Origin of the sequence: Prevotella sp. 20925_1_30 (assembly GCF_041433025.1) — a bacterium.
Lineage (GTDB): Bacteria > Bacteroidota > Bacteroidia > Bacteroidales > Bacteroidaceae > Prevotella > Prevotella vespertina.
Genome location: NZ_JAPWAR010000003.1, coordinates 57,672 through 115,342, shown reverse-complemented (window position 1 = coordinate 115,342; position 57,671 = coordinate 57,672). Strand labels below are relative to the sequence as shown.

The 57,671-nt window shown below is 41.9% G+C and carries 59 protein-coding genes, 1 pseudogene and 1 riboswitch (2 of these 61 cut by a window edge); of the genes and pseudogenes, 31 read left to right on the top strand and 29 right to left on the bottom strand.

All coding sequences use genetic code 11. The features are described 5' to 3' along the window. The 3 genes in view from O3603_RS02505 to O3603_RS02495 are tightly spaced (each overlapping or abutting the next) and all read left to right on the top strand, a layout consistent with a single transcriptional unit that may run on beyond the window. Positions 1–1,526, top strand: partial view of a 3'-5' exonuclease gene (locus O3603_RS02505; RefSeq protein ID WP_371520235.1) — the 3' portion only. The gene continues 1,165 nt to the left of window position 1, outside the view; only the last 1,526 of its 2,691 coding nucleotides appear in the window; its start codon lies beyond the left edge, outside the window; it ends in the stop codon at positions 1,524–1,526. Continuing rightward, positions 1,501–1,719 (top strand): DUF4160 domain-containing protein, encoded by a 219-nt coding sequence (locus tag O3603_RS02500; RefSeq protein ID WP_371520232.1) that lies wholly within the window; start codon positions 1,501–1,503, stop codon positions 1,717–1,719. Before O3603_RS02505 ends, O3603_RS02500 begins: the two co-directional genes overlap by 26 nt. Beyond that, positions 1,712–1,951, top strand: coding sequence for a DUF2442 domain-containing protein (locus O3603_RS02495; RefSeq protein WP_004382653.1), 240 nt, complete (start codon positions 1,712–1,714; stop codon positions 1,949–1,951). Before O3603_RS02500 ends, O3603_RS02495 begins: the two co-directional genes overlap by 8 nt. A 7-nt stretch (positions 1,952–1,958) precedes the next feature. Here the strand turns inward: O3603_RS02495 and O3603_RS02490 are convergent, their stop codons facing one another. After that, positions 1,959–2,363, bottom strand: coding sequence for a hypothetical protein (locus O3603_RS02490; RefSeq protein WP_371520317.1), 405 nt, complete (start codon positions 2,361–2,363; stop codon positions 1,959–1,961). 236 nt (positions 2,364–2,599) lie between these two features. Between O3603_RS02490 and O3603_RS02485 the strand changes: the two genes are divergently transcribed. From O3603_RS02485 to O3603_RS02475, 3 genes are all read left to right on the top strand, one after another. Beyond that, the gene (locus tag O3603_RS02485) at positions 2,600–2,911 is read left to right on the top strand and encodes a hypothetical protein (protein WP_371520229.1); all 312 of its coding nucleotides are present in this window, start codon (positions 2,600–2,602) and stop codon (positions 2,909–2,911) included. Between the two features lie 53 nt (positions 2,912–2,964). Beyond that, complete coding sequence (locus O3603_RS02480; protein WP_371520226.1) at positions 2,965–3,225, top strand: SemiSWEET family transporter; 261 nt, start codon at positions 2,965–2,967, stop codon at positions 3,223–3,225. 161 nt (positions 3,226–3,386) lie between these two features. Then, positions 3,387–3,959 carry a GNAT family N-acetyltransferase gene (locus O3603_RS02475; RefSeq protein WP_371520223.1) on the top strand — a complete coding sequence of 191 codons (573 nt, stop codon included), beginning with the start codon at positions 3,387–3,389 and terminating at the stop codon, positions 3,957–3,959. 44 nt (positions 3,960–4,003) lie between these two features. Here the strand turns inward: O3603_RS02475 and O3603_RS02470 are convergent, their stop codons facing one another. Further along, positions 4,004–4,177 (bottom strand): hypothetical protein, encoded by a 174-nt coding sequence (locus O3603_RS02470; protein WP_371520220.1) that lies wholly within the window; start codon positions 4,175–4,177, stop codon positions 4,004–4,006. A 311-nt stretch (positions 4,178–4,488) separates the two neighbouring features. On the opposite strand from O3603_RS02470, the gene O3603_RS02465 reads away from it, so the two are divergent. From O3603_RS02465 to O3603_RS02425, 9 genes and pseudogenes are all read left to right on the top strand, one after another. Continuing rightward, complete coding sequence (locus tag O3603_RS02465) at positions 4,489–4,803, top strand: nucleotidyltransferase family protein (protein ID WP_024985737.1); 315 nt, start codon at positions 4,489–4,491, stop codon at positions 4,801–4,803. Continuing rightward, positions 4,781–5,137, top strand: a complete 357-nt coding sequence (locus O3603_RS02460; protein WP_288954004.1) for a HepT-like ribonuclease domain-containing protein — start codon at positions 4,781–4,783, stop codon at positions 5,135–5,137. The genes O3603_RS02465 and O3603_RS02460 overlap by 23 nt, the downstream gene beginning before the upstream one ends. Positions 5,138–5,182: 45 nt before the next feature. Further along, positions 5,183–5,374, top strand: a riboswitch (cobalamin riboswitch). A 30-nt stretch (positions 5,375–5,404) separates the two neighbouring features. Continuing rightward, entirely contained in the window at positions 5,405–7,381 is a 1,977-nt protein-coding gene (locus O3603_RS02455; RefSeq protein ID WP_371520216.1) for a TonB-dependent receptor plug domain-containing protein, read from the top strand. 48 nt (positions 7,382–7,429) lie between these two features. Beyond that, positions 7,430–8,506, top strand: coding sequence for a YncE family protein (locus O3603_RS02450; protein ID WP_371520314.1), 1,077 nt, complete (start codon positions 7,430–7,432; stop codon positions 8,504–8,506). Between the two features lie 175 nt (positions 8,507–8,681). After that, positions 8,682–8,891 (top strand): hypothetical protein, encoded by a 210-nt coding sequence (locus tag O3603_RS02445; protein ID WP_371520213.1) that lies wholly within the window; start codon positions 8,682–8,684, stop codon positions 8,889–8,891. 164 nt (positions 8,892–9,055) lie between these two features. After that, positions 9,056–9,268, top strand: coding sequence for a hypothetical protein (locus O3603_RS02440; RefSeq protein ID WP_371520211.1), 213 nt, complete (start codon positions 9,056–9,058; stop codon positions 9,266–9,268). Positions 9,269–9,301: 33 nt separating this feature from the next. After that, positions 9,302–10,912, top strand: a complete 1,611-nt coding sequence (locus O3603_RS02435; RefSeq protein WP_371520208.1) for a hypothetical protein — start codon at positions 9,302–9,304, stop codon at positions 10,910–10,912. A 15-nt stretch (positions 10,913–10,927) separates the two neighbouring features. Beyond that, the gene (locus tag O3603_RS02430; RefSeq protein ID WP_371520205.1) at positions 10,928–11,086 is read left to right on the top strand and encodes a hypothetical protein; all 159 of its coding nucleotides are present in this window, start codon (positions 10,928–10,930) and stop codon (positions 11,084–11,086) included. A gap of 60 nt (positions 11,087–11,146) precedes the next feature. Then, positions 11,147–11,612, top strand: a pseudogene (locus O3603_RS02425) (DNA-binding protein). 100 nt (positions 11,613–11,712) lie between these two features. On the opposite strand, the gene nhaD reads toward O3603_RS02425, so the two are convergent. Continuing rightward, positions 11,713–13,098 (bottom strand): sodium:proton antiporter NhaD, encoded by a 1,386-nt coding sequence (nhaD, locus tag O3603_RS02420; RefSeq protein ID WP_371520202.1) that lies wholly within the window; start codon positions 13,096–13,098, stop codon positions 11,713–11,715. 146 nt (positions 13,099–13,244) lie between these two features. Here nhaD and ligA point away from each other — a divergent pair, with 146 nt between their 5' ends. The 4 genes from ligA (at position 13,245) to O3603_RS02400 (ending at position 18,039) form a co-directional block, all read left to right on the top strand. Then, the gene (ligA, locus tag O3603_RS02415; protein WP_371520199.1) at positions 13,245–15,260 is read left to right on the top strand and encodes an NAD-dependent DNA ligase LigA; all 2,016 of its coding nucleotides are present in this window, start codon (positions 13,245–13,247) and stop codon (positions 15,258–15,260) included. Between the two features lie 89 nt (positions 15,261–15,349). After that, the gene (locus O3603_RS02410) at positions 15,350–16,210 is read left to right on the top strand and encodes a hypothetical protein (protein WP_371520196.1); all 861 of its coding nucleotides are present in this window, start codon (positions 15,350–15,352) and stop codon (positions 16,208–16,210) included. 43 nt (positions 16,211–16,253) lie between these two features. Beyond that, entirely contained in the window at positions 16,254–17,381 is a 1,128-nt protein-coding gene (locus tag O3603_RS02405) for a hypothetical protein (protein ID WP_371520193.1), read from the top strand. A 16-nt stretch (positions 17,382–17,397) separates the two neighbouring features. Beyond that, on the top strand, positions 17,398–18,039 hold the full coding sequence (locus O3603_RS02400; protein WP_009434955.1) for a flavodoxin: 642 nt from the start codon (positions 17,398–17,400) through the stop codon (positions 18,037–18,039). A gap of 158 nt (positions 18,040–18,197) precedes the next feature. Here O3603_RS02400 and O3603_RS02395 read toward each other — a convergent pair whose 3' ends face one another. Beyond that, on the bottom strand, positions 18,198–18,968 hold the full coding sequence (locus O3603_RS02395) for a hypothetical protein (RefSeq protein ID WP_371520190.1): 771 nt from the start codon (positions 18,966–18,968) through the stop codon (positions 18,198–18,200). 45 nt (positions 18,969–19,013) lie between these two features. Then, a complete protein-coding gene (locus tag O3603_RS02390; RefSeq protein ID WP_371520187.1) occupies positions 19,014–19,763 on the bottom strand; it encodes a DUF5020 family protein in 750 nt (249 codons plus the stop codon). A 98-nt stretch (positions 19,764–19,861) separates the two neighbouring features. On the opposite strand from O3603_RS02390, the gene trmD reads away from it, so the two are divergent. Further along, positions 19,862–20,548: a tRNA (guanosine(37)-N1)-methyltransferase TrmD gene (trmD, locus tag O3603_RS02385; protein WP_287315677.1), complete on the top strand. Its 687-nt coding sequence runs from the start codon at positions 19,862–19,864 to the stop codon at positions 20,546–20,548. Between the two features lie 31 nt (positions 20,549–20,579). Continuing rightward, positions 20,580–21,110: a DUF805 domain-containing protein gene (locus O3603_RS02380; RefSeq protein WP_371520184.1), complete on the top strand. Its 531-nt coding sequence runs from the start codon at positions 20,580–20,582 to the stop codon at positions 21,108–21,110. A gap of 476 nt (positions 21,111–21,586) precedes the next feature. On the opposite strand, the gene O3603_RS02375 is transcribed toward O3603_RS02380, so the two are convergent. Both O3603_RS02375 and O3603_RS02370 read right to left on the bottom strand, forming a co-directional pair. Then, positions 21,587–22,045, bottom strand: a complete 459-nt coding sequence (locus tag O3603_RS02375; protein ID WP_371520181.1) for a DUF6078 family protein — start codon at positions 22,043–22,045, stop codon at positions 21,587–21,589. A gap of 139 nt (positions 22,046–22,184) precedes the next feature. After that, on the bottom strand, positions 22,185–23,042 hold the full coding sequence (locus O3603_RS02370) for a patatin family protein (protein WP_371520178.1): 858 nt from the start codon (positions 23,040–23,042) through the stop codon (positions 22,185–22,187). Between the two features lie 88 nt (positions 23,043–23,130). Here O3603_RS02370 and O3603_RS02365 point away from each other — a divergent pair, with 88 nt between their 5' ends. From O3603_RS02365 to O3603_RS02350, 4 genes are all read left to right on the top strand, one after another. Further along, the gene (locus O3603_RS02365) at positions 23,131–24,537 is read left to right on the top strand and encodes an aminopeptidase P family protein (protein ID WP_371520176.1); all 1,407 of its coding nucleotides are present in this window, start codon (positions 23,131–23,133) and stop codon (positions 24,535–24,537) included. An 86-nt stretch (positions 24,538–24,623) separates the two neighbouring features. After that, positions 24,624–25,826 (top strand): aminopeptidase C, encoded by a 1,203-nt coding sequence (locus tag O3603_RS02360; protein ID WP_371520174.1) that lies wholly within the window; start codon positions 24,624–24,626, stop codon positions 25,824–25,826. 725 nt (positions 25,827–26,551) lie between these two features. Beyond that, positions 26,552–28,273: a single-stranded-DNA-specific exonuclease RecJ gene (gene recJ / locus O3603_RS02355; RefSeq protein WP_371520171.1), complete on the top strand. Its 1,722-nt coding sequence runs from the start codon at positions 26,552–26,554 to the stop codon at positions 28,271–28,273. Between the two features lie 102 nt (positions 28,274–28,375). Then, positions 28,376–30,274 (top strand): ATP-dependent DNA helicase RecQ, encoded by a 1,899-nt coding sequence (locus tag O3603_RS02350; protein WP_371520168.1) that lies wholly within the window; start codon positions 28,376–28,378, stop codon positions 30,272–30,274. On the opposite strand, the gene O3603_RS02345 is transcribed toward O3603_RS02350, so the two are convergent. The 10 genes from O3603_RS02345 to O3603_RS02300 all read right to left on the bottom strand — a co-directional run bounded on the left by O3603_RS02345 (position 30,263) and on the right by O3603_RS02300 (position 39,111). Further along, entirely contained in the window at positions 30,263–31,027 is a 765-nt protein-coding gene (locus O3603_RS02345) for an acyl-[acyl-carrier-protein] thioesterase (protein ID WP_371520165.1), read from the bottom strand. The two genes, O3603_RS02350 and O3603_RS02345, sit on opposite strands and share 12 nt — an antisense overlap. Before the next feature lie 187 nt (positions 31,028–31,214). Beyond that, positions 31,215–32,333: an OmpA family protein gene (locus O3603_RS02340; protein ID WP_371520162.1), complete on the bottom strand. Its 1,119-nt coding sequence runs from the start codon at positions 32,331–32,333 to the stop codon at positions 31,215–31,217. 308 nt (positions 32,334–32,641) lie between these two features. Then, positions 32,642–33,184 carry a 2-oxoacid:acceptor oxidoreductase family protein gene (locus O3603_RS02335; protein WP_004382638.1) on the bottom strand — a complete coding sequence of 181 codons (543 nt, stop codon included), beginning with the start codon at positions 33,182–33,184 and terminating at the stop codon, positions 32,642–32,644. Positions 33,185–33,213: 29 nt separating this feature from the next. Further along, positions 33,214–33,981 (bottom strand): thiamine pyrophosphate-dependent enzyme, encoded by a 768-nt coding sequence (locus tag O3603_RS02330; RefSeq protein WP_009436127.1) that lies wholly within the window; start codon positions 33,979–33,981, stop codon positions 33,214–33,216. 20 nt (positions 33,982–34,001) lie between these two features. Beyond that, on the bottom strand, positions 34,002–35,087 hold the full coding sequence (locus O3603_RS02325; protein ID WP_155715369.1) for a 3-methyl-2-oxobutanoate dehydrogenase subunit VorB: 1,086 nt from the start codon (positions 35,085–35,087) through the stop codon (positions 34,002–34,004). Between the two features lie 3 nt (positions 35,088–35,090). Further along, a complete protein-coding gene (locus tag O3603_RS02320) occupies positions 35,091–35,324 on the bottom strand; it encodes a ferredoxin family protein (protein ID WP_004382635.1) in 234 nt (77 codons plus the stop codon). Positions 35,325–35,336: 12 nt separating this feature from the next. After that, positions 35,337–35,516: a tetratricopeptide repeat protein gene (locus O3603_RS02315; RefSeq protein ID WP_004382634.1), complete on the bottom strand. Its 180-nt coding sequence runs from the start codon at positions 35,514–35,516 to the stop codon at positions 35,337–35,339. Further along, positions 35,516–36,400 carry a bifunctional methylenetetrahydrofolate dehydrogenase/methenyltetrahydrofolate cyclohydrolase FolD gene (gene folD, locus O3603_RS02310; protein ID WP_371520157.1) on the bottom strand — a complete coding sequence of 295 codons (885 nt, stop codon included), beginning with the start codon at positions 36,398–36,400 and terminating at the stop codon, positions 35,516–35,518. Before folD ends, O3603_RS02315 begins: the two co-directional genes overlap by 1 nt. A gap of 34 nt (positions 36,401–36,434) precedes the next feature. Then, positions 36,435–37,790 carry a signal recognition particle protein gene (gene ffh, locus O3603_RS02305; protein WP_371520154.1) on the bottom strand — a complete coding sequence of 452 codons (1,356 nt, stop codon included), beginning with the start codon at positions 37,788–37,790 and terminating at the stop codon, positions 36,435–36,437. Between the two features lie 610 nt (positions 37,791–38,400). Then, positions 38,401–39,111, bottom strand: a complete 711-nt coding sequence (locus tag O3603_RS02300) for a DUF421 domain-containing protein (protein WP_155715375.1) — start codon at positions 39,109–39,111, stop codon at positions 38,401–38,403. 250 nt (positions 39,112–39,361) lie between these two features. Between O3603_RS02300 and O3603_RS02295 the strand changes: the two genes are divergently transcribed. The 3 genes from O3603_RS02295 (at position 39,362) to O3603_RS02285 (ending at position 41,613) form a co-directional block, all read left to right on the top strand. Further along, positions 39,362–40,228: a DUF4339 domain-containing protein gene (locus tag O3603_RS02295; protein ID WP_314573031.1), complete on the top strand. Its 867-nt coding sequence runs from the start codon at positions 39,362–39,364 to the stop codon at positions 40,226–40,228. Positions 40,229–40,324: 96 nt separating this feature from the next. After that, the gene (locus tag O3603_RS02290; RefSeq protein ID WP_155715379.1) at positions 40,325–40,741 is read left to right on the top strand and encodes a hypothetical protein; all 417 of its coding nucleotides are present in this window, start codon (positions 40,325–40,327) and stop codon (positions 40,739–40,741) included. Between the two features lie 89 nt (positions 40,742–40,830). Beyond that, positions 40,831–41,613, top strand: a complete 783-nt coding sequence (locus O3603_RS02285; RefSeq protein WP_371520150.1) for a DUF481 domain-containing protein — start codon at positions 40,831–40,833, stop codon at positions 41,611–41,613. Between the two features lie 28 nt (positions 41,614–41,641). On the opposite strand, the gene O3603_RS02280 is transcribed toward O3603_RS02285, so the two are convergent. Together O3603_RS02280 and O3603_RS02275 are read right to left on the bottom strand one after the other, a co-directional pair. Then, on the bottom strand, positions 41,642–42,622 hold the full coding sequence (locus tag O3603_RS02280; RefSeq protein WP_371520147.1) for an endonuclease/exonuclease/phosphatase family protein: 981 nt from the start codon (positions 42,620–42,622) through the stop codon (positions 41,642–41,644). 27 nt (positions 42,623–42,649) lie between these two features. Then, on the bottom strand, positions 42,650–43,717 hold the full coding sequence (locus O3603_RS02275; RefSeq protein WP_273539789.1) for a bifunctional 3-deoxy-7-phosphoheptulonate synthase/chorismate mutase type II: 1,068 nt from the start codon (positions 43,715–43,717) through the stop codon (positions 42,650–42,652). 220 nt (positions 43,718–43,937) lie between these two features. Here O3603_RS02275 and O3603_RS02270 point away from each other — a divergent pair, with 220 nt between their 5' ends. Together O3603_RS02270 and O3603_RS02265 are read left to right on the top strand one after the other, a co-directional pair. After that, positions 43,938–44,888, top strand: a complete 951-nt coding sequence (locus O3603_RS02270; RefSeq protein ID WP_371520144.1) for an aldose epimerase — start codon at positions 43,938–43,940, stop codon at positions 44,886–44,888. 78 nt (positions 44,889–44,966) lie between these two features. Beyond that, positions 44,967–45,815, top strand: coding sequence for a hypothetical protein (locus tag O3603_RS02265; RefSeq protein WP_004382621.1), 849 nt, complete (start codon positions 44,967–44,969; stop codon positions 45,813–45,815). A gap of 552 nt (positions 45,816–46,367) precedes the next feature. Here the strand turns inward: O3603_RS02265 and O3603_RS02260 are convergent. Together O3603_RS02260 and O3603_RS02255 are read right to left on the bottom strand one after the other, a co-directional pair. Then, positions 46,368–48,287, bottom strand: a complete 1,920-nt coding sequence (locus tag O3603_RS02260; RefSeq protein WP_371520141.1) for a heavy metal translocating P-type ATPase — start codon at positions 48,285–48,287, stop codon at positions 46,368–46,370. A 10-nt stretch (positions 48,288–48,297) separates the two neighbouring features. Further along, the gene (locus tag O3603_RS02255; RefSeq protein WP_004382618.1) at positions 48,298–48,510 is read right to left on the bottom strand and encodes a cation transporter; all 213 of its coding nucleotides are present in this window, start codon (positions 48,508–48,510) and stop codon (positions 48,298–48,300) included. Positions 48,511–48,725: 215 nt separating this feature from the next. Here O3603_RS02255 and O3603_RS02250 point away from each other — a divergent pair, with 215 nt between their 5' ends. Next, positions 48,726–49,244 carry an HD domain-containing protein gene (locus O3603_RS02250; RefSeq protein WP_371520138.1) on the top strand — a complete coding sequence of 173 codons (519 nt, stop codon included), beginning with the start codon at positions 48,726–48,728 and terminating at the stop codon, positions 49,242–49,244. Between the two features lie 4 nt (positions 49,245–49,248). On the opposite strand, the gene O3603_RS02245 is transcribed toward O3603_RS02250, so the two are convergent. The 8 genes from O3603_RS02245 to O3603_RS02210 all read right to left on the bottom strand — a co-directional run. Beyond that, the gene (locus tag O3603_RS02245; protein ID WP_371520135.1) at positions 49,249–49,812 is read right to left on the bottom strand and encodes a helix-turn-helix domain-containing protein; all 564 of its coding nucleotides are present in this window, start codon (positions 49,810–49,812) and stop codon (positions 49,249–49,251) included. Continuing rightward, entirely contained in the window at positions 49,809–51,173 is a 1,365-nt protein-coding gene (locus O3603_RS02240) for an MATE family efflux transporter (RefSeq protein ID WP_371520132.1), read from the bottom strand. The genes O3603_RS02245 and O3603_RS02240 overlap by 4 nt, the downstream gene beginning before the upstream one ends. A 206-nt stretch (positions 51,174–51,379) precedes the next feature. Beyond that, entirely contained in the window at positions 51,380–52,516 is a 1,137-nt protein-coding gene (locus O3603_RS02235; RefSeq protein ID WP_371520129.1) for a UDP-N-acetyl glucosamine 2-epimerase, read from the bottom strand. A gap of 6 nt (positions 52,517–52,522) precedes the next feature. Then, on the bottom strand, positions 52,523–53,479 hold the full coding sequence (locus O3603_RS02230; RefSeq protein WP_371520126.1) for an SPFH domain-containing protein: 957 nt from the start codon (positions 53,477–53,479) through the stop codon (positions 52,523–52,525). A gap of 101 nt (positions 53,480–53,580) precedes the next feature. Then, positions 53,581–54,030, bottom strand: coding sequence for an NfeD family protein (locus O3603_RS02225; RefSeq protein ID WP_371520123.1), 450 nt, complete (start codon positions 54,028–54,030; stop codon positions 53,581–53,583). Between the two features lie 209 nt (positions 54,031–54,239). Further along, positions 54,240–55,133, bottom strand: coding sequence for a M48 family metallopeptidase (locus O3603_RS02220; RefSeq protein WP_371520120.1), 894 nt, complete (start codon positions 55,131–55,133; stop codon positions 54,240–54,242). 135 nt (positions 55,134–55,268) lie between these two features. Further along, positions 55,269–56,582 carry an MFS transporter gene (locus O3603_RS02215; RefSeq protein WP_371520117.1) on the bottom strand — a complete coding sequence of 438 codons (1,314 nt, stop codon included), beginning with the start codon at positions 56,580–56,582 and terminating at the stop codon, positions 55,269–55,271. A gap of 17 nt (positions 56,583–56,599) precedes the next feature. Then, positions 56,600–57,671: the final stretch of a DUF4922 domain-containing protein gene (locus O3603_RS02210; RefSeq protein WP_371520115.1), read on the bottom strand. It continues 2,663 nt past the right edge of the window; only the last 1,072 of its 3,735 coding nucleotides appear in the window; its start codon lies off the right edge, out of view; the stop codon is at positions 56,600–56,602.

Here is a 57,671-nt window from a genome sequence, read left to right as displayed (position 1 = left end):
ATGTCGCTCGTAATCTTTATGCCCAAAACAAAGAAGAACGAACGGCAGTGATAGTCAGTTCTAATTCTGATGCAGATCATATTAGCGAGACGATGAACAAAGTAGGACTGACACACTTTAAGGTTTCTGGGCGCGACCTCTTTGATACACCCGATGTTAAGCTCTTACTGTCTCATCTCAGTGTTCTTGCCAACGAACATAACTCTATTGCATGGACACGTATAATGAAAGGTGTGCGTGCTTTTCCTTCACATGCTTTGGCACGACGCTTCAATTGGAAACTGAAGCAACTCGCACTTACGCCTTCCGACTTCCTTCTTTATCCTGATACTTGCTACACAGCAGAGTTTCTTAAAGCCTACGATGAAGAAGAAATGGTTGTATTCGATACTGAAACAACAGGCTTAAACGTATTTGCTGATGATATTATAGAGATTGCAGCTATGAAGATTAAAGGTGGGGAAATAGTTGGAGAGCCGCTCGACCTTTATATAAAGACTGACAAGCCTATCTTACCAAAGCTGGGAGACAAAGACAATCCTATGTATGCTATCTATCATGAGAAGCTCGCTGCAGAGGAACTTATCACTCCTCAAGAGGCCTTGCAACGCTTTCTAGCCTACATTGGAACACGTCCTATCCTCGGACATAACGCCAATTACGATTACAATATCATTGATAATTGTCTGCAAAGATATTGCAACGATACACTGAAAGCCCACAAGAACCCATGCTTCGACTCGCTAAAACTGATACGACTTCTCTCACCGAGCCTTCATTCTTATAAGTTAGAATCGCTATTAGAGACGTTCCAACTGACAGGAAAGAATAGTCATCAGGCTATTGATGACGTGGGAGCAACGGTGAGCCTCGTCCGTCTTTGTGCCGAAAAGGCACGTGAGAAGCAACCACAGCAACAGTCTTTTCTCCAACATCCAAAGGTAAAACCATTCATAAATACCCTTCGCAACAATTATGGAGAACTTTATTTGAATGGTGTTCAACATCTTTATGTATTAGCTACGAACGAAGAACCTGCCCTCGTTCAGGAACTATCGTCTGCTTACAACGCCTTGCGTGCTGATGGATTAATCAATGAGATTCCTCGGTTAGATTACGTTTTGCGTTATCTGCGCATAGATATGCTGACGGACAACACAATAGAAAATGCGCTTGTTCAGCAACTCTCCCAATATATTATGGATATCAACACACTAAAAGAAGCCGACTTCTGTAATAGTAAGAGTATCCGTGAGCGCGTTTATGTAACGACAGTGCATAAGGCAAAAGGACTGGAGTTTGACAACGTTATTGTCTTTGATGCAGCCGACGGACGTTATCCCAACGCCTTCAACAAGAGTAAAAAGCAAGACGAAGAAGATGCTCGCAAATTCTATGTAGCTATGTCACGTGCCAAGCGCCGTCTCTACATTGCCTATTCTCTACAAATGATTGACCGCTATGGTCGCGTGCATAACCGTGAATTGACACCCTTTATGGATGCAATACAGAATAGGTTTAATTAAAGAACGAATGCACATACACGTTATTAATGGAGACAATGAAGCAAAGTATTGGCTTGAACCCAAAATTGAATTAGCCAACAATTATGGCTTTTCGCAACATGAACTGAATAATATACGAAAAATAGTTGAGCAATATGGAGACGACTTCAAGGAATCATACCATCGACACATCGGTAAGCGTATTAATGATTAACGCACAAGGTATTATGCTGTCTGTTTGTGGCAACGATTATTTCTTATCTTATAATCGTATCCCATGGATGCGTGATGCCAGTATCAATAACGTATTAAATGTAAAGATGTCTGGTCGAAATGCGATTGAGTGGCCGGACTTGAACGTAGATCTTGAGATAGATAGCTTAAAGCACCCAGAACGCTATCCTCTCATTATTAAGCGTAATGAAATGGATTATGTAGGCGCATAACTTCTCGCTATTGAAAGGCTGGAACCGCAGACTCATATACTTTTCCATTCTTATCAACCCTTATACATATTGGGCATAATCGCTGACAGCCACCACTACGGCTGATATAATAAGTAGTATTGGGGCGCAAAGGAAGCCGTTGCATTCTGAGAGTATCATCATCTCGGACTATCCTACAACTAGATGGAAGATGGTTTATATAAAGTATAGAAGCTTCACCACGAGCCCAGCTCACATAAGATTGTTTATCAATAACAATGAAGTTATCCTCTACGCTATCACCTTCTACATACAGCCCTAACCCACATACACCACCATTATCTACTATGAAAGCTTGCTTATCAACATCCAAATGAAAGTTACTTCCTTCGTTACAGGCTCGCAAGAACAGCAATACAATATGAATGATCATCGTCACAGCGAGGATCGCTATAAGTTTCCTGATGTTATGTATATAAAAGGTGGTACGCATAAGCAAAGTACATTATCGGTTGCAAACATACTAAAATCATTGTAAACTTGCAACCTTATAATAAGTTATTGTACTATCTATCACTATTAAAAAATGTCTTTTCTATCGCGCCTTTAGATATGTTTTAATTAAAAAGCATTACCTTTGCCGCCAATAACAATTATATTATTAGGATAATGAAGTCAAAGAGATTAATCACAATGGGCTTGGCAATGCTAACGGTACTATCAGTCTTTGCTACCAACAACGCAGGCGCACAAGACGCAGTGTCAAGCCTTTTAGGAGGAACTATCTCCCTCATTACTTTCATCATATTTGCAGTACTTTATTTTATCTGGTACTTCTTCGTTGCAATCATGGCACGCAAGAGAAACAGAAGCGTAGCACTATGGATTTTCTTCAGCATACTAGGTACACCATTGTTGATGATGCTAATCCTCCTCTGCATTGGTAAAGACGAATCCGCTTACGACAGATATAACAATTAATAACGCACAGAGATAACAAACAATAGGTATATTACATTTATAGACTTACGATTATGACAAAAGAAAAGTTCTTCACCTCAATGGGATGGGTTGGTATGATAACATCAGTATTAATGTATATCTTCTATTTCCCACAAATACAGAATAACCTCGCAGGACACAAGGGAACCTTCATTCAGCCATTTATGGCAGGTATCAACTGTACCTTGTGGGTTGCATACGGACTATTCAAGGAGAAACGCGACTGGCCATTGGCTATTGCCAACACACCTGGTATTATCTTCGGCTTCACAGCTGCATTCACAGCACTATAAAACAAGGCAAAAGATAAACATATTACCCTCTCCAATCACATGATTAGAGAGGGTAATTGCGTTTATACACGTTAGGAATGACTATGAGAAACGATGATAAATGCCGAAGAATAATACAAGTAGAACCATGAAATACCATATTCTCTCCGTACCTTTGTACCATGATTAAGATTACAGAAGCACGAAAAGAACAGGCGGCAGTGATAGCACGAATGATTATGGAGGCTATGAACCACGAGTGCTGCCTGTGGTTTGCTGGACCAGAACATACGTTAGATGAGTTCCATCAGTTGATGACTAAGTTAGTTGAACGTGAGGATTCGCAATATTCCTATCGTAACACACTGGTAGCTATGACGGAGAACAACGATATAGCGGGCGTATGTGTAAGCTATGATGGAGCTAAGCTCCACGAATTACGCCAAGCATTTATAGACGGGGCTAAGCAGACTTTCGGTAGAGACTATTCCAACATGGAAGACGAAACAGCAGCTGGTGAACTTTATATCGACTCTCTCTGCGTCAGCAATAACCACAGGGGTCGAGGCATTGCCACAAAACTTCTCCGTGCTACTATCGAGAAGGGCGAACGCATGAACCTACCGACAGGACTATTAGTAGACACTGGCAACCCGCAAGCCGAGCGACTCTACAAGCGCATAGGCTTCACGTTTGTAGGTGAAAACACATGGGGCGGACACCCAATGCGACATCTACAGAAACATAACTCATAAGCGTTCCTCTTTGTTTCAAACCTTGAAACGATGTGTTCAGAACCCTATTTGCGCTCTTTATCTAATAGGTTTCCGCATTCTTTCTCACCCGTTCCCCATTTCTTTTCCATGCGTCTTGCGTCTTTGACTTCCGTATCTTTTCTTAGTCTCATCATGATGAAACCAGTGTCTCTTCGTGATGAAACCAGTGTCTCTTCATGATGAAACTTGTGTCTCATCACGATGAGACTAACTTTATATGCGTGTATAAAGGATGCGCAACACGTTAGAAAAGAATGGGGAACAGGTGATAAAGAATGCTGGAACAGGTGGAACACGATTCGCAAACAGGTGAGAAAGATTGGGCGAACCCGTTTCACTCTTTCTAACCAAACATACATAAAGATCAGAACAACTATCATTGACTCATATTATAAGGGATATCTAATCTATCAAGTCACGTTAAAAACAGCGTAAAGGCTTGTTATTTTAAAGGAATAAGACTATCTTTGCAGCAGAAGGAATATAGATACTATAATATAAGAAGGTGATGATTAGCTCCAATATACAACCGCTTATCCATAAGATACAAGGCTTTCTAACCAGTCAGCCCATAGAGCGTGCATGGTTATTCGGCTCATCTTCGCGTGGAGAGGAACATGCACAAAGCGACTTAGATTTGATGGTTAGATACGATCAGCACGCTCGTATCACACTATTCACTATCTCACGAATTATGCTCCAACTAAAAGAACTGACGGGAAAGGATATAGATTTAGTGGAAGAAGGATGTCTACAACCTTTTGCCAGCAAATCGGCTAATCAAGATAAGATTCTTATTTATGAGAGAAAAGATAAAAGATAAGGGACGACTTGAGCATATCTTAAATGCTATCAACACGCTTCTAACCTATAAAGATAGATATCACTTCGAAGATATTAAGGATGACCCCATCGTATTCTTTGGTTTCGTTAAGCATGTTGAAATCATTGGGGAAGCTGTGTATATGCTTACAAAAGAGTTTAGAGCACAACATCCAGAGATAGAATGGGATGTTATTGAGAATATGCGTCATGTCCTTGTACATGGTTATTACACCATAAAACCACAACAGGTATGGGACACGATAGAAACTGACATTCCTACTCTAAAGCCAGAAATAGAACGACTTATCAAAGAAGAAGAAGAAAGACTATAACCATGAAAACACCTTATTTATTTGCCTATCTCTACCCTTTATAGTATCTTTGCACGCGCAATAGGTTCATTAACATTACATGATTAAAAAGGGAAAGCGGTGAGATTCCGCTACTGTCCCGCAGCTGTAAGTTGTCTGTCACAGGTAAACATAAGCCACTGATAACGAATGATTGGGAAGGCGTTTACCTTCTTTTGATAACAAGTCAGAATACCTGCCATTGCAAGTCATTGCATCTCTCGAGGAAGGGCACTGCATAGAACCATTATGATACATTATAAGAAGATGAGGCAACTGGCTTCTTTCTTACTGTTGTTATGCCCTTTGAGTATGACAGCACAAACCGTAACCAATGACTCCACACAGACGATAGAGGAGGTGGTGGTCAAAGGCTTCCGTATTCCTGGGAATGTATTGGCAAGTACACCGATACAGACACTGTCACACACGGATATGGAGCGTCTCGGCATACACGATATGGGCGATGCCCTGAAACGCTTTGCTGGTGTGCAAGTGAAAGACTATGGTGGTGTAGGCGGTATGAAGACGGTCAACATCCGAGGCTTAGGGGCTGGGCACACGGGCGTTACGTATGACGGAGTACAGGTGGGCGACTGCCAGAGTGGACAGGTAGATCTCTCCCGCTTCACACTAGATAACGTCTCACTCGTCAGCTTGCAGATTGGACAAGAGGACAATATCTATCAGAGTGCAAAGGCTTATACCTCAGCAGGACTCATCAATATCAGTACGTTACAAGGCGTATCCGATCGCAAGCCACACCTCACAACAACACTGCGCACGGGTAGCTATGGGCTCTTTTCGCCCTCCCTACTCTATCATCAGCAGTTCTCACGTCTTGGGATTGGCGCATACACAAGCTACGAAAGAGCTGACGGAGTTTATTGGTTCACGCTAAAGAATGGTATCAAGACCATCCATGAGCGTAGAAACAATAGTGACATACAGACGTGGCGAGGTGAACTGAATATGAACTATCAACTCACGGATAAGCAGACATTGCAGTGGAAGGCTTACGGTTTCACATCAAACAGAGGATTGCCAGGGGCTGTCATCTATGACAACACGTATTCGGCAGAACGGCTGAAAGATAAGAATGTCTTTACGCAAATGCTCTATGAGAACCGATTTAGCAATCGCATCAAGATGAAAGCGGCTGCTAAATGGAATTACGCTTGGTCGCGCTACTCTGATATACCTGCTAGTGGATATAAAGAAGATACCTACCGACAGAACGAGACTTACCTTACAGCGACGCTGTGGACAAATCCTTTGCAGGGATTAAACCTTTCCTTCGCACAGGATTATGCGCATAACCATCTATCCATGACGCTTCCGAAAGCTGCCAACCCTACCCGCAACTCACTGTGGACAGCCTTAGCAGCCAACTATCAGATAGGTCCTTTCAGTGTCAATGCCTCTCTTCTTGCAACGAACATCTATGAAAGTGTAAAGCAAGGGAACGCTTCCAACGGATTCCACAGACTATCGCCTGCCTTCAGTATGCAGTGGCGTTGTCTGCAAGACCTCCGCTTCCGCTTTGGATATAAGGACATCTTCCGTACTCCAACACTTAATGAACTTTATTATACAGGTATCGGTAACCGCCATCTGAACCCAGAGAAGTCACGTTTGTGGAACCTTGGTGCCACTTACTCGCACACCTTTAATCGTACACTCCAGCTTTCTTTGACCGCTGATGGGTATTTCGGCAATGTCACCGATAAGATTATTGCGGTACCAAAGATGTTCTATTGGCAGATGATGAACGCTGGGAAGGTGCGCCAATTAGGGCTGGATGTATCAGCAAACATTGAGAAGAGATGGGGTAATGATTGGTCCGTAAGTGCGACTGGCAGCTATAGTTACCTAAGTGCAACCGATAGGACTGATCCTTCGGAGCTATCCTATGGAGACCAAATAGCTTATACACCTCACCATTCAGGCTCTGCAAACATATTGATACACTCTCCTTGGCTAGATCTTGGATACAATGTCCTCCTTATGGGAGAACGATATACTTTAGGATATAACATTCCACATAACCGTATGTCAGCCTTTACCGACCATAGCATCACACTCTCTCGGGAGTTCAACATCAATAAGCAGCAATTACGAGTACAGTTAGATGTCCGCAATCTTGGCAACAAGAATTATGAGGTTGTTCGCTTCTATCCAATGCCAGGTACCAACTGGCGACTGTCTGTAAGCTGGGAACTTTGAGTAAAGAACGATTAAGTAAAACCAATTATAAACAAAACAATGAAGACAATGAAAAAGAATCTACTAGCGTTAGGCATTATCCTCATGTCTGCGCTCACATTCACTGCTTGTAGTGATGACAATGGCTATGATGATGGCGTCCAACCAAGCCTGTCAAGTACTAACACCTACATTCCTTGTGCTGGTAATTACATGAAGAATGACGGCACCGTAGGTCTGCTTGACTATAATACGGGGAATCGTCCCAATGCACCATTCCTTTATTATGACGCATATCAGGCACAGAATGGTACAGGGATTGGCGATGCACAAGACCTTATCATCGTTGGTAACAAAATTATCGTTACAAGTACTAGTTCGTCAAAGCTTGAAATTCTTAACCGTTTAGGGAAATTAGAGCATAGAGTGAAACTCCATAACACACAACCAAGATTCTTGGCTACAGATGGTAAGTACGTCTATTTCTCTGCTTATACGGGTAAAGTATATAAAGTAAATCCCAATGACTATAAGAAAACTATTATCGATTCAGTTATCGTTGGCTCACATCCAGAGGCTCTCTCTGTGGCTAATGGCAAGCTTTATGTCAATATGAGTGACTATAACTATGACGGGATAGGAAAGTCAGTATCAGTAGTCGACCTCAATACCTTTAAGAAGATAAAGGAACTCCAAGTTGCTTTGAATCCCTACGACCAAAGCTATTCTGTTGATGATAAGGTTTACTTCGCCTCTTCATTCCATGGGGAGGATGCTGCTGTGCAAGTCATTGATGCCAAGACCGACCAAGTCACAACGCTGTGCAAAGCCAACATCTTTGGTTATGATAAGACAAAGAACAGATTGATTTGCTTCTCTACCCAATACGACTACACACTTAAACGTTTTGTGGTAAACAAAGCTTTTACATATGACATAGCAACAAAGGAGCAGAAAGAATTAAACTTAGAAGGTCTTATTTCCCCATCACAGGTTAGCGTAGACAGTAAAGGCTACATCTACGTTATTGACACTCCCAAGTATTCAGAACCTAGCAGGGTGTTCTATTATAGCCCTGAAGGTAAGCTGATTCAAGGTCCTATCCTTGTAGGATATGATGCACACAAGATTAAATTTGCTAATTAAACACCCCTACACTTTCTTAGCAAATCCTTTTCTCATCCCCTGCAAACAGTACTATTTACTCCCCTCTCCATCTCGGAGAGGGGTTGGGGGTGAGGCTTTTTTTCTTCTTTTCCTTGCCCATTCCATTTAATCTTATTACCTTTGCGCCCGTTAAGTGAGAATTAACTTATTAATAATGATGTTACAAACAACTAAATTCAATCAAGCTAACGTTTGCGCCTTATATAATAAAGGTGTAAATGCACGTGCTATTGCATTGGATTCTTTAACATCTAAAAACGAGAAAAAGACAGCAAATTATTTGGTAGTTCCAAATAATTGTATACTCTCTCTCTCTCTCTCTCTCTCTCTCTCTCTCTCTCTCTCTCTAGTAGAGCAGGCGTAAACTACACATTTTTTCTTCTCGCATACGCGCGCGCGAAGCGTGCCGTAACCCTTGTAAACAAAGGACTTCTAGGAGTTTCCTTTGTTCTTTTTTTGTGTCTGCACCTAAACCGAAATATAGAGAAATTAAGCACAAGATAACAACAATTTTTTATCAATAAAACAATGGGAAAAAAGAAACAAAAGAAGAACTATTCTGCACCTAATTGCGTAATAGTTCAGGTAAACGAAACCACTAATTTAATGGCGGGGTCTCCTTTTAATGGTCAGCACAACCCAGCAACACCTGGAGGAACCATCAGCAGTGCTAAGCAAGCACCAGCATGGCAGGGAGCTGACAATGAGAACGAAGACGATTTTTCCGCTTGGGAAGACTAACAGAGAGTTATTAACAAAGAGAACTAAGTAAAAATGAAGAAAACAATGAAACGACATTCATTCATCACACGACTAGCATCTTTGGCTGTCGTGTGTGGTTTAACATTAGCCTTTGCCTCTTGTGCGAATGATGATTTAGCACAGAACGGCAAAACCTCCACTGACGATAAAGGGTTAACCGCATTCAGCACTGGCGAACCAGCAACACGCACAACCATGGAGGCAGATGGCAAATTCTATTGGGAAGCAGGCGATAAGATTTGGGTAAAGGACGATAGCGGCAATTGGAAGCAAAGTAGTAACTCACCAACGGGCAAGACAGCCTCTTTCAAGTTCTTAATGCCTGGTAAATACACTGCCAAATCTTCATACGAAGTTTATTATCCTGGTAAGAATGGTAATCAAAACCAAGTAACCATCTCTGCGAATCAAACGCAAACAGAGCCTAACACCACCGCTCACTTCGGCGAGTCAGGTGATTGCGGTATAGCCAAAGCAACACGCAACGCAACAAGCCACGAGTTTGAGTTCGCACTCGACCACAAGGCAGCTTACCTTGTTTTTAAGCCTTATACAAGCAACGATGTACTAAAGTATTGCTATCTCACGAAGATCGAAGTAACATCAGATAATGATATAACAGATACCTACACACTTGATCCAACGGCAGCAACAGGCACAGGCGCATTGACTGGTACAGGTTCAGGAAATAAGATAGAACTTATAACAAAAGGTAATTCAGGCAGTACATACCCAAATGGTTTCCCTTTGACAAACACTTCTGCCAGCCTAACAACCAATGGTGCTTATATGGTTATCAAGCCCGGTACACACACATTAAGAATTCGTTACTGGGTAAAGGATGTTGCGACACAAATAGAGGGAACCATTACCAAGATTATTCCTTCTCATACCTTTGCAAAGAATGAATATGTCAACATGGAAGCTGACCTGCAAATAAAGAACTACGACGGCGACAAATACTATATGTGGGATGCAGAGAAACAATATTGGGAAGGTTACGAATGGACAAAGAACTTGCCAGGAGACACAGGTCAGCCAACCCTTAATAATCACAGTTCATCAAACTATGCCCAGAGTAGTAGCGACCCTAACAATCGTTGGTACAACACAAGTTACCCAGGTAACGGCATAAGCAACCCCGCCATCCACTCATGCAAAGACCTTCCAAACGTGAACGAGATGTCTTGGTACGCCATGTATGGCGATCCGCGTTGGGATAAAGACGAGCTATGGACTACTATGGGTCATTTATATAAAGGTGGCATGTGGTTTAAGAAGAAGTCTATATTGCAAGCAGAAAATCATTACGACACAGAAAAATCTGCCGATAATACAACCGACTTACGTACAACATACAAGTACTACGAGAACACCAGCAGTAGTATCAATTCAGGTCTCCCTTCCGCATCCGAGGCAGGCAACTACTTTTACCTGCCCGCCTTGGGTGGCTACAGCTCTGGTCAGCTGAGCACCGTTGGCTACTACGGCTACTATTGGTCGTCAAGTGCTTACCCAAAGGGAAGCGACAGCGCATACGTCCTGTACTTCTTCAAAGGTAAAGTCCGCATGCGCTACGACTACCGCGACTACGGGTTCAGTGTCGAGCCAACATTCGAGTAGTCCGTGCGCTTGTTCGTGGTCTGTTTTGTACCCAGCGAATGGGTAGAGTTGTACCCAGCGAAGAAGTACGATCGTACCCAGCGAATGGGTAGGGGGGTTACCCAGCGAATGGGTACGATGCTACCCAGCAGCTGGGTACAAGACGACCCAACCGCAGGGTATAAAAACACATAAAAAAGGCATCAAAAAGATGTTGATATATTAATCTAATGTTTAATTAAAAACCAAATCAAAATGATTGAATTTAAAGTTGCGCCTCGTAAGGCGACAATGGGAAAAATGAAGGGGAAAATGGTGTATATCGCCGTACCGAAAGGTCAACAGAAGATCTCGCCCGAAATGGTGTTAGAACGTATTGTTCGTGAAACCTCATTGACGGAGGGTGATGCACGAAACGTGATTATCACATTACGTAACCTTATCCTTGAATGTGCACGCATGGGAACAGGCTTAGATCTCGGCGACATCTTCTCTTTGCGTGTGAACGTGCCCTCAAAGATGGAAGAAAACGAGAAGGATGTATGCGCCAAGAGCCTTAAAGCTCCGAAGTTGACATTGACTTGGAAAGAGTCCGGTGCGTAAGGCGTTGAAGGAGTTGCAGGTGGATGTGGATAACCCAGCGCGAAAAAAAGGCAAGAAGCAGGAGAACACTAAACCTTCTTCGAAAGAGAAAGAGGAGAATGGACCACAGTTAGATTAGAAAGCCCTTCTACCCCCAGTAAGGAGAGAGCCATATCAAAACTCGCATTTGAGTGCTGATATGGCTCTTTCCATTGTCTTTGAGAGTAGGCTTTGAACTCCTACAATGGTGTGGTAAAGATAAATGTACGGATAACCCAATAAGAGAGAATACCGCATAGATAGCCTAAGAAAGCTATCCACGAAATCTTCTTCATGTACCAACCAAAGGTAATCTTCTCCAATCCCATTACGACAACACCTGCCGCAGAACCAATGATAAGGATGGAACCACCCACTCCAGCACAATAAGCTAATAGCTGCCAGAAGATACCATCAACTGCCATGTCGCCTGTTGCCTGAATTGGATACATACCCATACTACCTGCAACAAGAGGTACATTATCGACTATAGACGAGAGAACACCAATGACACCTGTCACTGCATAATGGTTACCTTGGAAGAAGCTGTTTAATCCTCCACCAAGTTCATGTAATACTCCCACCTCCTCAAGACAGGCAACAGCCATCAAAATACCAAGGAAAAAGAGGATGGTTGACATATCAATACGACTCAACAGATTGGTGACACGCTTAGAGAAGTCTTCGCTATCGCCCTTAGCACGATGTAGATTGCGATAGAATATCTCTGTAATCGTCCAAAGAACACCAAGGACAAAGAGGATACCAACGAATGGAGGAAGGTCTGTGAAGTAATGGAATACTGGTACGAAACAGAGTCCACCCACACCAATAGCAAAGATTATCTTGCGTTGTGAGCCATTGAACTCTAATAGTTCAGTATCACCAGAATGGTCGGTCTCTAACATATCACCACCTAACTTGCCTTTTAATAAGAACTGAAGAACAAAGGCTGGGATAATCATTGATATAAGAGATGGAATAAAAATCTCGCTTATCACGCCACCAGCTGTTATCATTCCCGCATTCCACAACATGATAGTTGTCACATCACCGATTGGAGAGAAAGCACCACCCGAGTTGGCGGCAATGATAACCAATGACGCATAAATCATACGATCCTTATGATCTTGAACGAGCTTGCGGAGAATCATAATCATCACAATACTTGTAGTCAAGTTGTCCAAGATAGCTGAAAGGAAGAAGGTCATGAAGGCTATCTTCCATAATAAACTACGCTTTGACTTAGAACGCATCACATTCTTTACCCAGTTGAAACCACCATTCTGATCAACAATCTCAACGATTGTCATCGCTCCCATGAGGAAGAAAAGCGTGGTTGCAGTGTCACCAAGATGTTCGGTTATCAACTTGTTGGCAAATGTGACTAACTGATCACCCACACCCTTAAACTCTGGGTGCATCAGTTGTACAAAAGGTGAAGGGTCGACCATGTAAAGAACCCAACATACAACAAACATCAACAGAGCTATTGCAGCTTTGTTGATTTTCGTCAAACTCTCCATTGCTATGAGCGCATACCCCAAGACGAAGGCGACGATAATAGAAATCGTTAGTGTAGACATAAATAAAATTGATTCGATTATTCTTTGGCGCAAAGGTAAGCAAAAGAAGTGAGTTGGCAACATAAACTATTCAAATTAATTCAGCGAATGAATGTCAGATTCATCAAATTGTAGTATCTTTGCCAATATTCAAACACTCAACACGAATGAACGACGAAATACAATCCCTTGTTGAACAACTCAACGCTGCATCTGATGCTTATTATAATGGTCGAGAAGAAATCATGACCAACTATGAGTGGGATGCAGCCTTTGACCGATTAAAGAAGTTAGAAGAGGAAACGGGAATTATCTTACCTGATTCTCCTACACAAAATGTATCTGCTGATAATCTTACTGGTCAGAAAGAGGAACATGAGTTCCCTGCTCTATCTTTAGCAAAGACAAAGAAGGTGGCAGAACTTGCAAAGTGGGCAGAGAATAGACCTATTTGGCTCTCATGGAAGTTAGATGGTTTGACACTTGTTGTTACATACGATAATGGGAAACTGACAAAGGTTGTCACGCGTGGTAATGGTCACATTGGGACAAATATCACCCATCTATCTAAGGCTATTGACGGAATCCTACAGGCAATACCCTATAAAGGACATCTTGTGATTCGTGGTGAGGCAGTTATCAGTTATCCTGACTTCGAGCAATTCAATATGGAATCAGAAGAGGAATATGCTAATCCTCGTAACCTTGCATCAGGTTCATTGACGTTGAAGAACATCAATGAAGTGAAAGAACGCCATATCCGTTGGATTCCGTTTACCCTTGTCTATGAAGAAGAAGAGATTATCTCATGGGGCAATCGTATGGCATGGCTAGAACAACAAGGCTTTAAGCCAGTAGACAGAGAACTCATTGAGCAACCCACAGAAGCAAATATCCAAGCTGTCATTGATCGCTGGACAGAACGGGTAACAGGCAAGAGTTCCTCACCTTTCCCCTATCCCGTTGACGGCTTAGTCATCACATACGATGATACTGCCTACGCCGCAACAGGTTCAGTAACAGGGCATCATGCGACACGTGCTGGTTATGCTTTCAAATGGCAGGATGAGAGTGCGGAAACAGAATTAGAATATATAGAATGGTCTTGTGCAGCCTCAACCATATCTCCCGTTGCCGTATTCAAGCCCGTTGAACTAGAAGGAACAACTGTAAAGCGTGCCTCGCTCTGTAATATCTCTGAATGTGAGCGACTGGGGATTGGCGATAAGGGAACAAAGATAGCTGTTATCAAAGCAAATAAGATTATCCCAAAGGTAATCAATGTTGTTGAGCGATTAGGCGTATTCCATATACCTGAGGTATGCCCTGTATGCCAATCAGCAACAGAGGTAACTGAGAGTGAGAGTAGTGGAACAAAGACGTTGCATTGCACCAACACGCATTGTCCTGCAAAGCAACTCAAGAAGTTCGGACGCTTTGTTTCAAAGGAAGGAATCAATATTGATGGACTATCCGAACAGACAATACAGAAGTTTATCAATCTTGGTTGGGTACGTGAATATGCAGACTTATTCCATCTCAACAACCATGCTTCAGAACTACGAACAATGGAGGGATTTGGAGACAAGAGCGTTAGCAAGTTACTTACAGCCATTGAGAAAGCTCGTGACGTGGAAGCGCATCGCTTACTCTTTGCATTAAATATACCACTTATCGGGCGTGATGTTTGCAATCGTTTGTTATCAGCTTATCAAATAGCAGACCTATTCCATACAGCTACTGAAGCTACCACCGAAGATGTCTTTGCTACTATTGCAGGCATTGGACCAGAAAAGAGTGCCAGCTTTGTTAGATGGATGAAGGATAAAGATAACTATTCCATGCTGCAACAGCTATTAGTAGAACTCAATATTAGTCAGTCTTCATCTGCGCCAACTGGTAATAGTTGCGAAGGACTAACGTTTGTTATCACTGGCGATGTGCATCATTATAAGAATCGTAATGAGCTGAAGGCTTACATTGAGAATCAAGGGGGCAAAGTAACAGGCTCTGTCTCTAAGTCAACCAGCTTCCTTATTAACAACGATGTAGAAAGTTCTTCTGGCAAAAATAAAAAGGCAAAGGAGCTCTCTATTCCAATTATCTCTGAAGAAGAATTCATTGCTCGATTTGTGCAGATGGAAGCTAATCCTTCTCCAACTAAAGAAGGCTCATTGTTCTAAGATGGGTCTTTCTCTATAAAGATGGTTCAAGAATAGCTTTTACTACTTAACAAAAACAATTTAAATAACCCTTTAACACCCTTCTCAAAATGAAGAATATTGATCAACGGAGAATAGCACTAGCCATTGTCACATTCATTTGTACGATAGCATGTGCACAAGTGCCAGGAGACTATATCTCTACACATTTCAAAAAGGGAGATACTCTCCAATACACCTATAAGCTATCGATTAAAGCAGAGGACCCAACTACAAGAAAGCCCATAGAGATTCCTTATGGTGTCTATGATAATTTATCTTTCAGTCCAGCATTGTCTTACTATCTACTCTATGAAAATAGAGAATCCTACGAATCAACATTTACATTAACTGTACGGGAAGTGACACCTTATACTTATACCATGCGGTTACAGGTTCAACAGAGTCCTTATGGGGATAATATCAATGGTAACCCGGATTTAATTACTCCTAAGTTCACTACTGGATTACTAAAAGAAAAAGGTATCTTAATCACCTTTAATAAAAATATGAGTAATTATATGCCCACCAATTCGAATGAAACAATAAATGATCTTGTAGACTACCTCTACGCACACAGAGAAGAAAACGAACTTATTAAAAAATTTACTGGTGTAGTTCCAAAGGAGGAATTTAAGCAAGAATTCACCCAATCTGAAGATGTCACTTCTTTTATATCATTAATTATAAACCTCTCGGCTCCAGGGCTTGGTATGCTACCTGAGATTTATGGACGTAAGTACACACCAGAAGTGGTACATTATAAAGAGATACCATCAGATAAGAAAGGCTCTCATCCTCTCAAGATAGAAGAAACAACTTCTTTCAACTCGGATGGCTGGCTAAATGAATACAATAGAACTGTTACCTTTAAACAACCAAGGTCACTTATTGTTTCACATGAATCGCTTATTAGGCAGGTTAAACAATAAAGTGAATCGGCACCATTTTCATCAACCATTAACAAGATAAGGTATGCGCACATCACAATCCATTCTTCATAATAATTTATCCAACGCAGGACACAAATCATACATAAGTATCTGGCTTGGATTATGTCTCTTGCTTATTTCTTTACCTACTTCTGCTCAGAATGCAATAGAGATAGGTGATGAAATTACTTATGAGTTCTCCAACTCGTGGTCCTATTCAGCCAAAGGAGATTCTACTGACAATGAGGTTAGAATATTCCAGCCCACACAACAACAACTTATCTATCCTTACGCTCCATTGTATAAATCAACTCCAGACAGCGTTTACTCTAGCTTCACCCTTACAGCACTTAACTCTTCTACCTATGGAAGGGTATTCCGTTTGCATATCAATCAACCCTGTTGTACCCTTAACAGATATGGAATACCTCTCGATTCTATCTTACAAATCATAATGGAACATGATGTTATCCTAGCCTATTCTTCCTTATTAGACCAATACATCATTTGTAACATGCATGACTTCTATCCTTCATTAGACAAGATTCTTCAGCATGGGATTCCTAACGAGTTCTTATTACAAACAGATGATTATAAGTTAAGTCAACCTTCTCTCAATATGGTTTCTCTCAATGTTTTAAAATATGCAATCAATGCTTTTTGCCCAGGACTAAGTCTTGCTATTATGGCACAGAGTATTCCTTGGCAAGACAAGGTAACCATCACCGGGAAACCATTAGATGGGAGTAGTCGGACAATGAGCTACTGCAACACAACTGATAAGGTTTCAGATGAGAATTTCTACAGGGACATAAAGAGTGAAGAATATGTCAGCGATTATATGTTTGATTATGTCAATGGAAATTCAGAAGAAGAGATAGATTCCGTAGAAGTAGACTCTATATCAGATGATAGTATTGACTATGAAGCGGTTTGTGATACAGCCATAGCAGAAGTAGTGGATGATGACACAGACTCTGTTGTCATAGACACGACCGAAATTGACAATGAATGTGATTCGCTAACCGAAGATTTTCATCCACTCTATAATAAGATAAAGATACATATCACCCCTGATGGGTTTGTGGCTGAATACAATATAACTAGCACTATCAAATTTGGAACGGCTCTGTGGGAACGCCGGATAAGATTACGCAGAAAGAACAACTAACTAAAAACAATAAATTATGAAACAGTTAACAGGAATATTTGCCATTATCGTGGCTGTATTATGTCTTGTCATGCTACCAAAGACAAGTAGAGCGCAAAGTTGTAAGACGAGTAACAATGAGAAGAAAGATGCTGAGAAAAAGAAAGGTAAGGTTCTTATTGTTTTCTTCTCTCACACAGGAGAGAACTACGCTGTGGGGAATATCGAAGTGGGCAACACAAAGATGGTGGCTGACTACATTCGAGATGTGACAGGGGGTGATGAGTTTGAAGTGGTAAGAGAAACTCCTTATCCTAAGACTTACAAGGAAGTAGTTGAGGTTGCAAAGAAGGAGAGATACGGCAAAGAATATCCTCCGTTCAAAGGAAAGGTCAACAACATTGACGACTATGATGTTGTGTTCCTTGGTGGTCCAGTCTGGATTCATAGCTATCCGCAGGTTATGTTCACCTTTATGAAACAGTATGACTTGAGTAATAAAACCCTCATTCCTTTCCTCACGCACGAAGGAAGTGGACTAGGTTATGCTGTTCGAGACATCAAAGAGATTTATCCTAATGCCAATATCCTTAGTCCCGAAGCCTTTTATGGTCATGAGGTTCGTACAGACATGAGTAAGGTTAAAGCGTGGTTAGAGGCTCTAGGCTATAAGAAATAGAGAGATTGACGAAATATACTTTCGTACCCCACAACTTATACTTCCGTGCCCCACGAAATGTACTTTCGTCAATTACATGATAGCAACTTTATAAGGTTGATTATTAAAAGGATTATAAAAAAGGCTCACAACAATTATTGTGAGCCTTTTTAAGTTTACTATTCAACGAACTCGTTTATTTCGTCAACTCCAAAGCAAGACACAGAAAGCTTACTATCTACTCTGTTAGGGTTACTAATGCTAACACAATATTCTCCGGCATCGTCTATATCGACGGTAAGCAACAAAGAACTATTACCATAACGCTTATATGTAAAATCCTTTTCTTGCCTATTATAACCACCATAAGTTATTTTACCTGTTAATTCATTTTGCCTTGCTAAAGACAACTTACGAGTTTTACTTACAGAAAACTGTGAAATCTTAATAAAAGATTTTGGATCTTCATTTACATCTGGTACCCTTATGAGAATAACCACTTTCCCTTTAGGAATCCTTACAGGAGAAGCCTCCGGCTTTACGTATAGTTTAGTTTCTGGTCCCCATAACTGGTCTTTAACCTTAACTTGCCCAATAGCTCTTTCCATTTTTATATATGTATTATCTTCTAAATTACATATAAAGGCATCACCATTAAACTCTGGTTCAGGAAATATAAGACTAGTAGAATTCTGATTAGCAGTTTTTTCGTCTGTAATATCTATTCGCCCAAGAATAGAATGCTCTACATAGGCAACCCTTGCCTTCTCTATATCAAACTCTGTTCCTGCCCTCATATAAATTATGGTATTTCCTTTTAGACTCAATATAGAATCAACATAAAATCCATCTTTCGCTAAAGGCTTAATAAAATTTCTAGAACTTTGAGCATTAAGAGACATAGTTGCCAACAAAGCTACCAATAATATGAGAATCCTTAAGTTTTTCATTCGTAAAATTATATCAATGAATAAATCTTATTATTGAAGATATTTTTAGAACGTCCACTTAGCAGCGATGGTTGGGATGGCATAGAAGCGGTTATTCTTACCCTCATCGTTATAAACGAAGTTGTTGCTAAGCTCAACCTCTGAACCTAAGGACAGATTCACATTCTTCATTCCCTTTAGTGTGTTAAGGTTGAACCAGAACTGTGGCTCTGAAATCATGATTAACTTGCCCTTTACATTCGGATTATACCAGACATCGCAGAAACCATCAAATGTGCAAAGCCCCTTTGCAAAGGTAGTACTCCATACTTCTGTCAACTGGAAACCACTAAAGGGATGCCAACCTTTATTAGCATTCTTGAAATAATACTTATACATTAACTGAACGCTGAAGGTCTTAGAGAAATCCTTTGAAACCCAGTTCCAAGCACCACCAAGGAGAACTGCATGCTGATAACGATTACCTACATAAGCACCATCTTTCAAGTTAGTTCCAGCACCACCATTATACTCTACATGGGCTGCCCACTGCTTGTTCTTTGAGAGATTAAACTCACGAGAGATCTCCCAATAAGCGCCGATAGCACCATCACGTTTATAGTCGATATCGGTGAACATGAAGGTAGAACCCCAGGTATCAGGTTTAAACATCTCAACAGTAGTCGTTACCGACATGCGTGATGAGAGATCTTTGTAAAGACTGTGTCCTAAGTCGTAATGAACTTGAACATCCTGTGCCATAGCACTGCCAAAAGCTGCCATCAAAAGGATAGCGAGGGAAAAGAATCTTTTCATTTCGTTTTTAGTTTATTATTAGAAAACTGCTGCAAAGTTACAAAAAAAACTTAAAGTCTCAACGCAATAATAAAATAATACTTAACTTTGTAACACTTATGAGAATAGATATTATCACCGTTTTACCAGAAATGCTGGAAGGATTCGTGCATGAGAGCATCCTTGCCAGAGCCGAAAAGAAAGGACTTGCAGAGATTAGGCTTCATAACCTTCGTGATTATACAAAGGATAAGTGGCGCAGAGTGGACGATTACCCATTCGGCGGACAGGCAGGGATGGTTATGCAGATTGAACCTATTGATAATTGTATTAGTGCTTTAAAGGAAGAGAGAGATTATGACGACGTTATCTTCACCTCTCCCGATGGCGAACAGTTCAATCAGAAGATAGCCAATGACTTATCAATGGGGGGTAATATCATCATTCTTGCAGGTCACTATAAGGGGATTGATCAGCGAGTACGTGACCATCTCATTACACGTGAAATATCTATAGGCGACTTCGTACTTACGGGTGGCGAACTACCTGCTGCCATCATTGCCGACGCTGTAGTTCGACTCGTTCCAGGCGTTATCAGTGACGACCAAAGTGCGCTCTCTGATTGTTTTATGGACGATATGCTTTCCGCTCCAATCTATACACGCCCACGCAGTTATAAAGGATGGGATGTACCAGAGATATTGCTAAGCGGTAATGAAGCTAAGATCAAGCAATGGGAGTTCGATCAAGCAATGGAGCGCACAAAGCGGTTACGTCCTGACTTATTAAAAGACGATAAGGAATAGAATCAATACAACTCAAAGTAAAAGCAATATTATGGAACAAATTAAAGAATTACCCAAAGTAGGATTCCTAGAAGCAGTTAAAAGAATCTTCACGAGAGCTTTGAAACTAAACACTCGTAGTCGTCGCTCTGAATTTTGGTGGGGGACGTTGTTTCTCATCATTGTCAGCTATTTATGCGATTTTATCCCAGTCATAGGTCGTTATCTTAACATCGTCTTAATGCTCCTGAACTGCTCTATGATTATTCGTCGTCTGCACGACACAGGCAAAAGTGGATGGTGGCTCTTAACGAACATCATCATTGAAGCTATTGGCATATCTCTCATGCTTTTGGGAATAGGGACAACGAACATTGACGCTCTCTTCGGCGATATAGACACTATGATACCTTTAATCAAAACAGCTATGGGCGGTGGAATAGCCATCTTCGGTATGCTGATCTGGTTTGTTAGTCTCGCTTTCAGTTTCATCATATTTGCATTTACAACAATGGATAGTCAAAGAGAAGCTAATAAATATGGTGAATCTCCGAAGTATGTAACCCAGAATATAACCGACTAACTATCACGAAGAGAGCTATACCTCTTTGAAATTATATACTCAATTCAATTATAAGGGTTCCTCACAGCAATATACCTGTGAGGAATCCTTTATTTTTACCCATATAGACAGAGAAGATAGCATCATCTTCCGCCATCCAATTAGACTACAATCTTACTCCTAATACCCATGCGAGGCACCTGTAAGTTAATGTACGATAGCACTTATACTTGACATCGCATCCTCCTTAGCCTTTATCAACCGCATTATACAAGTTTGTATAACGAGTTATACACGTCTGTATAATCAATTATACACGTTTGTATAATCAGTTATACACGTTTGTATAATTAGTTATACACGCCTGTATAATTCGCTATACAAACGTGTAGAACTCGATAGGTCTTATAGGAATACGATTGTACTGCTTATATAAGTATCATCGTATTACTTATATAAGCAGAAAAGAATTTATAATTGAAAGGCGAGGACTGTGCTTACTTATAACGTTTCATGCGCATAAGCACGGGATAATGCTCTTCATAGCGATCGAACTCAATGCTCTGCCCGTCATAACCATTCTCGGTAAAGGCATCACGGACGTCCTGTTGTTCTTCTTCGGTGATGGCACGGAGCTGTTCCTTAACATGATAATAGGTGGCTGCACCGAAGCATTGCATAACGCTCAGTCGGACGCCACGCAAATCGGAGGCACGCACGTTGTCATAGATGTGTGAGATTCCCCAAGCATAGCGTTCCTTGCGGTTAGATATAAAGAGCGGACAATTAGGCTTGCCCGTTATCACGTTCGGATTGGTTACCATATAACGATCTCGTGTGCAATTTGCAAGCATCTGATAGGCTAGGTGGCGGAAGCATTCATTTGCTTTTCCACAATGAGAGCCAGGGCAATGAGCAAAATCAATGTCTAAAAGGTTATATTCCTCTTGTGTCATAATATTATTATTTCAAAATGTAATGGTTAGTTATTAACAGATACAAAGGTAATGATAATTTCTTACATAATGGCAAATAACTTGGACTGATAATTTGATGTGAAGAGCTTCCTATAGTTATTCGATTATATTTATACCATTACTCGACATGCTTCTTTATAAAGTCTTCGCCTAAGCGGAACCCTTCTTCATAAAGATCTTCGAGCTTGTTAACATCCTTCTCCATTCTACCAACAACAACGGGCTTCTCCGGACGAATGACGAGTATCTTTCCTTGTTCTTCTAACTCGTCAATCAAATCTAACTGACGATTATATGCCTCTATACGATGACTTAATGCGACACGTAGGCGGGGGTAATTACGATAGATAAATTTAGGTTGCTTATAGTCTTTACCCTTATCCCGCCATCCTTTATTACGTGTGCAAATCACTACGTTGGTTTCGTGCCCTGTCTCAATAGCGTGTTGAACAGGAATAGAATCAACGATACCACCATCCAACAAAGGTTTGCCATCTATGGTGACAATCTTACTTACATAAGGCAAACTAGAGGATGCCCGTGCTAACTCATTTAATCTCTTCGCATTGCCCTCAGTTTCGGTAAGATATTCAGCTAACCCAGTCTCACAATTCGTTACAACCATCTCATAGACTTCGCCTAACTTACTTTGACGAAAGTACTCATCATAATCGAAGGGAACAAGCTCAAATGGGAACTGCTTATACAACAACTCTGGATTAAAAATGCAGCCCTGTGTTACCAAATGGCGTAAACCTATATAATCATACTTGGCAAGCATATCAATGTTAGAAATACGTGCACGGCGGGGCTGTCTGCTCATATACGACAAGCCGTTACAGGCACCAGCCGATACAGCTACGACATACTTAAAACGAAGATTATACTTCATAAAAGCATCCAATACGCCCGAGGTAAATACTCCGCGCATGCCACCTCCTTCTAATACTAAGCCCGTATTCCTATCAATTTGCATAAAAACTCGTTAAAAAACAACTGCAAAGTTAATAACTTTCAACCAAAAATAACTATCTTTGCAATCAAACCATCTAATTTATTGAAATATGTTTAGCAAAGAAACTTATGTAAACCGCCGAGCAGAGCTAAAGAAGCTCGTAAAGAGTGGTATCATCATTCTCTTTGGCAATAACGAATCACCTGCAAACTTCCCTGCAAATGGTTATTATCCGTTCCGCCAAGACTCGTCTTTCCTCTATTACTTCGGTATGAAGCGTGATGGGCTTGTTGGTGTGATTGATGTTGATAACGACACCGAGACACTCGTTGGCGACGACATCGACATTGATGACATCGTTTGGTATGGAAGTGTTGATTCTGTTAGAGACATGGCCAATGCCGTTGGCGTGGCTAACACAGTAGACATGAAGGGACTCAAGACGATTTGCAACAACGCATTACGTGAGCATCGTAAAGTCCATTTCCTTCCCCCTTATCGTGCCGATATAAAGATTCAGATCTTTGACCTCTTCGGTATTCATCCTAACCAGCAGAAAGAATCAGCAAGCATGGATCTCATCCATGCCGTCGTAAAGATGCGTTCTGTGAAGACGCAAGAAGAAATCGAAGAACTGGAGCGTGCTGCCGTTATTGGTTATAAGATGCACACAACAGCGATGATCATTGCTAAACCTGGCGTAACGGAGAAGTACGTTGGTGGACAGGTTAGCGGTATCGCTAGTTCATACGGTGCAATGGTTTCTTTCCCAACCATCTTCTCGCAACATGGTGAGATTATGCATGGTATCCCATCAATGGCAGTATTGGAATCAGGTCGACTTGCCTTATGTGATGCTGGTGCCGAGACCATCAACCACTATTGCTCGGATAACACACGTACTTTCCCAGTAAATGGCAAGTTTACGCAGAGACAATTAGAGATATACAAGGTTGTTGAGGAATGTCATGACGCTGCTTTGAAGTATGCGAAACCAGGAGTCAAGTATGCCGATGTCCACTTTGCTATTTGCCGTATTCTCTTCGATCGCATGAAAGAATTAGGCTTAGCAAAGGGCGATACAGACGCTGCTGTTGCTGCTGGCGCACACGCAATGTTCCTGCCTCACGGATTAGGTCACATGATGGGTATGGACGTTCATGATATGGAATCATTCGACCAGATTAACGTAGGATTCGATGAGGAGACACGCCCTAACTTAGAGCAATTTGGAACGAACTGCTTGCGTATGGGTCGCCGTCTGGAGGAAGGATTCGTGGTAACTGATGAGCCTGGTATCTACTTCATCCCTGCTCTCATTGACGAATGGAGAGCTAAGAAACACTGCGCTGACTTCTTGAACTTCGATAAGCTCGATGAGTATAAAGACTTCGGTGGAATACGTCTTGAGGACGATATCCTCATCACCAAGGAGGGATGTCGCTTTATTGGTAAAGACCTCATCCCTTACCATCCAAAGGATGTTGAAGAGTTTATCGCAGCCAATAGAAAGTAATTGATAACATATAATTAATAATTTCATCCAAGGCTGCCACTCAATGCAAAAGCTAACAATGGCAGCCTACTTTTATTTACAACTTTATGAAGAAAACATTAGTAGTAGCACTGCTCGCTTTGGTAGCGATAGGCGCTAACGCTGCAGACAAGAAAGAAGCATCTGCTTCTAACAAGCCTGTCTTTACAGTAGTAAAGCAGAATCCAATTACAAGTATTAAAGACCAGAACCGCTCAGGTACGTGCTGGGATTACTCCACACTTAGCTACTTCGAGGCGGAGATTCTCAAGAAGACTGGTAAGACTTACGACCTCTGCGAGAGCTTCGTAGCTAACAAGACTTACATGGATCGTGCCGTTCAAGTTGTTCGTCTGCATGGCGATTGCCAGTTCGCACAAGGCGGTTCAGCATACGATGTACTTTACACCATTCAGCACCATGGTATCGTACCAGAGAGCGCAATGCCTTTCCCAGGTTCACTCTATGGCGACTCATTGAATAACTTCAACGAGTTCTTCTCATTGATGGAACCATACGTAAACGCAGTTGCACGCAACAAGGCTAACAAGATTTCAGGTCAATGGAAGGTAGGATTGCAAGGCATTCTCGATGCTTACCTCGGCAAGTGCCCAGATAAGTTCACATACGAAGGCAAGCAATACACTCCAGAGACTTTCGCAGCAAGCCTCGGTGTGAATTGGGACGATTACGTAACCATTACCTCTTACACACACCATCCATTCTACACCACATTCGCTGTAGAAGTACAGGACAACTGGCGTTACCCACTATCTTATAACCTTCCGATGGATGAGATGATGCGCGTCATCGACAATGCCGTAATGAATGGTTACACCGTTGCTTGGGGTGGCGATGTTAGTGAGCCCGGTTTCTCACGCAAGGGACTCGCTTACATGGTTGATGGCAAGAAAGTTGAGAGCATGAAGGGCAGTGACATGGCTCACTGGCTAGGTCTATCGGCTGCGAAGAAGAAGGACTTGATCGACTCTCTCGGCGTAAACGTACCAGAGATTACCCCTACACAGAAGCAGCGTCAAGAGCGTTTCGACAACTGGGAGCTAACCGATGACCATGGTATGCTCATATTTGGTATCGCAAAGGATCAGAATGGTAAGGAGTACTACATGGTAAAGAACTCTTGGGGTGAGACTGGTGACTACAAGGGTATCTGGTACATGACAAAGGACTTCATTGCAGCTAACACCATGGACTACATGATTAACAAGAATGCAATTCCTAAGGATATTCGCAAGAAGATGGGACTCTAATCACTTAGATTCCAATCACAAATAACTCTTCCCGTTCCATATAGCTATGGAGCGGGATTTTTTATGTCCTAAGCCTCGAAACAAACCAATCTATCCCCACTTCCACACATCAACAACACATCGTGCAAAACACCCTATACAAATAGTATAAACCACCCATAACCGCCCGTAAAACATAAGCAAAGAGGAAGAAAAGTATACGTATTGCATTTCATTTTCCCCGTATTCGCTTTCTATTCTCAAGCGTTCTGCATTGTTTTGATACGTATACAATTATATTATCTAAGCGTGATAAAATATTATCTAGGTCTGATAATTAATTATCTAAGCGTGATAATTAATTATCAGACCTAGATAATATAAAAACATACGTATTGCGCAAATACAGAATAAGCACGGAAATAATACAAGATGCATATAAAACAAACACGGAAACCGCAGGTGAGCGTAGTACATAAGGCTACTAAAAAGATTCTTAGCCGTTCTTGAATATACCATTCCCCTACCCTTCCACCTGTAAATACCTATCATAAATTCATACAAATAGCAACAGAAACGAATCGGAAACATATACTTCATGAGTTGCAAAGGCGATACGCACCAGCCGTTCCACGCCTGCAAAAGTGGGACTTACTATGCCTGTCTAATACAAATATTCATCTTAGCCATCACGGCGGTTGGCTTTTTTTTTGTACCTTTACGGGCAGAAATAAAAATAAATTAAGATGCATTTTAAATGGAACTATACACCACCGACAACCGAACAGAGTAATGCTGCTAAGGAATTAGGTGATAAATTAGGCATGAGCCCTACACTTGCATCTCTGCTCATACGTCGCGGGATAACGACGGAGAGTGCTGCGAAGAGATTCTTCCGACCACAGCTGGCCGACCTCATCAACCCCTTCTTAATGAAAGATATGGATGCCGCCGTTGACAGGTTGAACGACGCAATGGGGCATAAGGAGCGTATCCTTGTTTACGGAGATTACGACGTAGATGGGTGCACGGCTGTTGCGCTAGTCTATAAATTCTTACGACAGTTCTATTCCAACATTGATTATTATATCCCCGACCGATATGATGAGGGTTACGGGGTGAGTAAGAAGGGAATTGATTATGCCGCTGAAACGGGTGTAAAACTTATTATCATCCTTGATTGCGGTATTAAAGCCATAGAAGAGATTACCTATGCTAGGCAGCGTGGAATTGATTTCATTATCTGTGATCATCATGTGCCTGACGAGACTATGCCGCCCGCAGTGGCGATATTGAATCCCAAAAGACCAGATGACTCTTATCCTTTTAAGAGCTTATGTGGCTGTGGTGTGGGCTTCAAGTTCATGCAAGCCTTTGCTAAGAATAATAATATTCCGTTCTCACGTCTCGTTCCCCTACTCGACTTCTGTGCCGTTAGTATAGCCGCCGATCTTGTGCCAGTGATTGACGAGAATCGTATTCTTGCCTTCCACGGATTGAAACAGCTCAACCAGAATCCCAGCTTAGGACTTAAAGCGATTATTGACATCTGTGGGCTGAATGGGCGGGAACTATCCATGAGTGATATTATCTTCAAGATAGGACCTCGCATTAACGCCAGCGGAAGAATGGAGAATGGTAAGAAGAGTGTGGATTTATTAGTTGAACGCGAATATAGCTTAGCGCTCAATCAGGCAAAACACATCGATGAATATAACGAACAACGCAAGGACGTCGATAGGCAGATGACGGAAGAGGCGAACCAGATTGTGGCGCGCCTAGAGAGTCAGAAGCACCAATCCAGTATCGTACTGTATGACGAACACTGGAAGAAAGGCGTCATCGGTATCGTTGCCTCCCGCCTCACTGAGATATATTTCCGTCCGACAGTTGTACTGACCCGTGACGAGAATCTTGCAACTGGTTCAGCCCGTAGCGTAGCGGGTTTTGATGTCTATGCGGCTATCAAGAGTTGCCGTGATTTACTTCTAAACTTTGGTGGACATACTTATGCGGCTGGCTTAACGATGAAGTGGTCGGACGTTAAGGAGTTCCGTAAGCGGTTCCAAGCATACGTAGAGGAGCATATCGAACCAGAGCAGCGGGAAGCCATACTAGACATTGATGCCGTCATAGACTTCAAAGATATTACGAAGAAACTGCATAGTGACTTGAAGCGATTCGCACCTTTCGGACCTGCAAATCCTAAACCTATCTTCTGTACGTTGGATGTGTACGATTTCGGAACAAGTAAAGTCGTTGGACGTGAGCAAGAGCATATCAAGCTGGAACTCGTTGATTCGAAATCAAACAATGTTATGAATGGTATTGCTTTCGGACAGAGTGCGTCGGCACGGTACATCAAATCCAAGCGTTCGTTTGATATTGCTTATACCATTGAGGACAATGTCTTCAAACGTGGAGCTGTGCAGCTGCAGATTGAGGATATAAGACCTACAGAGGAGTGATAATCGTTGACGAATGCAGGGTGGTCAAGAGCGAACCCCAAGTTCAAAGTTACTAGTTCCTATGTAGAAGGTCAAACATCAAAGCTCAAAGTAGCAAGTCCAATGTCCTATCTTGACATTCTTCATAAGTATTGGGGGTATCCCGACTTTCGTGGTATTCAAAGAGAAATTATCGAAAGTATCGGTGTGGGGAAGGATACCTTAGGACTAATGCCAACAGGAGGAGGTAAATCACTAACCTTCCAAGTTCCAGCATTAGCCCAAGAGGGTGTGTGTATTGTTATTACTCCGCTTATCGCATTGATGAAGGATCAAGTGGAGCACCTTCGACACAAAGGAATAACCGCAGCAGCTATCTACTCTGGGATGAGTAGAGATGCGATTGTGACTACATTAGAGAATTGTATCTTTGGTGGCGTTAAGTTATTGTACATCTCACCCGAGCGCATTAGTTCCGATCTCCTCCAAATCAAACTAAAACATATAAAAGTGAGTTTCATTACAGTAGATGAAGCTCATTGCATTAGTCAATGGGGTTACGACTTCCGCCCATCCTATTTGCAGATAGCGGTAATACGAAAGCTCGTACCCAACGTACCTATCCTTGCGTTAACCGCCACTGCCACACCTAACGTTATTGACGATATACAGGAACGACTCGGTTTCACAGAGAAGAATGTCTTCCGTATGAGCTTCGAGCGAAAGAATCTTGTGTATGTTGTCAGACAGGCGGAAGATAAAGAGGCGGAGATGGTTCATATCCTTCAATCAATACCAAAGACGGCTATTGTTTACTGTCGTAGTAGGAAGAGAACGAAAGAGATTGCACAACTGCTTATACAGTATGGTATATCCGCTACATGGTATCATGCAGGACTGGAACCAGCCGTAAAGGATCAACGTCAAAGTGAATGGCAACATGACAAGGTGCGTGTTATAGTTGCAACAAATGCCTTTGGTATGGGAATTGACAAAGCCGACGTGCGCGTGGTGATACACATGGATTGCCCTAGTTCGCTCGAGGCTTATTTCCAAGAAGCGGGACGCGCAGGGCGTGATGGACAGAAGGCTTATGCGGTTTTACTCTATAATGGGCATGACAACCGAACGCTACAAAAGAGAGTCGAAGACACGTTCCCCCCTAAAGAATATGTACAACAGGTTTACGAGCACTTAGCTTATTTCTATCAAATAGGCGTGAATAGCGGTGAAGGATGTACGTTTGAGTTCCCTATTGATAAGTTCTGTGCAACATTTAAACACTTCCCTATCCGAGCCAACGCTGCGTTGATTCTATTACAACGAGCTGGATATATTGACTACGAACCGAACCCAGATAATAATGCACGTGTACGGTTCTTGCTAAGACGTGATGACCTTTATCGCCTTGATTCATTAAGCGAGAAAGAGAATGATGTCGTCATATCTCTACTTAGGAACTATGGTGGATTATTCACTGACTATGGTTATGTCGATGAGAGTTACATAGCGCAAGAGGCTGGTCTTGACCGCAATCAAACTTATATGGTGCTTATAAATCTAAGCAAGAAACGCATCATAGATTTCATTCCTCGTAAGAGTATTCCGCTCATTAGCTATAAGAGAGATCGTGTTGATGGTAGCGACGTCATACTGGATAAAAGTGTTTACGAAGAGCGGAAGGAGCAATTCCAGAAGAGCATTAATTCTGTTATTAACTATGCACAGAACGATAGGGTTTGCAGAAGTAGACAGCTGCTCTATTATTTCGGAGAGAAGAAATCAGTAGATTGTGAACAGTGTGATGTATGTCTCTCTCATACTCATCACGATGATCACGACAAGCAAGAGGAGATAAAAGAAAAGCTCCTCGCAATGGTAGCTGATGGTGAGAGACATCATGTGACAGAGGTTAGACAGCTTGATGAGGATTGGGATATGGTCACCAAGGTCATGAAGGAACTAATGGACGAGGAACAATTATTAATGGATGGGAGTTACCTTATTCTATCAGCCAAATAACACCCTGCACCTACAAGCTTCTGTTTCTTCACAAAGTTCATTGCTCTTTGTTATTCTCACATTAAAGTCTAAGTCTGAATCACGCTGCTCACGATAGAAATGTAAGCAATCGCCTTGATGAGACTCAGCTACGTATGCAATCTCAAGACGCTTAATTGTATGCTGACGATACCAATCTAAATCCCACAAGTCAAATATATGTTCAATATACTTAACGGAGTTGATGTGCCCATTCACATCCACATCACTATAATAGGTATCAATAAAACGGATAAGTGAAGCCTTATCTGTTATCTTCACACGCGAAGACTTACCAATCGGACAAATATAGTCTTTCTCTATGTATTCATTAATAAGACCTTCACGGATAGCAAAGATATCTGAAGGCTCGCGAGTACCCGTGTCGATGAGTGCCCAAACGCTTTTACCATATCCATAAATATGTCCCGACTCACTAACGACCTTAAAGTTGCGACTTGTAAAATACTTCATAGCATTATCAACCCATATCTCAACATAAAACTTGTCGTATGCTTTAGGCATATCCTCCATTTCAATGGCGAGACGACTCAACACCCATGTCTTGTTGATAGTATTAAGACAATTCATGCCATAACCACGTTCATTACTATGAAAATCAGCTGCATTAAGCATGTGATTACCTAAATGTCCCATGAATAGATGATTAGAGAAATCGCAATGAAAAGGTTCTGCCATAAACTCATATCTCCCTATCTTTGATAACTTTTCCATCTCTCCCATATTTAATAAACAATATATCAATACGAATCAATCCCAACTATTGGACAATCATTCTACAACTAAATCACTCAACAGAACTTAAACCCCATTCATCTAGAATAAGAAAAAGGGATGCACCCCTTGAGGTACATCCCATATTACTTTATAGAAGGTTTAACTTCTTAATTTGTATGATTGATTACTTTACGTAAACAACAGCCAAACGATTAGAAGTTACACCCTGTACACCCTTACCAGTTGCCTCGTCAACGATAACACCACGACCCTTGAGGTAGTTAGCAACTACGTCAGCACGAGCCTGTGAGAGACGATCGTTAAGTTCCTTAGAACCCTCTGGAGAAGCTGTACCAACAACCTGAACGTGAACACCCTCCTTAACGTTGTTAAGAGCAGCCTTAGCGTCGTTTGTAAGAGCAGACTTACCCTGAGCGAATGTTACGAATACAAGATCAGATACTGTGAATTCCTTAACTTTAACTGCAGGAACTTCCTTAACAACCTCCTTAGTGATAACCTCTGGCTTACGGTTACGAAGCTCATTAATTTGTGCGTTCAATGCATCAATTTCAGCCTGGTCACGTGGAACAACGATTGTGAAGTTGTGTGTACCATTAGAGTTCTTGAACTTGTAAACAACACCAGCGTTCAACTGAACGAATGAATTGTTGATATTGTAAGCTGGCTGACCATCCTGTGCAACTGCCTTGTAACTATAGTTTACATCATGGTTAGCAACACCAGCCTTAGAATAAGCCTTACCTAGGAAAGCGAAATTGATAGAAGGCTCAACATAAACCTGCCACTGCTTCTGTGAACCGAAGTTGTAGGCGAAGTCCAAAGCAGCCTTAGAAGTCATGCGGTTACGCTGACCAGAAGTAAGATTCTCTACGACCTTGTTGTTTGTAAATACGTGCATCCAACCAAGACCATAAAGTGCGCTAACCTCAAATGCACGAGGCTCACCCTTGTAACCACCAAAGAGGTTGCTCAAGTTTACAGTACCGAGTAAACTAACATTTGTAGCGCGAACTGCTGTACCTGTTGAGTGCCAAGGCTTGTTTGAGAAGTAAGCATTACCTTCAACTGCCAAACCAAAGACTGGAGTGAAGTAACGACCAATACGAAGACCAGCATTTGGATCGAGGTCGCTCAACCACTTGTGGCCAGTAGTCTTAGTAGCAACACCACCATTAATACCAACGTAAACGTTGTCAAAAGCCTTGCTCTCTGCTACAGTCTGAGCAGAAACTGAAGCTGCCATAGACGCAGCAGCTAACATCAAAACTAACTTTTTCATTGTCTCTCTGAATTAATTAATATTTATAAATTATATAGTATCAACACTTTAATTGGCTGCAAAGTAATAAAAAAATAATGAAACAGCCAAATCTTTTCCATAAAAAGTTTACCATAATAGGGGTATAGTGAACAAATTAAACTATATTAGTGGAATAATAGAACAATCTAATATACGAAAAACTTAATAAGGTGTGCTTAAATGGACACAATCTTTTATAAATAGATTAAGGAGCCCATAGCATCACTGCTGGAGCCCCTTAAACAAATTAGAGAGTTATAAAAAATCAGGTTGCTTTGTATATCATTTTACTGCTGAACGATTATCTTCATACCTTCTTCCACAGCTTGCATATTCAATGGAATTAAGTTATGATGACGTTCTGGCAGACTCTTATAGAGTGCTTTCTTCAAGCCGTCAGTACTTACAACAGGACAAACCTTAAGTAATCCACCTAAGACAATCATGTTGAAGACTTTGGCATTCTTCATCTCAGCAGCCTTGTCCATCGCATTGACACGATAGACGGTGATGTCCTTACGAGTAGGAGGATTCATCACACCATAACCATCATATATAAGGATACCACCCGGCTTTACCTTTGGTTCGAACTTATCTAACGAAGGCTGATTTAGAACAATAGCAACATCGTACTTACTTAAGATCGGCGAAGATATGCGCTCATCACTGATGATAACAGTCACATTAGCTGTACCACCACGCTGCTCTGGACCATAAGCAGGCATCCATGTTATCTCTTTATCTTCCATTAGTCCTGAATAAGCAAGAATCTTACCCATAGAGAGTACACCTTGCCCACCAAAGCCGCTAATAATTATCTCTTTTTTCATATTACACCTTTATTATATATAGAGAAAGACTAAAGATTGGTTGTATCTTTCAAATCGCCCTTCTCATATTCAGGGAACATATTCTCACGCATCCACTCATTCGCCTTTACTGGAGAGAGTTTCCAACCACTATTACATGTTGCAACAATCTCTATCAAGGAACTACCTTTCCCTTGCATACTTGCCTCGAAAGCCTTGCGAATAGCACGCTTTGCCTTGTTAATAGAGGCAACAGTATCTACACTCTGACGAGTTACATAACAAGTTCCCTTCAAATGACTAGCAAGTTCGGTGATATTTAAGTTATAACCATGTAGTTCTGGTTCACGACCATAAGGACAAGTTGCTGTTTTCTGCCCCATCAATGTTGTTGGTGCCATCTGACCACCAGTCATACCATAAATAGCATTATTGATGAAGATGATTGGAATATTCTCACCACGATTCAAGGCATGAATTGTCTCAGCAGTACCGATACATGCCAAGTCACCATCACCCTGATAAGTGAACACTAGACGATCAGGCCATACACGCTTGATACCAGTTGCTACAGCTGGAGCACGACCATGAGGCGCTTCCTGCCAATCAATATCAAGATAGCGATAAGCAAATACAGCGCAACCAACAGGACATACACCAATAGCCTTATCGGTCATCCCCATCTCTTCGATTACCTCTGCAACTAATTTATGAACCACACCATGTGAACATCCAGGACAATAATGCATTGTCGTATCATTCATCAAGGTCGGCTTCTTATACACCAAATTCTCAGGTGAAATTATATCATTTGCCATAATATATACGCCCTCCTCTCTTACTTTACTAACTTTTCTTTGAGTGCATTCACAATCTCTTCTGGATCAGGAACGATACCACCCAAACGTCCAAAATGTTCTACTGGCAAAGCACCATCAATCGCAAGACGAACATCCTGTACCATCTGCCCAGCGTTAATCTCACTAACCAAGATTCCTTTCTTGCCTTTGCAAAGATCTGCAAGCTGCTTACTTGGGAAAGGCCAGAGTGTGATAGGACGGAAGAGTCCAACCTTCAAGCCTTGTTCACGAGCTAGCTCGACAGCCTTCTCACCGATACGTGCAGCACTACCAAAACTTACGATTACATAATCTGCATCCTCACATTGCTGTGTTTCGAAGCGCACTTCATTCTCACGAATCTGACGATACTTCTCCTGTAAGTGGAGGTTTCTTTCTTCCATTATCTCTGGCTTCAATTCCAAAGAGGTAATGATATTAGGATTACGATCAGCTGTACGACCCATTGAAGCCCAAGGGCACTCCTTACGGATTTCCTCCTCTGTACGACGTGGCTTCTGTGGAGGAAGTACAACCTTCTCCATCATCTGACCAATCACACCGTCAGAAAGAATCATTGCAGGGTTACGATACTTGAATGCTAACTCGAAAGCCAAGTCAACAAAATCAGCCATCTCCTGTACAGAATTTGGCGCCAATACTATCACATTGTAATCGCCATTACCACCTCCACGTGTTGCTTGGAAGTAATCACTCTGACTTGGCTGTATCGTTCCAAGTCCAGGGCCACCACGTTGTACATTTACAAATACACCTGGGAGCTCTGCACCTGCCATATAACTGATACCCTCTTGCATTAAGGCGACGCCTGGTGAAGAAGAACTTGTCAATACACGCTTACCAGCACCAGCACCACCATAAATCATATTGATGGATGCCACTTCACTTTCAGCCTGTAGGACAACCATTCCCGTGGTCTCCCAAGGCTTCAAAGCAGCTAGTGTTTCTATAATTTCACTCTGTGGAGTGATAGGATAACCGAAGTATCCGTCCGCACCACAACGAATTGCAGCATGGGCGATTGCCTCGTTACCTTTCATCAATTTTACTTCTTGTTCTGCCATAAATTACCCCTCCACTTTTTTACGATAGACTGTAATACAGCCATCAGGACACACTGTTGCACAAGCTGCACAACCGATACAATCATCTGGTTTAGCAGACTCAACAAACGGATATCCGTGGACATTTACTTGTTTCTGAGCCAAGGCAATCACATCTTTCGGGCATGCAACGATACACAACTGGCATCCTTTGCAGCGATCAGTGTTCACTACGATGGCACCTTTCATCTTGCTCATAGTTTTTGTATTTTAAGGATTATACGCATCCTTGTTATAGAAGTTTAGAATATTCTCTAGCATCTCTTTTGCAACTACTGCCGGCGAGTTAGGGTCCAGTTCGATAGCCTCCATATAATTGGCTAAGGCATTCTGCCAGTCTCCTCGTTGCCGACACTCATTGCCGAGCTGTAGATATTCTTCTGCTGTCATCATTTATAATATTCTTTCTTGCCTGCTGCAAGTGTATTCTTCATCAAAGAACAAATCGTCATCGGACCAACGCCTCCTGGTACTGGTGTGATGAATGAGCATAACGGAGCTACCTCATAAAACTTCACGTCACCATTCAAGCGATAGCCACTCTTACGTGTTGCATCGGGTACACGCGTCGTACCAACGTCGATAACTACAGCACCTGGTTTAACCATATCGGCTGTTAAGAAATCGGGACGTCCAATAGCTGCAATAATAATATCAGCTTCCTGACATTCTTTCTTCAATGTCGCTGAATGCGAGTGGCAAACTGTTACGGTTGCATCTCCATATTGCTTCTGCATCATGAGCTGTGCCATAGGCTTACCAACGATGTTACTTCTACCTAAGATAACGCACTTCTTGCCAGAAGTTGAAATATGGTAATGCTGTAACAATGTTAGGATTCCTAATGGTGTTGCCGATATAAAGCATGGTAAACCGATTGCCATTCGCCCCACATTGACAGGATGGAAGCCATCCACGTCTTTGCGATAATCAATAGCCATGATGATCTTCTGCTCATCAATATGCTTTGGTAATGGGAGTTGCACGATGAATCCATCAACGTCATCATCCTTATTTAACTTGTCTACACAAGTCAACAACTCCTCCTCGGTAACATCAGTCTCGTAACGGATAAGCGTAGACTTAAAGCCACACTGCTCACAAGCAATAACCTTGTTCTTTACGTAAGTCTCACTTCCCCCATCGTGTCCTACTAATATAGCGACCAAATGAGGTTGTTTTCCACCTGCCTTTGTAATGGCTTTTACCTCTTCCGCAATCTGCTGTTTGATGGCTGTTGCGGTTGCCTTACCATCGATTAACTGATATTCCATAGCTTATATTATTATTGTTTGTTGATGATTCATCTTACAAGCCTTTCGGCATAGAGGGCATACCAGGCATACCTTTCATCTTGCTCATCATACCAGCCATCTTAGAACCTGTAACCATCTTCATCATCTTACGCGTTTGGTCAAACTGCTTAATGAGTCGGTTTACTTCCTGCAAGCTAGTACCTGAACCCTTCGCTATTCGCTGGCGACGTGAGTTATTCAATACCTCTGGATTCGTGCGTTCCTTTGGTGTCATACTCTGTATGATAGCCTCAATACCCTTGAAGGCATTATCGTCTATATCTACATCGCGGATAGCTTTACCCACACCAGGAATCATTGATGCGAGGTCTTTCAGGTTACCCATCTTCTTTATTTGTTGTATCTGGTTGTAGAAGTCATTGAAGTCGAATTGGTTCTTCTGTATCTTCTTCTGCAAGCGTTTCGCCTCTTCCTCATCGAACTGCTCTTGTGCTCGTTCCACCAAAGAGACTACGTCACCCATACCTAAGATACGATCTGCCATACGTCCTGGATGGAACACATCAATAGCTTCCATCTTCTCGCCAGTACCTATGAACTTGATTGGCTTGGTTACGACTGTGCGAATTGACAAGGCAGCACCACCACGCGTATCACCATCGAGTTTCGTTAGGACTACGCCGTTGAAATCCAATCTATCATTGAACTCCTTTGCTGTGTTAACAGCGTCCTGACCTGTCATGGAGTCTACAACGAACAGCGTTTCATCCGGGTTTACATGATTCTTGAGACTCTCAATCTCATTCATCATCTCCTCATCGACTGCCAGTCGACCTGCGGTATCGATGATTACCACATCATAGCCTTTCGCCTTTGCTTCTGCGAGGGCGTGATCAGCTATCTCATTAACGTTCTTGCTCTCTGACTCTGAATATACTGGAACGCCCACCTGTTCGCCAACAACCTTTAATTGGTCGATAGCTGCAGGGCGATATACGTCACAAGCAACCAACAAAGGGTTCTTATGTTCCTTTGTCTTCAGCATGTTTGCTAACTTACCAGAGAATGTGGTCTTACCAGAACCCTGCAAACCACTCATTAAGATAATGGCTGGACGGCTTGTAAGATTTAGCCCTACTGACTCGCCACCCATGAGTTCTGCTAACTCATCATGCACTATCTTCACCATCAACTGACCTGGTTTAACGGCTGTAAGCACGTTCATACCAAGCGCCTTTTGCTTTACTGTATCGGTAAATGACTTAGCTACCTTATAGTTGACATCGGCGTCGAGTAATGCTCTACGAACATCCTTTAGGGTCTCCGCTACATTGATCTCCGTTATCTTTCCCTCACCTTTAAGGATCTTAAAGGAGCGTTCTAGACGATCACTTAAATTCTCAAACATTGCTTTTAAATGTACTTATTATTCTATTTCTATCATACAAAGATAGCAAAAAGAGACATAAAACAGCAAGCCAGTGAGTAGTATTTTAAAATATTTTAAAACACTTGTTACACTTTCATGCGCACATAAATATGCTTTGTGCAGAAATATATCTGCAATCGAGCTGGAATATGTTTGACAGCTGTAAGGTTACTTAGGGTAAATACAACGTTAGTGGTATGTTATACTATCAAGGCGTAATATATATAAAAAAGGTGATGAAATAGATCCCATTTCATCGCCTTATATCATGGACGAAATTGACACGTATGTGTGAACGAAATAGCACGTATGTGTCAAGTGGCATAACACATACGTGTCATTGCGCTGACTCGTATGTGTCAATTTATCGCTACATATCAGGGACTAAAACCCGCTCATAAATACAAGGAATAACAGCTAATAACAGGAATGAATGCTCTTCTATATACGAAAGGGGCGTTCCCTTGTTACGAGAAGAGCCTCTCGTTCATACAAGGAAACGCCACTATTGAATTGTACTATTATATTCTAACTAGTCTTTGTCAACTCTCCTCCCCTTTTTAGAAGGCTTGGAGGCACTTGATTGGACTTACACCTGTGCGTTATCAGGGTCTATGCTTTCAGAGTCGAACTCCGCTTTACCACGCTTCACATCCCCGTTGAAGGTTACGAAATAGAACCCTCTTCGAGGTGTCCACTCCATACAGAACAGCTCAGAAGGTCCACGGAATCCATTGCGTTTGATAGCTTTCATCACCCATTCCTGTGTGTGGTTAAACTGTGCTAGGCTGCTTTCCACAATCTCTCCATTATTCACCAACAATACGGAATAGGCCGTCTGACCAGGTGAGAGAACCGTCACTGAGCCGTTAGCTTCAAACAGTACATCCTCTACATCGAACATGGAGAAGATACCTTTCTGCCTTAGCATGAGGCGGAACTGCTCCATCTCAAGACTATTACGCTTGAAGTTCTTAAATTTGATAACGCCGTCTTTCACCAAGAAGACGCTCTCGCCTTTGATAAGATGGCGCAAATAGGCAGAGTGCATGGCGAAACGAACAAGCATATTAAAGCCTGTCCATACGGCTAGGGCGAAGACGAGATGCCAGATGGTCATATCTGGATTGTACAATACACCACCGACTAACGCACCAATAACGAATGCACTTACCGTGTCAAGGGGAGTCAACTGACCCATTTGCGCCTTACCCGTAATGCGCAAAAAGGTTAGAATGCCAATCATACCAACGATTAGCTTTACCGCAATGCCCACATAGGGCTGGATTAATTCCATCATTTCTTATTATGAATTATAGGGTTATCTTCTTTAGTTTGATGGTGCAAATATACATCTTTTCCATGACTACTCAAGCATAAATGAACCTTAAATCGAAAAAAACAGGTAAGTGATAAGTAAAATAGATGATGTTTCTTTGTCATATCAGAATTTATGTCTAATTTCGCACACAATTATGAGAATAAGGCGTAAACGATAACATATAATTTTTATACGCCACATATCTCAACTATATAATAAAGGTAAACAAATGGAATATTACATAGAAATTGATAACGAAAAGCAGGGACCTTACAGTCTCAAAGAGTTAAGTCAGCGAAAGATTATAGCAACCACTCTCGTCATGCCTACCGATACGCAGCAATGGATTCCAGCATGGCAAATTGAGGAGTTACGTCCAATTTTGGAAGGGAAAGATCCTATTGACGACGAGACAACGGCGCAAGATTTACCTTACGTTGAAGCTACGCCCGTTGAACCTGCAACTCAACAGGCAGCAGCCCCACAGACGGTAGTTATTCAAAAGAAGAGCCATACGGGATGTTTGTTAGGCACATTGATAGTCTTGGTGGCTTTCATCATCGTGCTGATTCTCACATGCCCAAAGCCTGAACAGCACAAGGATGTATTGTCTGATGTCATTACCAATACGGTGAACGACGCTGTAAACGATACGACCAACACAACGGGCAATGAACTTGTCGATAACGCTTTCCGTTCTATCAGCAATGCCTTTGCTGGGAAAGTGATAAGATCTGCTGTAGACGACCTCGTTACCGTGGATAATCATATTATATACTCTACAGGCAAGGTGCATTATGCAGGACAAAATCACACCGTATCAGTAGGGCTCTTAGGGCATATCTTTACGATTGACGAAGATGACTTGCAGGAAGCAGCAAGACAATATTATAAGAATTCGGAAGTGAACCTCAAAGAGCAAATAAGGCAAAAGGTGCAGAAGATGATACAAGATAATATTGTAGAGCCTGCCACCTCTACCATTGAAGACTTAGTTGGTGGGGCTTTGAACGGATTATTAGATAATATTGGCTTAGGCAATAGCAAGGCTGATATTAAAAGGCAAATACAACAGTCGACAGACTCAATTCTATAACAGGACATAGAAAGACGAGCCTAAAAGCAAAGGCTAAGACGAATATAGAAAAGGATAGTATTTATTTATTGTAAGACTAATTTATAAGAAAGAAGTATGAGAAAATTATTATTAATGGGTGCTATGGCACTTATGACCACATTCGCTTTCGCACAAGATGCAACAGTAGTAAAGAACCTAAAAGAACAGCAGAAGCTACTCGAACTGACCACTAAGTTAAATAAGGCGCAGCTTGATTACGAGAAAGAGAAAGCCGACTATAATGAGTTAACGGAGAAGGCGGCTAATGCTAACGCTGACGCTAACATAGCAACAACCGACTTCACTGCAACAAGTCCTTCTAGCACAGTAAAGGATGCAAAGGACACTATCAAGAAATTGAAAGAGGCAAAAGCCACAAATAAGAAGTTGGCTAAGAGTAAGAAAAAATTGGATAAGATGGGTAAGAAGATAGCTAAACTTCAGTCCAAAATTGACAAGTTGAATAAGACACTTAAGATTTCTGATAAGTAATAGCAACTAATAAACAGGGACGCACACTAACATTTGTACGTCCCTTATTTTTTATCTTACATATCATCATTAGGAACTCATCAACGCGCATGAAGAAAACTCTTACACTAGTTCTATTGGCTTTGTTACTCTCTATCCCATCGCATGCTCAGATGTTATTCACGGAGAATCTCACCCTAAGCATTGATAGTACGAAGACTATACAAGGATCTCTCTTACCAGTAGTAGACTTCAAGACCGAACAACAGAATATACTCACTGTTAAGAATACTGCCAATCTCAATCTATTAATCAAGCACAAGCGTGTTATCAACTTAATCAATAAACTAGAGTTCTCAACCTATGGTAAACAGGTGACGGTAAGCGGCGGACACGTACACATGGAATATCGCTATTTATTGAGCCATGCCTTTGAAGTCTATCCTTATGCCGAATCGCAATGGGCAGGGAGCAGAGGCTTAGAGTTTAAGGTATCTACGGGTTTACAATCACGTTATCGACTCGTGAATAAGGAGAGATTCCTTATGTTTGCTGCTGCGGGTGTGTTCTATGAGTTCGAGAAGTGGAAAGATCCAACCGCATCTGCACCCACACTCTACGCTTGTAGCCGTAGCATTAAGACGCATATAGCCTTGAGTTTCCAGCATCACATCAGTGACCATTGGTCATTGACAGCTACTGCCATCCATCAAGGAAAACCTGATAGCTACTTTAAGAAAGCTAGATTCGGTGGTGCCGTAGATCTTCTATATAAGATAACACCAGCCATTGGGATTAATGGTGCTTATCGTCTCATCTATGACACGGCTCCTATTGTACCTATAAGGAAGTCATATACATCTGTTGAAGCAGGACTTGCAATTAACTTCTAACGGCAGTTCTTTCCTTTCACTCCTTTTCTTAGGGAATAGACAGCCGTAATACTAAGGGCAGATGATCGCTGAAGCCGTTGTTATAACGCATCCCATTATAATGGCGGCGAGGCTTTACGCCGCCGTACTTCATATCTTCTTCTAGAAGGAAAGGAGCATCATTGACATAGCATGAAAGCACATAAGGACGGAGGTTCTCACTTATGAGAATATGATCCAAACTACCCCATTCTCCATGATAACGATAGGTGCCTTCTGCACCATTCTTACCCTTTGCTTGTGCCGAGACATTCAACAAACCGCATTCGTACAAAGCCTTTAATGAAGGACTATCAGCATAGTCATTGAAGTCGCCCATCACGATTATCTTTGCATGAACTTGGTATTTCTGAATAGAATCAACCACATTACTAACTTGCTTTATCACGTGCTTTCGGAAAGGTCTTGAGTATATCTCTCCACCTGTTCTACTCGGTGCATGAAGCAATAGAACATGTAAGGTATCACCATTAGCAATAACCCCTTCCACATGGAGTATGTCACGTGTTGGTCGCATATCTGCTATCAAGCTAACCCTGATAGTATCGGCTTTCAACAAGCGGAAAGAGAAGGGAGAATAGAGCAAAGCCACGTCTATACCACGCGTATCAAGCGATGATGTCATAACGTATTCATAGCGTGCATTGCGCAATAAAGAGCGTTTCGTAAGATCAAAAAGCACGCTGTCATTCTCCACTTCACATAATCCCACAAGGTCAGGTAATTGCCATCCCCTGCTATCTTCACCGCAGGAAATGATGGTCTGCCCCGTCCTATTCAACTTCTCCCAATACTTTGTTCGAGTCCAATGACGTGGTGAAGTGGGTAAGAACTCATAATCATTCTTCAACGTATCATGCCGTGCATCAAAGAGATTCTCAGCATTTAGCTCCACAATAGTCAATCGGTTTTGTGCGACTGAGTATAGGGACATGAGACTCAGAAGAAAGGTTAACAATAAGCGTGTCATAGATGATATTTTTAGGAAGAGAGAGGCTTAAGATTGCGTCACAATAGCCAACTGCTGTCGTACACTCTCCTCATGGATAAGCTCGAAGATATGTGCTGCAAACTTTGGATTCATACCACATAATCCTGCTTGTGTACCGCGTTTCTCGAGTATCTCATTATATCTCCTCGTCTGTAAGATAGTCATGTTATGTTCCTTCTTAAAGGTTCCGATCTCCCTACATAAGCGGAAACGCTTCGCAAGGAGTTCCATCAATGAGTTGTCTAACTCATCTATCTGCGCACGTAACGAACGGATATCTTCAGTTGTGAAGGTGTCATCACGTATCACAAGTAACGACAGAATATAATCCAGAATATCAGGAGTTACCTGCTGTTTAGCGTCACTCCATGCCTCTTTCGGGTTGCAATGGCTCTCTACGATGAGTCCATCAAAGCCTAAATCCATTGCTTGCTGACAGAGAGGAGCAATCAAGTCACGGCGTCCACCAATATGACTAGGGTCACAAATAATGGGTAATCCAGGAATACGACGGCGCAATTCAATAGGGATTTGCCACATCGGTAGGTTGCGATATATCTTCTTGTCATAGCTAGAGAAGCCTCTATGGATTACACCCAGACGCTTTATCCCTGCTTGATTCAACCGTTGTAAGCCACCAATCCATAGTTCTAAATCAGGATTGACAGGGTTCTTCACTAATACTGGTATTTGAAGTCCTTGCATCGAATCTGCCAATGCCTGCATTGCAAAAGGATTAGCCGATGTACGTGCGCCAACCCATAGTACGTCCATATCATACCGCATTGCTAACTCGACATGATCGGGGGTCGCCACCTCTGTAGATATCATCATCCCAGTCTCTTCCTTGACTTCTTTCAACCATGGTAAGGCTTTCTCTCCATTTCCTTCAAATCCTCCTGGCTTGGTACGTGGCTTCCATACGCCTGCACGAAAGATGTGACATCCTTTATCTGCCAGCATACGTGCCGTACTCATGACCTGCTCTTCGGTTTCGGCGGAGCAGGGTCCTGCTATGACGATAGGGCGTTTCTTATCACAAGGAAGGCATAAGGGTTCTAATTCTAACTCCATAATCCTGTATCTTTTGCTATCTCTTTGCTCTTTCCTGACATTCTTTTATCTTATAAACTCGCATAGGCTGTAGAAGATAAAAGCAACGGAAAGAAACAGAAGACTTCTTCTTTAATTCTAAAATAGTTGTATTTGGATACGAAAGTATAACATTTATTTCTACCACACAAGCATTTCTAAAGTTTTTTACTAACTTTGCAATATACAGAAAGGATACATTATGAAGCAGATACATGCACTAATAACAATGGTTTTATTGAGCCTTGTTATGAACATAAATGCACAGGAAGCAAGACTTGTCAAGCTCACTAACAGCAATGGTATGGAGGCTATTGTGAGTAATTACGGAGCGCGGCTTGTTTCGTTGACAGCCCATAACTGGAACGGACGATTGGAGCCTGTGGTCAAAGGGTACAATCAGCTGGAAGACTACAAGCAATACTCTACATTAGGAGCAACGCTTATCTACATCGGTAAGGATCATACAGAAACGCTCTCATCAAAGGTTTGGGAGGTTGTTAGCTCGGATAACCAATCGGTCTCCCTACGCTATATTACGACTGAGGGAGAGAACAATCTCAATGGTAAACTGAATGCAACTGTTACCTATACTCTATCCGACCAGAATGCACTCGACATTGATTATCGTATCACGACGACTGCTCCAACAACATTGCAAGTAACCAATGGAATTTGTTTCAATCTATCTGGTGACATGCACCGATCTATCCTTAAACAACATCTGTGGATAGATACGCACTATACAAATAAGTTGGATAAGGAGCAATTCCCCACTAATGAACTACAGAAAACACGCCTTACTCCATTCGACTTTACCCAACCAAGAGAGATTGGAGAGCGAATAAAAGCAACAGTAAATGGCTATTATCATGCTTTCCAACTGCGACATCCTGACAATATGCAAAAGCCAGCCGCTATCCTGTTCGATGCACAAAGTGGGCGTGCAATGACCATCTACTCTAGCGAACCTACCTTACTCATCAATACGCATGGGGCACAAAGTAGCGGCATAACACTACAACCCTTGCATGCTGGATACAATAGTGGTATGGAGAAAGTAGACAATAGCTTACAGCCAGGACAGGTTTTCCATGGTGCAACCGTATTTCTCTTTACAACAGATCCACCGCTCATCATGAAAACTAAGTAGTACCAACAACTTGAAAAAACACTAATAACTTTTAAAATACTTGGCTGTTGATAGACGATTATTTATATTTGCAAGCAAATGAAGAAATATGCTTTCATAATAACAGCCATCTTGTGCCTGCCATTGCAGGCGCAAACAATAGCGGGGCAGCACAACGTTGATACATCGGTTGTGAAGCCTATTGAGTCATCGCGCCTGAAAGGACCAAGGGAAGCAACTGAGGCTGAGAAGGAATATGCTAGGCGTATGGCAGAGGATCGTGAACAGCAATCTCAAATAGACAATAACCTCCCTGTCATAACAGAAAGCGGTCAGACTGTTACTCCCAATAGTTTCTATTACCCCGAGTGGGGCTATGGCTTAGGTCCATGGAGACTGCATAAAGGATTGAACATAAACCTTAGTGCATCGGCATTTGCCAACCTTGGACATGGATATAACCATGGCGCAGGATTCTCGCAAGATGTGTCATTGATGTATGTAACCAACCTTTCAAAGAAGGCGACCCTAGCTGTTGGTGGCTATGTAAACCATCTGACTTATCAAGGAAACAACTACTTCGTTGGCGGAGTCAATGCTGTTCTCGGCTATCAATTCGATGAGCATTGGAGTGCTTACGCCTTTGTTCAGAAGGCATTCACCTCTAATAACGTCGGAAATGCTTTCGGTTACGCAGGTTATGGGTACCCTGCTTGGGGCGGATATGGCATGTTGGGCTATAGTCCCTTTGGTTACGGTTATGGTGCAATGGGCTTCGGTTATGGCGCAATGGCTAGTCGATTCATGGATAGAATTGGTGGTGGCGTAACCTATCAATGGGGTTCTCACAATCAAAACGCTATTTCTATCAACGTAGAATTCGATCATGTTCCATCACAGCAGACGAACTTCTACAACACAAACAGATTCGATTACCCTGTGAGATAGGGCTTTTCTCCTATCATCTAGGTACGTTTCACCCACGCAAATAAGCATCAATAGGACTTATCATCAGCTATTAATAAGCTATGGTAAGTCCTATTTCTATGTTATGCAACACTCTTTTTCATTAGAAGATACTTTACAAACGGAATTATCGAAATAGCTTTTAAAAAAGAAGAAACATACCTTTAAACAGGTTCGTATATTGCTTTTTCATAAAACGGAGGTACGTTTTTAGTAAAACGGAGGTACGTTTTTAATGAAACGGAGGTACGTTTTTGGTGAAACGGAGGTACGTTTTTGGCGAAACGGAGGTACGTTTTCACCTAAAATCAGGTATTTTTCAGGGTAAAAGCTAAAATCTTATAAGAGATTGATAGGTATATTTTTCATAACAAACTGGTTATCAACAAATTAAAGAAGGGCACAATACCTTTGCTATAAATCGCATATTTGGATACAACGTTAGGTCTTAATGGAAATAACGCAATTAGGAGTATCCAAATTAGCAATAATCTATTACAAAAGTATTATGCCCTTCTTTCTATTCTTACTCACCTATTTCATCCAACGCAGGCGAAGGCTATTCAAAACGACACTAACGCTTGAGAATGCCATTAGGGCACTTGCCCAAGAAGGTGTAATCTGCCAGTTAATGCCGAAGACATATAATAGTCCAGCCGCCAAAGGAATACAAACAAGGTTATAGATGAACGCCCAGAAAAGGTTCTCCCATATCATTCTAACGGTGTTCTTACTTAGTCGGATTGCCTCTGGAAGGGTAGCTAAATCATCGCCCATGAGCGTCACTTGCGCTACATCCATTGCAACATCTGTACCCTTGGCAATCGCTATACTGACATCTGCCAACGCCAACGCTTGGGTATCATTAATGCCATCTCCTACCATCGCAACGCGCTTTCCTTCAGACTGCAAACGCTTAACAAGGTTCTCTTTGTCCTGCGGTAAAGCCTTACTAAAGTAGTGCTTTATACCCACTTTATCAGCCCAATAGTGTGCAGCCTCATCCTTGTCACCACTCATCATATAAACCTCTATCCCACTCTTCTGCAATTCCTCCATCGCCTCACGAGCATTGGGCTTCAGTTGTTCCCGCTTCTCGAAAGGAAGATTGTCAGCCTTGGTGAAATCTACTTCCTTATTAGGTATCGTCAACGTTCCCGTCTTATCGGTTACAAGTGCATCCACCTTACGTAAGCTCTCCAATGCTGCTGCATCCTTGATGAGTATCTGCTTTTGTGCTGCCTTACCAATTCCTACCATCAAGGCAGTCGGTGTCGCCAATCCCATGGCACATGGGCAAGCGATGACCAAAACGGCTACGGCAGAGATAATCGCTTGTGGTAAGTAAGCCTCGCCACCTATCAGCCACCATAGAAGAAAGGTTAGCAAGGCTATGAGCGTAACGACTGGAACAAACACTAAAGCAGCCTTATCGATAATGCGTTGCACGGGTGCTTTAGAACCTTGCGCCTCTTGCACCATCCGAATAATATGCGCTAATGCCGTGTTCTCACCTATCTCATTTGCCTTCATGCGGAATACTCCTTGACTAGGAATAGTGCCTGCTAACACCTTTGAACCCTTCTTCTTCTCGGCAGGAGTAGGCTCGCCTGTGATCATACTCTCATCAACATAGGCGGCATCGGGGGTCATAAAGCTCTCAGCAGAGATAACTTCTCCATCGACAGGAACCTTCTCGCCAGGGTGAACCTCTAGAATATCTCCTACTTCAATAGTCGATATTGGCACTTCTTCTATTCGGTCACCATCAACAATATGTGCCGTCTTTGGAGCCATACCCATCATGTGTCTAATAGAGGAGGCAGTGCCGTCCTTTGCCTTTTCTTCTAACATTCGTCCTGTCAAGACAAAGGTAATGATCATTACAGCCGCATCATAGTATGTATGCCAAACGAGACCTCGGCTCGCCCATACAGCATCCCCCCAGAAGGTGTTGAAAGCACTGAATAGGAATGATATTGCCGTGGATAAGGTTACGAGCGTATCCATGTTTGCAGTGCCATGAAGGAGTTGTTTCCATGCTGAAACATAGAACTGTCGACCGCAATAAACAATGTTTGCTAAGGCAATCAATAGAGAAACTTGATTAGCAATGGTGCGTGAATGGAGGTCAATCCATCCCATCGAAACGCTCATTACGGCAATGGAGAATATCCAAGAAAGGATGGTTTTCCGACGTAATAACGTGTATTCGCGCTTCTCAATCTCCTCAACTGAAGTCTCTTTATCAATGACTAAGTCATAACCAATCCCATTGATTGCAGCTTTCATCTGCTCCAGTGAGATGGTTTCGGGGTCATAATCGACCAAAGCAGAACGACCAGGCAATGATACCGATGCGGTATTAATGCCGTTAAGCTCGTTCAGTTTCTTCTCTACATTGGCAGAACATGCAGAACATGCCATGCCGATAACAGGAATTGTTTGCTTCATACTTATCTCCTTATAGGCTCAACTCATAGCGCCCACTATTGTCTACTGCCTCCTTGAGTTGTGCTGGAGTAACAACAGACTCATCATATTCAACATTTACATTGGCTTTCTCTAGATTAGCTTCTGCACTCTTTACACCATTTAAAGACTTTAGCGCATTCTCAACGTTAGCCTTACAATGTACACACTTCATACCACTTACTGCAAAAATATCACTCTTCATAACTTTGTTTTATTATATTAGTTGTTTGCAAGAAGACTTTCTCCTTGTCGCTTGCAAAGGTACACTTATATTAAGGAAAGCGTGTTACAGAATTATGGATAAAGGTTATAACATTCCTACAAAATGCTCCCTTTCATATTATTTCACGCTTATCATACTTCTTTCTAAATGCAATGACTTACTTTTGCAATACGTTATTATAAAGGTATTAGGTGATGAATAGAAAACACGCAAAGCTCATTGCTGCAATGACGGAATATGACAAAGGGGATGCAAGACGTATCCATCATTTCTTAAAGGTACATAACTTAGCTGCTACCATTGGTACGCTAGAAGGATTGGAGGCTGAGACACAAGATATACTAGAGTCTGCTGCTATTCTTCATGACATTGGGATTCATGTCAGCGAACGCAAGTATGGTTCTAACAATGGTAAGTATCAAGAGATTGAAGGACCTCAAGAGGCTCGTAATCTAATGGTGCGTTTGGGTGGATTCACTGATCAAGAGATGGATAGAATATGCTTCCTTATTGGGCATCATCATACTTATAACCACATCGAAGGATTAGACTATCAGATTCTTGTAGAGGCGGACTTCCTTGTTAACTTGTATGAGGATAATTGCTCTCAACACGCCATTAATGCTACCTGCAAGAATATTTTTAAGACGCAAGCAGGTATTAGCTTATTGAGAGATATGTATGACAAGGATGCTTACCAGAAGCCAGAATAAGATATTAAAGTTGGTCTAGAGGCATACGAGTATTCGTCTTCATCCCTCGGAATTGAGATGGAGTCATTCCCGTAACTGCCTTAAACTGACTGGAGAGATAGGCTACCGAAGAATAATTCATACGCTGCGCTATCTGTGTAAGAGTAAGTTCGTCATAACGAATTAGTTCTTTCACACGCTCGATACGAAGCTCTATATAATAACGTTCGATGGTCTTTCCTTCTACTTCCGAGAAGAGTTTAGAAAGCGAACTATAGTCTTGATGGAGTTGAGAGACGAGATAATCACTCAGAGTTGTTGCTGACTGGTTATCTTGATAATGTACCAGTTTTATCAAAGAGGACTTTATGAGGTCTATTGTCTGCTGTCTTCTATCTCCGAGAAGTTCAAAACCTAAATCTTTTAAAGCTGTTCGAAGTACTAAGAGTTGTGTTTCCGTCAATTCTTCCTCGACAATAGCTTCACCCAAATCAACCTTTATTGGATGTAGATTCTGATGTTGTAAGGTCTGCTCTACAGCCATCTTACAACGATCACAAACCATGTTCTTTATATAAATCTTACTCATTCTGCGACCCTCCTAACCACTGCTTCCTTATTAAACTCCTTGAAGGTATAAACAACAATAGGCACTGATAATGTGAAAGAGAAGACATCGCTAACCGCTTGACACATCTCAACGCCTAGTAAACCAAAGTGAGCTGGGAGAATGAAGATGAGTGGGATAAAGAATAAACCTTGTCTTGCAGCTGCAAGCACATTAGCTCGTAAAGGCTTACGACAGGTTTGTGCCATCATATTACTTGCTAAGATAAAGGCATTGAGAGGGAAGGTACAGAGCTGCCAGCGCAATGCAACCACTCCTATCTCAATTACTTTAGGATCGTCACGGAACACTCCTATAAGGGAATCACTCACTATCCAGCCTCCAATAGCAAGTAGAATGAGGAAACTAGTGCCAAGAATTACCGTAAAGTGATAAGCTTTCTTCAATCGAGTATAGAGTCCCGCCCCATAGCAAAAGCCACAAACTGGCTGGAAGCCTTGCCCTAATCCAATCACAACAGCAAATGACAACATAGCAATTCTACCGACAATACTCATCGCAGCAATAGCCGAGTCACCATAAACACCAGCTGCAAGATTGAGGGACATAGTGGCTATGCACGCCAGACCTTGACGCATTAATGATGGACTACCACCATAGAATATCTCTTTATAAGCCGCCCATGAGGGTGAAAAGTGCCGAAAGTGAATGGCAATATTCTCCCCTCTTCGAGTCATAAAGAATAAGATTACAAATGAAACAAACTGTCCTATCACAGTCGCAAGGGCTGCTCCACTAACTCCCATACCGCATGTAAAGATAAGTAAAGGGTCTAAGGCAACATTCAAGATAGCACCTGTTACAATGCCATACATAGCGAAGTTCGCATTACCTTGCAATCGCATCTGATTGTTCAGCGTAAGAGATGAGGTCAAGAAAGGTGCTCCCAAGAGGATAAGACGCATATAACTCTCTGTGTAAGGGAGGATGGTTGGTGTACTACCCAGCATTAATGAGAGTGGAGTAAGGAATATCTCACCCAGAACAAGGATAACTAGTCCAAAGAAGAAAGAGCTAAAGAAACCCGTTGATGCCATCTTTATAGCATTTTCATGACGCTTTGCTCCCAGCTCACGAGATATGTAATTACCTGAACCATGCCCAAAGAAGAACCCCATCGCCTGGACAAAGAACATCATAGAAAACGACACCCCGACAGCTGCAGTGGCTTGTGTATCGATCTTGCCAACGAAGAATGTGTCTGCAATGTTGTACAGCCCGGTCACAAGCATAGATATAATTGTGGGTACAGCCATCGTTAGTATGACACGATGTATCGGGCCTTGCGTCAAGAAAGTGTAGTTATCTGTATGTCCGTGCATAATCTTATCACCTTTTAAATATCAGTGCAAAGGTACGAAATTAATGAAAACTAAGTTCTTCTCTACACCATTTATAAATGGTAATAATAGATAAAAAAGAAGGAGAAACAACCTCTTCTGCATTATCAAGCCAACTGAATAGACTGCTAGAAGAGGGTGTTTATCCTTCTATATAAGTTCTTCGAAGATTCTAAAAGAACGTACCTTTAATGGTGCTCAAGCAATATCTGTAAGATACGTTCAGCCGATCTACCGTCCCATCTATCAGGTATTCCACTCTTCTTCCACGTTCCTACGACCATATCCGATAGTGCCGAACGAAGCAACTCAGCGTCTTCTCCAACAAGAACATTACTTCCGACCTTCACAGTCTCTATGTGTTCAGTGTAACTGTTGAGTGTTATACAAGGAATACTATTGAATGTTGCCTCCTCAGCAACGTTCCCCGAGTCGGTCACAATGCCCAGTGCATGAGCAGTAAGATAGGCAAACTCTAAGTAACCAAGCGGTTTAACGATATGCAGATTATGCAAGTTTATATTCTTCTTTAGGCTTAGAGACATGATAACCTGTACTGCAGAGTCACGCAAAGGAGCAATGATTGGTAAATCGCCAGCAGTCTCGCTCAAGACACGGAGCATCTTCTCCAGATTGTCCTGATCAGCAAGTAAGGCCTTACGATTCAATGTAAAGACAAGATAATTACCTTCTTTTATAGGTAAACCTGCCAACGCATCAATATCCGAGAGGCTCATCCCCTCAATGCGCTCACGATTATAACGGATATTGTCAATAAGGATGTTGCCCACCATATATACCTTTGAGAGTTCAGCCCCTTCCTTGTTTGCAATACTATTATTGCTGAATCCAGCCGTAAAGAGGATGTCTGATAGTCCATCAATGACCAATCTATTGATCTCCTTAGGCATTGTTATGTCGAAAGAACGTGTCCCCGCAGCAATATGCGCAAGTGTGATTGCTTGCTTCTTAGTGACTATTGCGGCTGCCATTGTCGATGCCAAGTCATCAACAACGATAACTACATCACTGCTATTAGCCTGTAAGTACTGTTCAAACTTTGACATTACCTGCCCCGTGAGTTCGTTAAGATTCTCACACTCAACACCGAGGTAAGCATCTGGACGATGGATTGACAACTCCTCAAAGAGCTTATCTTCTAACGTCGGGTCATCCTCGCTACCAGCATATACAAGTGAATAGCCCACCTTATGAGCATTATCACTTTCTGATAACTTATTTATTACTCTAATAATAGGTGCCACCTTTATAAAGTTAGGACGTGCACCACAAAAAATACAAAGATTTATGTCCTGTGTTGTCATTATCTATTATCCCTTAAACATATCCTTAATACCACCGATAGAACCCATAAGATTTGATGCCTCAAATGGTAAGTAAACAGTCTTTTGGTTGTTATTATGAGCGAGATCGGTAAGCATTTGGATGTATTTCTGTGCAATGAGATAGTTGGCAGGGTTAGTACTTTGCCCCACAGCATCAGTTATCTTCTGAATAGCTATCGCCTCTGCTTCTGCCTTACGAATGCGTGCTTGTGCTTGACCTTCAGCTATTAAGATTTGCTGTTGTTTATCAGCTTCAGCACGATTGATGGCAGCTTGCTTCTCACCCTCCGACTGAAGAATAGCCGACTGCTTCTGTCCTTCACTCGTAAGGATGGTTGCACGCTTGTTACGTTCAGCCTGCATCTGCTTCTCCATAGCCTGAGAAACACTTGCAGGAGGCGTTATATCTTGTAGTTCTACACGATTCACCTTGATTCCCCACTTGTTTGTTGCATCATCAAGAACCGATCTTAGCTTCGTATTTATCGTATCTCGAGAGGTAAGCGTTTGGTCAAGTTCCATCTCACCAATGATGTTTCGGAGTGTTGTCTGCGTCAGTTTCTCAATGGCGTTAGGTAAGTTATTGATTTCATAAACCGCTTTAAACGGATCAACAATCTGAAAGTAGAGCAGCGCATTAATCTGCATTTGGATGTTATCTTTGGTTATCACGTTCTGACGATCAAAGTCATACACCTGCTCGCGTAGGTCAATTGAACTGGTATAAGCGTATCGGCCAGCTCTCATCACTACTATATCCTTAGCATGATCGATGAAAGGTATGATGATGTTAATGCCCGGTCGGAGTGTAGCATGGTACTTTCCCAATCGTTCAATAATCTTAGTTTCACTCTGAGATATGATGACTATTGACATCTTGGCAAAGATAATTACCAAGATAATAGCCGCAACAAACACACAAGCAATAATATTCATAAGCATAAGTTTTAGGTTCTCTCACCCACTGTTTCATAATGAGAACTACTCTAAAAAGGCAAGAGAAGGGTTATTTAATATCGTTTCTTCTAGTTGTCACACATATTTCAACATTTCTCAACAGTTGCGATGATAGAGTCGAGACGAAGTATTCTAACATCATCTCCAACGCCTATCTCTTGTCCATCTACTGACTTTGCTTTCCACGAGTCACCATCTATCTTCACTCGTCCATAGCCTCCCGTCTCTATTTTGTCGGTTACTTTTCCTTCACGACCAATCAGAGCATCGGTATTACTCAACCGCTGATTCTCGCCTTTATGAAAGTATTTCAAGGCAATAGGACGCACATAGAAAATGCTTAATAAGCTGAAGATAACAAACACAATGACCTGTACAACAATACTATCTATCCCCAATGAGATTAATGAAGCACACAAGCTACCAATGGCAAAGCACATGATGAAGAAGTCATTACTCATCATCTCAAGGATTAGACATACTATCCCAGCTAGCAACCATACCAACCAAAGGTTCTGTATTATATTATCTATCATAGCAGTAAAGGTTTGATTTCGTTTGTAAAGATAGTGATAAAAAATGAATCTATCAAATGTTTACATAAAAATATGTGCCTATTTAAATACGAAGAGACGCTCTTCTCGTATTGAGAAAGGCGTCTCTTTACATCAAAGAGGGCGTCTCCTTAATATAAAAGAGGCGTTTCTTGAATATGAGCAGCATGTTGTTTCTATTTCAACTAGGCTTAACGGCGCTTCTTTGAAGCCTTCTTTGACGAACCAATATATAATGTTCCTGCTGTCGAGCTTGTGCTTGTGCGAACATTAGAAGAGCCACTCTGACGATAGTACTTCTCTGCTTCTGGTAGCCACTTCTCAATGTTTTGAATACGACGAGCATCTGATGGGTGATCACTAAGAATCTCAGATGTATTGCTATTAGTACCTGCTGCCATACGTTTCCAGAATGTTACAGCATTCGCGGGGTCGTATCCTGCCATCGCAGCAAATATCAATCCCATGTAATCGGCCTCACTTTCATTGTCACGACTGTACTTTAGATTACGGAAGGAGAAGTATCCTCCAGCTACTTGAGCAGCTATATCACCAACACCACTACCCACAGCAGAGTTCAAGACAGTACCTAGGATGTTTGTTCCCATCTGCTGATTCATCTGCTTAGTAAGCTGTTCTGCACTGTGTTTAGCCACTGCGTGCGCAATCTCATGCCCTAAAACGATAGCTAAACTTGCCTCATTTTGAGTATAAGGAAGCAATCCCTCATAAACAACAATCTTACCTCCAGGCATACAGAAAGCATTTGCTTGCTTGTCTTGAACAAGGTTGAACTCCCATTGGAAGTTCTTTACTTCATTGGCATAACCATTATTTCGCAAGTAAGTCTCTACTGCATTTGCAAGGTTACGACCAACTCGTTGAACCATAGCAGTGTTCTTTGCATCCGTTGAACGCTTTGCAGATGCCATGAACTTTGTGTACTCTTGATTACTAAGACTTAGTAGTTGAGCATCCGAAACACTAAGTCTATGGGTGCGCCCAGTCAATGGTACCTTAGAAGCTGTACCACATGCTGTCATCAAAGCAACGACAGCTACCATTAAAAAATACTTGATTTTCATATCTTTCTAATTACCTTTTATAACTTTCCGAGCACGAAAGTACTACTTTTTCCATTACTATCAAACGATTTAAATACCTTTTTTAAAAAGGTTAACAAGTAACAAATCATTTTGAAAGAAGTAGTTCCTACAGGATTAAATAAGCCTTTCACGCTTACCAATGTCCTTTGTTATCGATATAAAATAAGCCACAATGAAACTGATAATACCTGATATTGCAACCATAAGAAAGAACTTTCGATAACCTACATACTCTTGTAAGAAGCCTGTAAACCATCCAGACATCACCATAGAAAAGGCTGTTATTGCTGTTCCTAATGAATAAGTGAAGGTGGAATGCTTACCTTTTGTACAAAAGCCTAGCCATACTATGTAAGTTGTTAAGCCCAAGCCCGCACCAAAGTAATCAATAATAATACAAATATTAATGATGGATAAAGTGGAAACAAAATAATAACTGAGGTAGACAAAGAGGAACTTTGGTAAGGTGAGAGCCATAACAAAGAACCATAACCAGCGTTGTAAACCATCCCGACGGACAAGACTTATACCTAAGCCACATCCTGCTATAAAGGCAAAAGTTCCCACTGTGCCTTGCACCAAACCTAATTCTTGAGGCGAGAGAGCTAATCCGCCATTGCTTCCGGGATCAATAAGAAAGAGTGGAGCAACCCTTATAAACATTCCTTCTGGTATCAAAAAGCAAAAGAGAAAGACAAGGTTTGCAACGTAATGAGGTCTTCTTATGAAGGCAGCTGTCACATCATGCCACCATTGGCGAGTAACACCACTCCATATAGGGAGCTTTGCGCGAACAACAGCCTTTGGCAGGATAAGGGCATGCAATAAGGTCAGTGCAATCATCAAAACGGCTAAAGCCCAGAAAAGAGTAGCCCAGGCTGGACGAACAGTACGATTGATCACCTCCAAGTTACCTGCTAATGTGATGGGAATAGCCATCCCTACGATGATAGAAAGCAGATAAGAGACAGCTCGAAGACCAAAGAATGCAGGTCGTTTCAGCAATAATGCCTCGCGATTATAGAGTCTTTCAATAGCTACATCATGCAAGGCTGCAGCTATCGCAATGACCATAAAGGCTGCAACAGAGTATGAAAACCAATTATCAAGGCGCACCGAAAGGGCTGAAGCAACAAGACTTAACGCCATAACACACTCTGTAAGGACTATCCAAAAACGCTTACTTTCATAACCAACAACGATTCGTCCCAGTAGAGGACGTAGGATAAAGGGAAGAAAGAACCATGATGTTGTAAGAGTAATAGCACCATTCGACAACCCCATCCGATTATAATAAACCAACGAAGTCATCAATAAGATAACATAAGGTAAACCACGTGTAAGATAGAGCGTAGGTATCCATAACCAATGACTAGACCATTGGCTTGTTATAGGAAACCCCTTTCGTATTTGTTGTCCGTCGTTCATCTCTTACTCTTTACGCCTTATATATATAAGGTGTCTATTATTGCTTGCTGGTAATAATGGTGGAGAATCTCATCATACTTATAGCCCTTCTCCCCCATTACAGCAGCCCCTATCTGGCACAAGCCAACGCCATGTCCCCAGCCCGCACCAATGAGTTGGAAGTGTTGTGGCACTCCGTTCTCTATGTCACTACGCTTTACAACGAAGGCAGAACTATACAAATGAGTTTCACTCAACGAGCGTCTTATCTCTAACTCTTTACCAATAATACGACTATACTTAGTTCCAACTATCTTTAAACGACAGATTCTCCCACTCTTTCCACGCTCTAATGGTTGCAAGTCTATGATTGCCCCAAAGTCAATACCCGTCTTTTTGTGTATTAACTTGGCAAGCTCTGTCTGACAGAAGTCCACCTTCCAACGATAAAAGTCGTGCGTCTCTTGGTCATAGTTGTTTAGAACTTGACTCAAGACAGCTGTATCGTTCGTATTACAGAATGCCTCTGGTGAGGACAGTATCCATTCTCGAGCATGGGTTTCATTGGTTAAGTCTATGCTTGGAGTAGTACCTAAAGGTGCTTTGTCACTAACGGAAAGCAGATAAGACTTACTTAGATTCTCCCAACAATACTGATACTCTTCTGTTACTCCACCACAACATTTGCTGAAACGGGCATCACATATCTCGTTACCAGCCATCAATACTTGTCCACGAGTTGCGTGGATAGCCTCTTCCACATGCGGACTTGTAGCTTTCGTGATACCTTGGTAACGTTGACAATGGTCATCGGCGCAAACATCAAAGAGCTTATGGTCTTCTCTATCAAACCATCTTACCAGCTCTTCTGCTGTTTCACTCATAGACGATGTGGCACTATTTCGATTGTTAGCAACATCTTTTCGTTTCTCTATCTGCGCCAACAACCAACTGCGAGAGATAACTGCATGTGCCTTCAAAAGCTCTAATGAGGAGGTAGCACTCATCTCACTGGAAATAACACTGGCTAAGTAACGCTCAACGGGGAGCTTGTTTATTGCCACAATCTTACCTTCATCAATGATAAGATGCAGCTGCCCGAGGAATGTC

What these genes read in the sequence shown, in the direction of transcription:
- O3603_RS02500 (WP_371520232.1), top strand. Translation starts at nt 1,501, where the DNA reads ATGCAATACAGAATAGGTTTAATTAAAGAACGAATGCACATACACGTT.
- O3603_RS02495 (WP_004382653.1), top strand. Translation starts at nt 1,712, where the DNA reads ATGATTAACGCACAAGGTATTATGCTGTCTGTTTGTGGCAACGATTAT.
- O3603_RS02490 (WP_371520317.1), bottom strand. Translation starts at nt 2,363, where the DNA reads ATGATCATTCATATTGTATTGCTGTTCTTGCGAGCCTGTAACGAAGGA.
- O3603_RS02485 (WP_371520229.1), top strand. Translation starts at nt 2,600, where the DNA reads ATGAAGTCAAAGAGATTAATCACAATGGGCTTGGCAATGCTAACGGTA.
- O3603_RS02480 (WP_371520226.1), top strand. Translation starts at nt 2,965, where the DNA reads ATGACAAAAGAAAAGTTCTTCACCTCAATGGGATGGGTTGGTATGATA.
- O3603_RS02475 (WP_371520223.1), top strand. Translation starts at nt 3,387, where the DNA reads ATGATTAAGATTACAGAAGCACGAAAAGAACAGGCGGCAGTGATAGCA.
- O3603_RS02470 (WP_371520220.1), bottom strand. Translation starts at nt 4,177, where the DNA reads ATGAGACACAAGTTTCATCATGAAGAGACACTGGTTTCATCACGAAGA.
- O3603_RS02465 (WP_024985737.1), top strand. Translation starts at nt 4,489, where the DNA reads ATGATTAGCTCCAATATACAACCGCTTATCCATAAGATACAAGGCTTT.
- O3603_RS02460 (WP_288954004.1), top strand. Translation starts at nt 4,781, where the DNA reads ATGAGAGAAAAGATAAAAGATAAGGGACGACTTGAGCATATCTTAAAT.
- O3603_RS02455 (WP_371520216.1), top strand. Translation starts at nt 5,405, where the DNA reads ATGATACATTATAAGAAGATGAGGCAACTGGCTTCTTTCTTACTGTTG.
- O3603_RS02450 (WP_371520314.1), top strand. Translation starts at nt 7,430, where the DNA reads ATGAAAAAGAATCTACTAGCGTTAGGCATTATCCTCATGTCTGCGCTC.
- O3603_RS02445 (WP_371520213.1), top strand. Translation starts at nt 8,682, where the DNA reads ATGATGTTACAAACAACTAAATTCAATCAAGCTAACGTTTGCGCCTTA.
- O3603_RS02440 (WP_371520211.1), top strand. Translation starts at nt 9,056, where the DNA reads ATGGGAAAAAAGAAACAAAAGAAGAACTATTCTGCACCTAATTGCGTA.
- O3603_RS02435 (WP_371520208.1), top strand. Translation starts at nt 9,302, where the DNA reads ATGAAGAAAACAATGAAACGACATTCATTCATCACACGACTAGCATCT.
- nhaD (WP_371520202.1), bottom strand. Translation starts at nt 13,098, where the DNA reads ATGTCTACACTAACGATTTCTATTATCGTCGCCTTCGTCTTGGGGTAT.
- ligA (WP_371520199.1), top strand. Translation starts at nt 13,245, where the DNA reads ATGAACGACGAAATACAATCCCTTGTTGAACAACTCAACGCTGCATCT.
- O3603_RS02410 (WP_371520196.1), top strand. Translation starts at nt 15,350, where the DNA reads ATGAAGAATATTGATCAACGGAGAATAGCACTAGCCATTGTCACATTC.
- O3603_RS02405 (WP_371520193.1), top strand. Translation starts at nt 16,254, where the DNA reads ATGCGCACATCACAATCCATTCTTCATAATAATTTATCCAACGCAGGA.
- O3603_RS02400 (WP_009434955.1), top strand. Translation starts at nt 17,398, where the DNA reads ATGAAACAGTTAACAGGAATATTTGCCATTATCGTGGCTGTATTATGT.
- O3603_RS02395 (WP_371520190.1), bottom strand. Translation starts at nt 18,968, where the DNA reads ATGAAAAACTTAAGGATTCTCATATTATTGGTAGCTTTGTTGGCAACT.
- O3603_RS02390 (WP_371520187.1), bottom strand. Translation starts at nt 19,763, where the DNA reads ATGAAAAGATTCTTTTCCCTCGCTATCCTTTTGATGGCAGCTTTTGGC.
- trmD (WP_287315677.1), top strand. Translation starts at nt 19,862, where the DNA reads ATGAGAATAGATATTATCACCGTTTTACCAGAAATGCTGGAAGGATTC.
- O3603_RS02380 (WP_371520184.1), top strand. Translation starts at nt 20,580, where the DNA reads ATGGAACAAATTAAAGAATTACCCAAAGTAGGATTCCTAGAAGCAGTT.
- O3603_RS02375 (WP_371520181.1), bottom strand. Translation starts at nt 22,045, where the DNA reads ATGACACAAGAGGAATATAACCTTTTAGACATTGATTTTGCTCATTGC.
- O3603_RS02370 (WP_371520178.1), bottom strand. Translation starts at nt 23,042, where the DNA reads ATGCAAATTGATAGGAATACGGGCTTAGTATTAGAAGGAGGTGGCATG.
- O3603_RS02365 (WP_371520176.1), top strand. Translation starts at nt 23,131, where the DNA reads ATGTTTAGCAAAGAAACTTATGTAAACCGCCGAGCAGAGCTAAAGAAG.
- O3603_RS02360 (WP_371520174.1), top strand. Translation starts at nt 24,624, where the DNA reads ATGAAGAAAACATTAGTAGTAGCACTGCTCGCTTTGGTAGCGATAGGC.
- recJ (WP_371520171.1), top strand. Translation starts at nt 26,552, where the DNA reads ATGCATTTTAAATGGAACTATACACCACCGACAACCGAACAGAGTAAT.
- O3603_RS02350 (WP_371520168.1), top strand. Translation starts at nt 28,376, where the DNA reads ATGTCCTATCTTGACATTCTTCATAAGTATTGGGGGTATCCCGACTTT.
- O3603_RS02345 (WP_371520165.1), bottom strand. Translation starts at nt 31,027, where the DNA reads ATGGAAAAGTTATCAAAGATAGGGAGATATGAGTTTATGGCAGAACCT.
- O3603_RS02340 (WP_371520162.1), bottom strand. Translation starts at nt 32,333, where the DNA reads ATGAAAAAGTTAGTTTTGATGTTAGCTGCTGCGTCTATGGCAGCTTCA.
- O3603_RS02335 (WP_004382638.1), bottom strand. Translation starts at nt 33,184, where the DNA reads ATGAAAAAAGAGATAATTATTAGCGGCTTTGGTGGGCAAGGTGTACTC.
- O3603_RS02330 (WP_009436127.1), bottom strand. Translation starts at nt 33,981, where the DNA reads ATGGCAAATGATATAATTTCACCTGAGAATTTGGTGTATAAGAAGCCG.
- O3603_RS02325 (WP_155715369.1), bottom strand. Translation starts at nt 35,087, where the DNA reads ATGGCAGAACAAGAAGTAAAATTGATGAAAGGTAACGAGGCAATCGCC.
- O3603_RS02320 (WP_004382635.1), bottom strand. Translation starts at nt 35,324, where the DNA reads ATGAGCAAGATGAAAGGTGCCATCGTAGTGAACACTGATCGCTGCAAA.
- O3603_RS02315 (WP_004382634.1), bottom strand. Translation starts at nt 35,516, where the DNA reads ATGACAGCAGAAGAATATCTACAGCTCGGCAATGAGTGTCGGCAACGA.
- folD (WP_371520157.1), bottom strand. Translation starts at nt 36,400, where the DNA reads ATGGAATATCAGTTAATCGATGGTAAGGCAACCGCAACAGCCATCAAA.
- ffh (WP_371520154.1), bottom strand. Translation starts at nt 37,790, where the DNA reads ATGTTTGAGAATTTAAGTGATCGTCTAGAACGCTCCTTTAAGATCCTT.
- O3603_RS02300 (WP_155715375.1), bottom strand. Translation starts at nt 39,111, where the DNA reads ATGATGGAATTAATCCAGCCCTATGTGGGCATTGCGGTAAAGCTAATC.
- O3603_RS02295 (WP_314573031.1), top strand. Translation starts at nt 39,362, where the DNA reads ATGGAATATTACATAGAAATTGATAACGAAAAGCAGGGACCTTACAGT.
- O3603_RS02290 (WP_155715379.1), top strand. Translation starts at nt 40,325, where the DNA reads ATGAGAAAATTATTATTAATGGGTGCTATGGCACTTATGACCACATTC.
- O3603_RS02285 (WP_371520150.1), top strand. Translation starts at nt 40,831, where the DNA reads ATGAAGAAAACTCTTACACTAGTTCTATTGGCTTTGTTACTCTCTATC.
- O3603_RS02280 (WP_371520147.1), bottom strand. Translation starts at nt 42,622, where the DNA reads ATGACACGCTTATTGTTAACCTTTCTTCTGAGTCTCATGTCCCTATAC.
- O3603_RS02275 (WP_273539789.1), bottom strand. Translation starts at nt 43,717, where the DNA reads ATGGAGTTAGAATTAGAACCCTTATGCCTTCCTTGTGATAAGAAACGC.
- O3603_RS02270 (WP_371520144.1), top strand. Translation starts at nt 43,938, where the DNA reads ATGAAGCAGATACATGCACTAATAACAATGGTTTTATTGAGCCTTGTT.
- O3603_RS02265 (WP_004382621.1), top strand. Translation starts at nt 44,967, where the DNA reads ATGAAGAAATATGCTTTCATAATAACAGCCATCTTGTGCCTGCCATTG.
- O3603_RS02260 (WP_371520141.1), bottom strand. Translation starts at nt 48,287, where the DNA reads ATGAAGCAAACAATTCCTGTTATCGGCATGGCATGTTCTGCATGTTCT.
- O3603_RS02255 (WP_004382618.1), bottom strand. Translation starts at nt 48,510, where the DNA reads ATGAAGAGTGATATTTTTGCAGTAAGTGGTATGAAGTGTGTACATTGT.
- O3603_RS02250 (WP_371520138.1), top strand. Translation starts at nt 48,726, where the DNA reads ATGAATAGAAAACACGCAAAGCTCATTGCTGCAATGACGGAATATGAC.
- O3603_RS02245 (WP_371520135.1), bottom strand. Translation starts at nt 49,812, where the DNA reads ATGAGTAAGATTTATATAAAGAACATGGTTTGTGATCGTTGTAAGATG.
- O3603_RS02240 (WP_371520132.1), bottom strand. Translation starts at nt 51,173, where the DNA reads ATGCACGGACATACAGATAACTACACTTTCTTGACGCAAGGCCCGATA.
- O3603_RS02235 (WP_371520129.1), bottom strand. Translation starts at nt 52,516, where the DNA reads ATGACAACACAGGACATAAATCTTTGTATTTTTTGTGGTGCACGTCCT.
- O3603_RS02230 (WP_371520126.1), bottom strand. Translation starts at nt 53,479, where the DNA reads ATGCTTATGAATATTATTGCTTGTGTGTTTGTTGCGGCTATTATCTTG.
- O3603_RS02225 (WP_371520123.1), bottom strand. Translation starts at nt 54,030, where the DNA reads ATGATAGATAATATAATACAGAACCTTTGGTTGGTATGGTTGCTAGCT.
- O3603_RS02220 (WP_371520120.1), bottom strand. Translation starts at nt 55,133, where the DNA reads ATGAAAATCAAGTATTTTTTAATGGTAGCTGTCGTTGCTTTGATGACA.
- O3603_RS02215 (WP_371520117.1), bottom strand. Translation starts at nt 56,582, where the DNA reads ATGAACGACGGACAACAAATACGAAAGGGGTTTCCTATAACAAGCCAA.